A 57,671-nucleotide genomic window follows, 5' to 3' on the forward strand; every position below is an offset into this window, starting at 1 on the left:
ATGATGCGGCCTTTACCAGTAAATCGCGAATTTGCTACGAAGGTAGGCGAACATCATAAAATTAAAACCGATACTGGCATAGAAATTTCGTTCCCTGTAGAATATATGCAAAATCGGGAGTTTATCGAAATTAAAACTAATGATGATGGTACTTTACGCATTGAATTAAAGAATATAAATAAAATTGTTAATAAATAGGAGGCTCTTGTATGAGTAAGGAAAAGCATAAAAAAACAAATGCATTACGCATATTAGATACTCATCACATAGCATATACGATTGATGAATATGAATGGTCTGAAGAACGAGGTCAGGGTGTTCATGTAGCTGATGAACTAGGTCTTGATGAAAAAGAAGTATTTAAGACTTTAGTTGGCAAGGGTGATAAAACAGGATATGTAGTATTCTGTATTCCTGTAGCTGAAGAACTAGATATGAAACAGGCTGCTCGTGTCAGTGGTAATAAATCTGTAGAATTAATTCATGTTAAAGACTTATTAGGTATAACTGGTTATTTACGGGGCGGTTGCTCGCCGGTAGGTATGAAAAAGCTATTTCCTACATATTTTGATGAAACGATGCAAGCTCAAGAGGCTGTATATGTTAGTGCTGGTTTACGAGGCATGCAGATGCATGTTAATCCACAAGATTTACAATCTGTAGTAAATGCTGAATTTGTACCGCTTACCATGAAGCATTAGGAGGTTGTATGGCGAAGAAATTTTATGCTGTAAAAGCAGGCCGTACGCCAGGTATTTATGAAACTTGGAGCGATTGTGAAAAACAGGTTAAAGGCTTTGGTGGGGCTATTTATAAATCGTTTCCCACTAAGTCAGAAGCCCAGGCTTTTATAGGTGATGAAGGTATGAGTATTGGTGATTATCTAGCATCATCAAAAACGTCTAAAACAAACCATACAAAGAAATCTATAGCTCCTGATTTCTCAGAAACCAATCATTTAATTGCATATATTGATGGTAGTTATGACAAATATAATCAATCGGTAGGTTCCGGTGGTATAATGTTTCTAAATGGAAATAAAGAAACATTTTCGTTCGGCACAAAAGATGTGAATTATACAGAGTTTTGGAATGTGTCTGGTGAGTTATTGGCGGCCATGCATGTTATGGAATATGCTTTAACTCATGGAATTTCTAAGTGTTCCTTATATTATGATTATATGGGGATAGAAATGTGGGCTACGAAGAAGTGGAAACGAAATAATGTATTAACCAATGAATATGCAGCATTTTGTGAACGTATATTCCCGCATGTGAAAGTATACTTTCACAAGGTACATGCTCATACTGGTGATACATATAATGAAATGGCTGACCAACTCGCAAAGGCAGGGGCAGCGATAGGTAAATAATCTAAAAGGGGAAAACAATGCGCGTTTGTGTAACGGGGGGCGCCGGATTCATAGGGTCCCATCTGGTCGATCGACTCATAGCATTAGGTCATACAGTATTGGTAATAGATAATCTTACAACAGGGGTACGAGAATTTGTTAATCCAAAAGCAACATTCATAGAAATGGATGTACGAGACGCTAACATAGAATCTATTTTTGCAGATTTTAAACCTCAAGTGGTATTTCATGAAGCGGCACAAACGATGGTGCCTGCATCTATGGAAAATCCTAAGATGGATTGCGATGTGAATCTAATAGGATTAATTAATATGCTCGAAGCAGCTAGAAAGCATAATGTTTCACATTTTCTAATGCCATCCTCTGCTGCAGTGTATGGTGATCTCGATACATTACCACTCACAGAAGACATGTCTGGTAAACCGACATCATTTTATGGCCTTACAAAATTGACAGCTGAAGGATATTTACGTATTTATGAACAAGCTTTTGGATTAAAAACAGTATGCTTTAGATATGCTAATGTATATGGGCCACGTCAAGGGGATGGTGGAGAAGGCGGTGTAATCAGTATTTTCAACCGCCTTATTAATGAGGATAAGCCGCTTACCATTTTTGGGGATGGTGAGCAAACACGTGACTTTGTATATGTAGCTGATGTAGTCGAGGCTAATATTAAAGCTATGAATCATCCTGACTTAACAGGAATTTATAATATTTCTACCAATACGAGTGCATCTGTCAATGAATTGGTAGGCTATTTTACATCTATCAGTGGTAAAGAAATTGTAACTAATTATGAAGCAGAACGGGTTGGAGATATACGCCATTCTCGCTTATGTAATGAAAAAGCAAAAAAAGATTTTGGATTTAAAGCCACTGTTAGTTTAGAACGTGGATTGGGTGATACCTTCTCATATTTTAAGGGGAAATAAATATAGGATTATGAGTGAAACGTATTTTCTGATTATTATGACCGTATGGAATTTTATTGTCTTTTGTATATATGGATATGATAAGTTATCCGCTATAAAGGGGTATGAGCGGATTTCTGAATTTACATTGCTATTTTTAGCCTTTGCCTTTGGTGGTTTAGGCGCTTTATTGGGCATGGTAGTATGTCATCATAAAACAGCAAAATTGAAATTTAAGTTATTGATTCCCATCGCTATTCTTTGGTCCGTATTTGGTATTGGTTATGGCTATGGTTGGATTGGTGCATAAAGGAGATACTTGATGTTACAGTTAGATTCTGGATTTGAGCTAGATTATAACAATATCTATAATGAAAGCTGCATACAGGCAAGGGACATACAAAACTTTGAACGGGCCATTCAAAATGTATGGCGTCATACCAATATTTTGCGATCCACAGGTTATGAAGAAGGCCACCTATCTAAAGATGGTCAGCCAGAACCAATCTTGTTTTATCAGTTGCCATATATATCAGAAAACGGCATCAATACACCGGATATGATGGACCGTTTACATGACTTGGGTGACTATGCTCGTAAAAGTATTGATACTGTTGTTTCTATTGGCATCGGTGGGTCTTATCTAGGTAGTAAGGTACTCTTTGATGTGCAATGTGGTTCATTTTGGAATAACTATACTGATGAAGAACGCAACGGCTATCCGAGATTTTATTTTGCTGGTTTTAATGTAGATGGTCCATACTTAGAAGGGCTTATCAAAACCTTAGTATCTCAGGCCGATGAAAAGGGTAGTGACTATAAAGTTATGCTTGTAGTTACATCAAAGTCTGGTTCCACTATTGAACCGATGGCTAATTTTATGATTCTTCAAAAAGCACTAGAGGATCATCATATTAATTATGAAGTTACCGTCGTTACAGAAACAAATGATGAGGCACATCCTACTATTCTTCATGATATGGCTATCAAGCATCAATGGAGAACATTCTCCGTTCCTTATGGTGTAGGAGGCCGATTCTCCGTTTTTACTGAGGTAGGATTTGTTACAGCGGCTCTTGTGGGATTTGATATTGAAGGATTCTTAGCCGGTGCTGCATCGATGGATATGGCTTGCCAAGAAGAGGATGTTTATAAAAACCCTGCACTATTTAGTGCATTATTGAAATATATTGCATCTGAGCGATATGGACGTATTATAGAGGTATTCATGCCTTATGGTGAGTCTCTACATTCACTATCTGATTGGTATGTACAGCTCTTATCCGAATCATTAGGTAAAATGAGTAATACCTGTCTTCCTTATGGTCGTACACCTGTTCCTGCAGTAGGCACGATGGATATGCACGCGCAAGTGCAAGAGCATCAAGAGGGGCGTCTTAATAAGGTGGTTCAATTTATTAAGGTACGAGATTGGAATACATCATTGGTTGTTCCAAATTTATATAGTGAGTACGACAAACTTGATGCAATTGGTGATATTCCTATTAGCGATATCTTAAATAGCGCACTCGACGCGAATCGTGAGGCCCTATCGATAGATAATCGTTTTAATATGACAATATCTGTACCAACATTAAATGCATTTCATTTAGGGGAAATTATGTTCATGCATTGTTGGGCTGTGTATTTTGAATCGATTTTAGCTGGTGTTGATGCCTTTGATCAACCTGGTGTTGAAGTTTACAAACGCTTGATTGGGCCAAAACTTCAAGCTATGAAAAAACAATAATTGCTATCATACATTGTATGATTTGTAAAGGACACTAATAGTCACGGGGGTGACTATTAGTGTCCTTTTTTTATGTATATTTGTGTTGCATACTGATACTAGATAGATAATTTAATTCTACTATGTGAAAGGAGTCCTGATGAATGAACATACAGGAACGTTTACGAGAAAAATTATATCCTTATGTGACTCAATGTAAACGATACAAGAAGAGTCTAGGTGTATTGTTTGTATTAGGTGGAATAGCAATTGGTTGGGGCATATTCTATACACCTAAGGCTGATTATGTCCAGATGGAGCCTGATTCAACGGCAATGTCGAAATCAGAAGATACATCTCATGAAACAACATTGTTATACAGTACGAGTAATAACTTGAGAGCTCTTCCTTGGCGTGAGGTATTAGGCGAATCATTAGACAAAAGCAATGCAGCACCAATACATATGATGGATGAAGAACATAGAGGTGAAGATCAGCAGAACCTAAATAATAAAGATGATTCATCAAAGGTAAAACAAGGTAAACGGAGACATAGTCAGAAGAAAGTAGACCAAGATAGCAGTTCTAGTGCAGAACCAGTTACAACAAAACATAATAAGCAGAAAACAATTCATGTTAATGGCGTAATACATGGCCCTCAATGGGCTGTAATTTTAAGCAGTGGCACAGAATCTACTGTTGTTATGGAAGGTGATTCTTGGCATGGTGTAAAGGTAATTAATGTAGATGAAAATGGTGTAACCCTTGATGAAGGAGGCAATGTACGATGTGTATCTATTGGCGAATCATGATTATAGTTTTACTCTTAGGTGTAATAGAAAATCCTTGTGTATGGGCGAAAGAATCGATACATGTACAACAATCTGAGTCAGGTCAAAATACATATAGTATGACGGTTAGCAAGGCGCCTTTGTCCGATGTGGTAGAGGCCATCAGTCGTAGTTATAAAATGGATATACTTGGTATTAACACATTGAACGGAACTGTGACAGGAACGATACACGGTAAGTCACCATTAGATATGCTACATCATTTAGGGGATATGTATCATTTTGATATACAGGATGCTCAAGGCGTGGTAACCGTTACAGGGCATTCTAGTGCTAAGGAACATCGTTATGTAGTGGTAGTAGAACCAAAGATGGCATCATCGACATCGCTAGAATCTGTCATAAAAACAGTAGTACCCAATGGAAAGTTCGCTGTGCATAAGGAAACGAATCAGATTGTATTAAATGTAACAGGAGACGAGGAAAAAGGGGTAAACTCTATCATTCAATCTGTAGATAGAGATATGAAACAAGTGCGCCTGGAAGCTACCATTATGGCTATGGAGCATTCCTATACGAAGGAGACGGGATTTAGATGGTCCTGGCTGAGTTTAACCGGCCATGGTGAGGATAAGACAAATTCTTTTGGTGCTATTTCTTTTGGAAAAGCTCCAGATGGGGAAGCCTATAAATTTTTTGTTAAACCTGAGCTTAGCCTTTTAGAAACATCGGGAAAGGCAGTTGTTATTGCAACCCCTTCCATTATGGCTTTAAATGGTGAAGCCGCACATATTTTGATAGGTGAACGAATTCCTGTTATGGAAGAGTCAATTTCTAATGGTGAAAGAAAAAGATCCATTCATTACGAAGAGGTCGGTATTAAACTTGACTATACACCGGTAGTGACGAAAAATGGTATCATTGATACGTCTATACGAGCTGAGGTGAGTTCACCCATTATGGTATCTGAGATGAAATCTTATAAAATAACTACTCGACAAGCACAGACTAGAGTGCGTCTACAACCAGGAGAAGTATTGGTCATAGGTGGCTTAATGGATAATCGGGATCAAAAACAGATTGAGAAAATCCCAATACTCGGTGATATCCCTTTATTAGGTAAATTATTTAGGCATAGCCGGAAGACAAAGGATAGCGTGGAAATGGTCATTTTGGTGAAAGCGACTGTGGTATAATAATAGTTACGAAATGATAAAGGAGGTATTGAATGGAACGCATTCGAATGATCGGCCTAGGAAAATCATTTGGGGTGCGCCAAGTGTTTTCCAATGTGTCCTTTGAAATAAAAGAAGGCGATAGAATTGCCTTGGTTGGCCCTAATGGGGCTGGTAAATCAACACTATTGAAATGTATCCTCGGTATTGAGGAATTAGATGAAGGCCAAGTTGTAATGTCTCCTGTGGCAAGCATTGGCTATTTGCAACAAGATGTTAATTTAGGTGATGCTAGTTTAGCTGAAGAAATAGAAACAGCTTGGGAAGATGTTCATGCATTAGAAAATAAATTACAAGAGTTAACCACATATTTAGAGACTCATGAGGCTAGTGAAAGCGACTTACAACGCTTAGACTATTTACAAAATCGATTGGAATGGTTAGGTGGTTATGACTATGAACAAAAAACAAAACGCATAGTCTATGGTCTTGGTTTTACAGATGAAGATCTATATAAACCGGCTAATGCATTTTCTGGCGGACAAAAAACGCGTATTAATTTGGCAAAGGCCTTAGTACGTAGTCCGGATTTTTTATTCCTCGACGAACCGACAAATCATTTGGATATGGAAATGTTGGAGTGGTTAGAAGGTTATCTATCATCCTATCGAGGTGGCATTCTGATCGTCAGCCATGACCGGTATTTCATGGATCGCATCGTTACTGGTGTGGTAGAACTAGATCATCACAAGGCCACCACCTATCGCGGTAATTATAGCCGCTATGTGGCACAACGAGAAGAACGTTTAAAAGCAGATACGATTGCTTATGAAAAGCAACAAGAATATATTAAGAAAACAGAAGAGTATATTGATAAGTATCGTGCTGGTATTAAGTCTAAGATGGCGAGGGGACGTCAATCTCAATTAAATCGGTTGGAACGATTAGAGGCTCCTGAAACTTCACATTCATTAGATTTTAAATTCCCACCGGCTGCTATGAGTGCTGATAAGGTACTTGTACTAGATCATGTATCTATTGGCTACAAAACAGATGATCCAATTATTGATGATGTATCTGTAGTTGTTAGGCGTGGCGAATCTGTTGCTTTAATCGGTCCTAATGGGGCGGGTAAATCTACGATGGTAAAAGCTATTGTAGGGGAGTTATTCCCTATAGAAGGGCATATCGATATTGGCAATCGTGTCCAAGTGGGGTATTTCTCACAAGAACATGAAGAATTACACGATCGATGGCAAGTGGTAGATGAGATTATTAATAATTATAATTTTACCGAAGAAAAAGCTCGCAATGTACTAGGCTCATTCCTATTTAAAGGTGATGATGCATTTAAACTGGTAGGTGATTTATCAGGTGGTGAACGGGCGCGTTTAGCTCTGTTAAAATTATTCTTACAAGGTGATAATTTCCTCATTCTCGATGAACCTACTAACCATTTAGACGTACCTACCCGTGAAATTGTCGAACGGGCATTACAACAATTCGGTGGCACTTGTTTTATTATTTCCCATGACCGGTATTTCTTAGATCAAGTATCTACAAGAACATTGGTATTAGAGAATAAAGGTTTTACTGAATACTTAGGTAATTATTCTTACTATAAAGAGAAATTAAAAGAGCAACAGGATATAGCTGCTCTTACAGAAGTAGTAGAAGAAGTACCTAAGGAAGATGTGAAATCTGAAGCTAAAACCATTTCTCCATCTCCATTTGATGAACCTAAGAAAAAAACAAATACATACATGGTTGAAAAGCAATTAGCTGAAGTGGAAGAAGAAATTGCTAGATTAGAGGCGACTATGAAAATGTATGAAGTACAATTAGCAAATCCTGTAGTCCAACAAGATTTAGCGGAAATGGAAAACATATCTAAGCAGCTTTCAGATACGGAAAGCAACTTACAAAAGTTGTATGAGAAATGGGAACATTTTTCAGAATTATTAGCATAATAAATAAAAATTATAAGGTGTATATCTGAATTCTATAGAAGATATACATGATTTAATTGACAAACATAAAAAATATTTCATAATATAGAAGTATATATAATTTATACTATTATATTTGCTGATATTGTGATTAAAGGAAGGGTGTAACATGAATAAATCCATGTTAAAAAAAGCAGCCATTTTTGGCCTTGCTGGTGTAATGGCGGTTGCTGCTGGTTGTGGTAGCAATAAAGATGCAGGTAATGCAAATAATAATGAAGCAAAAATCGCATTGTTAACAACAACTACAGGCGGTGCTGCTGCGTATGGTGAATCCATCAAAGCAGGTGCAGAGTTGGCCGTTAGCCAAATCAATGCAGACGCTAACAATGTAAAAATTAATTTGCTCGTTGAAGACACTAAAGGTGATAAAAACGAAGCGATTAATGCGATGAACAAAGTAATTTCTAAAGATAAAGTTGTAGGCGTTATCGGCCCTATGTTATCTGGTGAAATGATGGCTGCTGGCCCTGTAGCAAATAAAAGTAAAGTCGTAGCTCTTGGCACATCTACAACAGCTGAAGGTATTACAGATATCGGTGATTACATTTTCCGTAATGCTGTACCAGAATCCTTGGCAGTAGATACTGCAATTAAAGAAGCACATAAAACTTTGAACTTTAAAACTGCAGCTATTATGTACTCCAACAACAATGACCAAATGGTATCTGTAAATAATACAGCTCGTAAAGCATTGGAAGCTGAAGGTGTACAAATCGTTGATACTGAAACATTCGCAGATAAAGATACTGACTTCTCTGCACAATTAACTAAGATTCAACAAGCTAAGCCTGATGTAATCGTTGTTGCTTCTCTATACCAAGAAGGCGCATTGATTATGAAAAAAATGCGTGAAATGGGTATGCAACAACCTGTAATTGGATCCAATGGCTTTAACAGCCCTGAATTTATTAAAATCGCAGGTGCTGCAGCTGATGGCGTTATCGTAGGTACACCTTGGTTCCCTAACAAAGATGACCAAAAGGTAAAAGACTTCCGTAAAGCTTATAAAGATAAATACGGTAAAGAACCAGACCAATTCGCAGCGCAAGCTTATGATGCAGTTTACTTGTATGAAGCAGCATTGAAAAAATCTGGCTCCACTACTGATCGTGAAAAATTCCGCGAAGCATTGAAAAATATTGCCGACTTCGTTGGTGTAACAGGTCAATTCAAATTTAATGACCACCGCGACCCTTCCATGGAAGTTCAAGTATTGCAAATTAGAAACGGTCAATTTGACGCATTAAAAAAATAAAAGTTGAGGTAGTATAGTGTTTTTACAACAATTAGTTAACGGGTTAACCCTCGGTAGCTTATATGCTGTACTCGCTATTGGCTTAACACTTGTGTTTGGCGTTTTAAATATCATCAACATGGCACACGGAGGCATCTTTATGATAGGTGCCTTCGTTGGTCTTTTTATGGTAACTGTTTTTGACGTAAACATATTTGTAGCCCTTATCGTAGCGATGGCTGTAGGTGCCGTACTAGGTTACTTATTAGAATTTGTGGCGTTACGCCCACTACGTAAGAAAAAGGTGTCTCACTTAGCACCACTTATCAGCACCATTGGTGTTTCCATCTTCCTTGAAAGTTTGGCATTATTATTATGGGGCCCTCAAACGAGATCCTTCCCACCAGATTATATTGGTGGCCTTATCGACTTTGGGGTATTTAAAATCTCCATGGTACAAATTATCGGTTTAGGTGTTTCTGTTCTCTTAATGGTCATTTTAAATGTGGTTATTAAAAAGACTAAGATTGGTAAAGCTATTCGTGCTGTATCCATGAGCACGGAAACAGCAGCTCTTTTAGGCATCAATCCAACAATGATTATTTCTGTTACCGTTATGATTGCATCCGCTTTAGGTGCAGCTGCCGGTGTACTTGTTGGCCTATCCTTTAATGCTATTGAGCCTACTATGGGTGTTATCATAGGCTTTAAAGGCTTGGCTGTACTTATTCTAGGTGGTCTTGGTAATATTACTGGCGCCATGGTAGGTGGCTTTATCTTGGGCATTGCGGAAATCTTCTCCGTTGCCTATGGTGCATCTACATTCCGTGATGCGGTAGCCTTTGGTTTAATTATTGTCTTATTATTCTGGAGACCACAAGGCTTATTTGGTTCTAAAGATAAGGGGGGCAGACCATAATGGATATTTTTAACCCTTATTATCTACAAATTGTGATGTTCTTCATCATTAATGCCATCCTAGGTATTTCCATTTATTTCACACTTGCTAGTGGACAGTTATCCCTTGGGGCAGCTGGCTTTATGAGCGTTGGTGCTTATGTGGGTGCATTGCTTTCTTTGAAAGCCGATTTACCTATCGTAGTTGGTATTTTAGTAGGTGGCTTTGTAGCCGCTTTAGTTGCCGTTATCATCGGTTTGCCAACAACTCGATTGAAAGGTCTATATCTTGCCATCGCCACACTTGGTTTTGGTGAAGTCGTGCGTGTTATCTTCTTGAACCTAAATGTGACAAATGGTGCTCTTGGTCTATCTGGCATTCCATCTATTCCACAAGAATTAACAAATTTTGCTTATGAAATCGATATTGATGGCCTTATGGGAATCGATGCGGTTGCATGGGGCAATATTATGGCTATCATTATTTTACTAGTCGTTTTGATTTTTATTATTGCTTTCTGTGTACGTATCAATAATAGCCGTGTTGGTCGTGCCTTTGCCGCCATTAAGGCAGATGATCATGCTGCTGAGTTGATGGGGATTAATGTAGTGTACTATAAAATGATGGCTTTCATCATCGGTGCATTTATCGCCGGTATCGGTGGTGGTTTGTATGCTCATATCACAAACTTTATCAATCCTACAGATTTCAGTTATCATAAAGTAGTACAAATCTTATTGTTCCCTGTATTTGGCGGCTCTAATGTAGTATGGGGTTCCGTACTTGGTTCGTTCATTCTTACATTGTTGCCAGAAGTATTGCGTTTCTTATCCGACTATCGCGATATCATTTATGGTGCATTGTTAGTTATTTTGATGGCTGTTCGTCCAGATGGTATTTTAACAGAATCTATGGTAGATAAGATTAGTCGTAAATTAGGCTTTAAAAAAGCTCCATACATTCCTGAAACACAAGTATTAACAGAACGTTTTGAAGCGTATAAACGTAAACAACAAGATAAACAAGGATAGGAGGGGAACTGAATGCTATTAGAATTAAATGACGTAAGTAAAAGCTTTGGTGGCGTTGCAGCTCTCACCGGCATATCCTTTGGTGTTAAGCAAGGTGAAGTTTTTGGTGTTATCGGACCAAATGGTGCTGGTAAGACTACACTCTTTAACTTGATTACAGGTGTATTCCCTGTAAGTTCTGGGGAAATTGTATTTGATGGTATGTCTGTTGTAGGCATTAAACCCCATAGAACAGTAGAAATGGGTATTGCTCGTACATTCCAAAATATTCGACTTTTTGGCAATATGACAGCTTTGGAAACAGTATTAACTGGTATGCATTGCCGAACTGGTTCTGGTTTCGTTGCAAGTTTCTTAAGAACAAAACGCCAACGTATTGAAGAAGAACGTTGTCGTGGCATTGCATATGAATTTTTAAAACTCGTAGGTCTTGAAGAAGATGCAGAAGAAGTTGCTACATCATTACCATATGGCAAGCAACGTCGTCTCGAAATCGCGCGTGCTTTAGCTACACATCCTCAATTGATCTTGCTCGACGAACCAGCAGCGGGGATGAATGACAGTGAAACAGAAGCGTTACGCCAATTGATTGGTAAAATTCGCGATTTAGGTATTACTGTTGTCGTAATTGAACATGCCATGGAATTGATGATGAATATCTGTGACCGTTTGGTGGTATTCAATTTTGGTAAAAAGATTGCTGAAGGTACACCTCAAGAAATTCAAAATAATGAGGCTGTTATTGAAGCATACTTAGGTAAAGAGGAGGTGTAATATGTTAAAGCTAGAAAACATCGTGGCTGGTTATGGACATATTACAGCCTTAAAAGATATTAGTTTAGAAGTACCACAAGGTTCCATTGTATCTTTGATTGGCGCCAATGGTGCTGGCAAGTCTACTACTATGAAGACTATTATGGGCCTTGTAAAGCCTACATCTGGTAAAGTATTGTTTGAAGGTCAAGACATTACTGGACATAAAACTCATCAAATTGTACATAATGGTATTTCCCTAGTACCAGAAGGTCGTCAAATTCTTCAAGATATGAGTGTTTACGAGAATCTTGAAATGGGCGCTTATATACGCAATGATAATGAGATTGAAGCGGATATTAAAAAGGTATTTAAACGCTTCCCAATTCTCGATGAACGGAGCTATCAACTAGGTGGTACATTATCTGGTGGCCAACAACAAATGCTTGCCATTGGTCGTGCTCTTATGGCACGTCCTAAGTTATTGCTACTAGATGAACCATCTATGGGTCTTGCACCATTAGTAGTCAATGAAATCTTTGAAACTATTAAAGAAATTAGTGCAGAAGGCACCACTGTTCTCTTGGTAGAACAAAATGTCCGTCAAGCATTGAAAATTGCTGATTATGCGTATGTATTGGAAACAGGCAAAATGGTATTGTCTGGTCCTGCTGATGAGGTGCGCCATAATCCTCGTGTCATGGAAGCTTATTTGGGCGGTCGTGTCGAATAAAATTACATATAATTTATTTGGATGTATATATCTATTATTAAAGGGATATATACATCCATTTTTTTTTTGCAAACTCCTAAATATAGAAATTTTTTATTAGTAATAGAGATATATAGAATAAATTTGACTTATATATGCGTAGAAAAATACACATATATGAGTAGGCGTTAAACATAGATAGTTTCAGTATTCTTGGCGCTTCATGAAAACCATATAAAGAAGCTTCATCTTGCTTATATAGTAGTTACATAGAAACGATGATAAAATATGTGTACGATAATTAATTAAATATTAAATTATTTTAAATAGCTGTGTTATGATATGTTTCTGTTAGAAATGAATACTATGAGGTGTATGTATGAATCGGAAATGGGTTATTTTATCTCTTGTAATAGGTACGATAGCTACTACGGGTTTTGCAAAAGATGTTTCTCCTGTAGCAGTTACAACATCAAATATGAATACGTCTGCATCTACGATTGGTTCTGATCAAGAGTATCGTCTACGACAAGGGGATGAACTCATGATTGATGTAGTGCAACAGGCAGATTTAGGTGCAAATAAAACTTTCACCATTCGACCAGATGGATATGTATCTATTCCTATGGTAGGTAATATTAAGGCGGATGGAATGACAGTAGAAGAATTCACCCGAAATCTAACTACTGCATTATCCACATACATTATCAATCCTGATGTGTCGGTTAATGTTACAAAATTAGGTGGCGTTCGCGTTTATGTATTTGGTGAAATTAATAAACCAGGTGCCTATACATTAACTAAATCTAGTACCGTTATAGATGCGATTGGGGCCGCCGGTAGTTTCAACTGGGATACGGCTAAGAAGAAGATATTCTTAATTCATCAAAATGACCCTACAAAACCTATTGAAATTAATTTAAATAATATATTGAAAACTGGTGATATGACCCAAAATTACGTTATGCGTGAAGGCGATATCTTGTACTTAACTAAGAACAGTAAGATTAGTTTCTCTAGAGATATTGCTCCTATTTTGACAGGTGCTTACATGGTATCTCGCATAGGTAAAGACTAATTAGTAAAAATAGTATCATATGTAAGTCATATAAGGGGGGGCTTTCATTGCGTTCATATTTATTACCCGGCCTATTACTTATTGTAGATGTTATTACTATTATTGGTGTGGCATTGATCAGTTTGCTTATACGATTTGATGGCTATATAACACCACATTATATGCATCAGATGGTAGATGCATTGCCTATAATGGTTATCTCCTACATTGTTATGCTTTTATCCATGCATCTATATACGCGCATATGGCGTTATGCAGGCATGCGAGAAATGGTTGCTGTATTGATTGCGACCACCTTAGGAGCAGGACTTTTCTATACAGGTATGTATGTATTTGATAAATCTTTACCTAGATCCATATATTTGATTAGCTGGATTCTTAGTACCGGTGTTATCGGAATTGGTAGAATGGTACTCCATTATATTGCCATGCGATATGGTGGAAAACAAAGTACGGATGCTGATATGGTAAATACCTTAATCATTGGTGCAGGAGATGCGGGTGCCACAATTGCTCGTGAAATTGAACGGTATCATAAACGGTCGCGTAAGGTAATCGGTTTCATCGATGATGATGAATCTAAATTCAATCGTCTAATGGGGGGCGTTCGTATACTAGGTAATCGCTATGATATCCCATCTATTGTAAAAGAAAATAAGGTGAAAGAAATTATAATTGCCATGCCTTCTGTTACACGTAATGAAATCAGAAATATCATGGAAATCTGTTCACCTCTTAAATGCAAGGTCAATACATTACCGGGGATGTATCAATTGTTAGATGATGAGGTTCTAGTATCCCATTTGCATCCTGTATCCATAGAAGACCTATTAGAACGTGATGAAGTTCGTCTCGATATGGATATTGTAGAACATTATATTCGCGATAAGGTTGTCCTTGTTACTGGCGCTGGTGGATCTATAGGTTCAGAAATTTGTCGTCAAATTATGCGTGTTGGTCCTAAGACTCTTTTGCTATTAGGGCATGGTGAAAATAGTATATATCTTATCAATCAAGAATTGAAAAATATATATAAAGAGGGTCCGATTATACCAATTATTGCAGATATTAGAGATAAGCAACAATTAGATCAAATATTCAATCAGTATAAACCGCAAGTTGTATTTCATGCAGCAGCTCATAAACATGTACCTTTAATGGAAATTCAACCAATGGCTGCCGTTTTAAATAATATTTATGGCACAAGAAATGTAGCCGACGTAGCAGGTCGCCATGGCGTAGAACGGTTTGTCATGATTTCTACGGATAAAGCCGTCAATCCAACTAGCGTTATGGGTGCCACAAAGCGCGTTGCAGAAAAGGTTATCATATCTATGAATGATACATATGATACGAAATATATTACTGTTCGTTTTGGTAATGTACTTGGTAGTCGTGGTTCCGTCATTCCGTTATTTAAAAAGCAAATTGAAGCAGGTGGCCCTGTAACTGTTACCGATCCAGAAATGACACGGTATTTTATGACTATACCAGAAGCCAGTCAGCTTGTATTACAAGCTGGTGCTATGGGTAAAGGTGGAGAGGTATTCTTACTTGATATGGGCGAACCTGTAAAGATTATTGATTTAGCAAGAAATATGATTCGTTTATCAGGATTGGAACCTGATAAGGACATTCATATTAAAATTACAGGCCTTAGACCAGGTGAAAAGAAATACGAAGAGTTGCTTACATCTGAAGAAGGAACCAATCGAACGAATCATACAAAGATTTTTGAAGCCCCGTTAGATACCGTTGATCGTGATTGGTTGATAGATAAAATTGCTATCTTTGATTCTTGTGAAACTGATATGGATGTAATTGGTGTATTACAGGATATTATTCCAACATATACACCTAACCATAATGTTTAAGCGGAAAGAGAGACCGCGGTGTTGTATGCCTACTTGAAAGGGGTATTGGGATGGAACAAATTATAGATATAAAAGATATAGCCAAGATTCTTGTTAGAAAACGGCGAACTATTATAAATGTGACTGGCATTTGTATTCTCCTTGGTGGTGCGTACCTAATCGTAACACCATCCACCTATCAGTCTACTGCTATGTTACGTATTAAACAGACACAAGGCTTAGGTAATTCAGTGCTATCTAGTGACCCAAGCTACTCGGATACGATGGCTCGTCAATTGATGAACACTGATGCAGAGATTTTAAAAAGTCGTAATGTTGTAGAACCTGTTATCAATGAAATTGCCGGAGATAGTAGTAAGCTACCAACGTATGAAGAATTTGTTAAAAATCGTATAGAGACAAAGCCATATAAAGAAACACAGTTATTACAAGTTAGTGTGACTGGTAAGTCCCCAGAAGAGGCACAAGAAGCTAATCAGTTATTAATTGATACATTTTTAAAACGCTTAGCCGAGTTATCCCAAGTTGAACAAAAAACGACTCGTGAGTTTTTACAAAAAAGAGTGGTAACAGCGAAGGAGGAATTGTCTGAAGCAGAGAAAAAGCTCCAACAATTTCAAGTAGATAATAAAATTTATTCTACCAATGATCAAATGAAGGGGCTTACAGATAAGATTACGTTAATCGATCGTGAAAAGGCACAAAATAAGCTCGATTTAGAAACAGCGCAAGCTGCATTAGGTAGCATTAATGCGGATTTAGGTTCGGCAGGTGCTAGTATTGCAGATAGCTCAACGGTACAAGCTTATAAATCACAACTAGCAGATTTAGAGGCTCGTAAGGCAAGTTACGTAGGTAAATATACTGATTCGCATCCTGCAATGAAGGAAGTAAATGATCAGATTGCTAAAGCACAAGCCGGTTTACAACAGGAAATAGATGCTATTGTTTCACAGCAAGCTCCATCAAGTAACTCCGCTCAACAAGGTTTATTAGCAGATAAATTTAAAAATGAAGCTGCTTTAGCAGTAGCTCAAAGTAAAGAGGCTACGTTAGCTGATTTAGATAAAGATAACGAAGATGCGATGAAAGCACTTCCTGAAAAGGAACGGGGGTATATTCAAGCTAAGCGCGATGTAGATGTAGCCCAAGATATTTATGAAATGCTTTCTAAACGTCTGGAGGAAGCTAAGGTGGCAGAGGTTATGGTGCCGAATGAGGTACAAATCGTCGATGCTCCTACATTACCAGAAAAGGCGATTGCTCCTCGTCGTGTACTTGTTATGGTTGCCAGTGCTATTATCGGTTTAATTTTAGGATGTTTGTATACATTAGTTAACTCCTTGCGAAATCGTAGAATACAGACTGCAAAAGATGTTGAAGATATGTTACAGGTGCCGATGTTAGGTGTTATTCCTAATCACAATAAATCGGTCACAGAAGAACCTAAGAATAAAGTGTTGCGTTGGTTGTATAAGGTGAGAGGTTAAGATGGATACGATACGATTAATTTCAAATGAATATGGTGATACTCCTCTTGTGGAATCTTATCGAACATTGCGTAGCAATTTACAGTATCGCTGTAATGCAGAAAATAGAAAAATATTGTGTGTTACATCTGCTACTACAGGTGAAGGTGTATCGGAGGTGGCCGCTAATTTAGCGATTTCTTTGTCCAAGAATAATGACAAGGTGCTGTTAATTGATGGTAATTTACGCAATCCAGTGCAACATGTTGTATTTGATGTAAAAAATCAAGGATTAACAAATCATATCATTATGGATGAAGATTTGACGATTCATCGTCATGTGATGCCTCATCTAGATCTAATTACCAGTGGTGTTGCAGTGGAATCTCCGTCCGAGGTGGTTGATTCCCATCGATTATCTACGGTATTTGAGTACATTCGTGATGAATATGATGTCATCATAGTGGATACACCATCGGTGTTAAGTGTTACGGATGCCTTGGTAATAGCTGAGAAAGCTGATGGGGTTCTCTTGGTTGTAAAAGGTGATTATGTTCAACCTGATGATATGGCATTAGCTAAACAACGATTAGAGCAAATTGGAGTACCTATTATCGGATCAGTATTTATTGATATGGAATAAATGGAAAGTATAGGTGAAAGCTATGAAAATTAATTTCTCTCCTCCAGATATTACAGAATTAGAAATCAATGAGGTGGTAGAAGCGTTAAAAAGTGGTTGGATTACAACTGGACCACGTACTAAGGAATTAGAACGACGTATTGCAACGTATTTAGGGACGTCAAAGGCAGTGTGCTTAAATTCGGCAACTGCAGCCTTAGAAATGATTCTTCGCGTATTGGGTATTGGACCAGGTGATGAAGTTATAACTAGTGCTTACTCCTATACGGCTAGTGCAAGTCCTGTAGTTCATGTAGGGGCAAAACTAGTATTAATCGATACAGTACCTGATTCTTATGAAATGGACTATGATAAGGTGGCTGCTGCCATAACCGATAAGACAAAGGCCATTATTCCTGTCGATATCGGTGGTGTACCTTGTAATTATGATCGTTTATTTACCATTGTAAATAATGCTAAATTTTTGTTTACACCAAGCAATGATATACAACGAGCGTTGGGTAGAATTCCAATCGTCGCAGACTGCGCACATTCCTTTGGGGCAACCTATAAAGGTCAGCATACAGGATATGTAGCTGATTTTAGTAGTTTTTCCTTTCATGCAGTAAAAAACTTTACTACTGCTGAGGGCGGTTGTGCTACGTGGAAATCTATACCTGGCATTGATGATGAAGTTTTGTATAAACAATTCCAATTATTATCTCTTCATGGTCAGGATAAAGATGCATTGGCCAAAACTAAGATGGGGGCCTGGGAATATGATATTAAAGGTACCTATTATAAGTGCAATATGACGGATATTATGGCTGCTATTGGATTGGCCCAATTAGAACGATATCCTGGCTTATTAGAACGGCGTCGTGAAATTATTGATCGATATAATGACGCGTTTAAAGATTGTCCTGTATCCGTAGTACCTCATTATACGGATGAGCATATGAGTAGTGGTCATTTATATTTAGTGCGTATCAATGATGCAACCATAGAACAACGTAATGAATTAATTGAACGAATGGCAGAAAAAGGTGTCGCTACAAATGTGCATTATAAGCCAATTCCAATGCATACGGCTTATAAAAACTTGGGATTTTCTATCGATGATTATCCGAATGCATATAATCAGTTCAAAAATGAAATTACATTGCCCCTTCATACTAATTTAACAGATGAAGAGGTAAGCTATGTGATTCATACATTTAAAGAATGTTTAGGTGCATTATGATTTGGAAATCATGGCAGGAGTTGCCCGATGATATGCGATGTGAAGCAGTTCGCCCTTATTACGACATCTTAGCATCCCAACGTCGTGATTTAATGATTAAGTCTGTATTTGATCGCTTAGTGGCAGCTATTCTATTAGTAGTGCTAAGTCCCATATTTCTATGGTTAGCGGTATGGATCAAACTAGATAGTGAAGGGCCTGTATTCTTTAGACAAGAACGGGTTACTCAGTATGGTAAAACTTTTAAAATTTATAAGTTTAGAACTATGGTACAAAATGCAGAACAGATTGGCGCTCAGGTTACGTCTAAAGGCGATATGCGTGTTACATCTGTAGGACAGGCTTTGCGAAAATGTAGACTCGATGAATTGCCTCAATTAATCAATATATTAGAAGGTACCATGAGTTTTGTCGGCACACGTCCAGAGGTTCCGAGGTATGTAGCGGCTTATACAGAAGAAATGAAAGCGACATTGTTGCTCCCTGCAGGTGTAACGAGTGTAGCTAGTATTCGGTATAAGGATGAAGATACCTTGTTAGATGCGGCAGATGATGTAGATGATTGCTATATTCATAATGTATTGCCTGCAAAGATGGAATGGAATTTACGGAGTCTTAAAGAATTCTCGTTCATTGGAGAATTAAAAGTTATGGTGGAAACGGTATTGGCCGTTATACGTTAGAAAGGTAGTATGGCAGAAACAACAGCTCATGATATACAAGCTAAAGAATTGAATATGCTTTTGGTATTTAAAGAATTTTGTGATGCTCATAATCTACGACTCTATTTATGTGGTGGCGGTCTTATAGGGGCTATTCGACATAAAGGGTTTATCCCTTGGGATGATGATTTAGATATTTTTATGCCTCGTCCTGATTATGAAAGATTAGCTGAACTTTGGCCTATATACGGTGATAAACGATATACCTATTGTAGGACAACGAGAGATAAGATCTATCATGATGCAGGTGCATCAATTCGCGATGAAGAAACAACTTTCATCAATCGCCATAGTGTGAATGAAGATATTTGTCATGGATTAGCCCTTGAAATTATGCCCATCGATGGTTGTCCAAAGGGTACTGTCAAACGATTCTTTCAATTAATGTGGGCCATGACCTTTGCCTTGTTTAATGCACAACGGTTGCCTGATAACAAGGGCAAGGTATATCGCATGTTGGCTGGGTGCATTTATAAGGTGATTTCTAAACCTTCGTGGCGTTATCACATATGGCGCTTTGCAGAAAAACAAATGAGCCAATATGATTTTGACACATCCCATGAAGTAACGGAACTAATCGGTAGTTTGAAAGGTATGAAGTTACGCCACCCACGCCAAGATTTTGATCACGTTGTATATAAGGAATTTGAAGGTCATCAAATTCCCGTTATGGCTGGTTATGAACGATACTTACGTTTGATTTGGGGCGATTATATGCAATTGCCTCCAGTGGAACAGCGTGTAGCAAAGCATGATGCCGTATATATCGATATGGATTGTAGTTATACCAATTACAAGGGCATTCATTATTTAGTAAATAAACATCGTTAATAGTTAAGGGAGGTTCTATGAAAAGAATAGCAGTTATCTTTGCTGGTGGCGTAGGATCCCGTATGAAAAATGATAAAATGCCAAAGCAATTCCTTGAATGGAATGGTAAGCCTATACTGATACAAACACTATCCATATTTGAAGAAGAACCCTTCATTGATGGCATTGTATTAGTGTGTAAGTCAGACTGGATGGATTATGCAAAGGCTCTGATAGCAAAAGAAGGCCTTCAAAAAATCGTATCCATTGTTCCTGGTGGCGAGACTGCACTGGACTCTCAATATAACGGTTTGCTTGAAGTGAAACGATTATATGGTGTTGATGATATAACAGTACTAATTCATGATGGTGTACGACCTTTGGTTGATCGTTCTACCATTGTTAGAAATATACGATCTGTTGAAACAAAGGGGAGTGCCATTACGGTAACTCCTGCTATTGAAACAGTTATGGTTACTGATGATGGAGAAATCAAAACGATTTTAAATCGTCAACAATGTTTGATGGCAAAAGCGCCTCAAAGTTTTAGGCTCGTTGATATTCTTTCAGTTCATGATACATCAATAGCTGAAGGAATTCATGATTTTATCGATTCTGCATCTATGATGATGCATTATGGGTATCCATTGTACCCCGTATGGGGAGAACCTGAAAATATTAAGATTACAACCCCGTCAGATTATTATATGTTCACAGGTATATTAAAAAATAGAGAAAGTGGAGGTGAGGGCAATTAATACGGTTGTTGAACGAGACATACAAGAAATTATAGGTGATTCTCATATATTTAAGGATTTTCAGGATAAGACAATACTTGTAACGGGTGCTACAGGTTTAATCGGCTCTATGGTGGCTCGTTCATTAGTAGCCGCCAATGATGCCTATCATCTTTCATTACATGTCATATGCCATGTGCGCAATATAGAAAAGGCATATTCTATGTTTGGGGATATTCTAGATTCACAATCAATCACATTTGTTGATATGCCATTAGATTCTCTAACTGTAGAATGTGACTATATTATGCATGGTGCTGCCCCTACAAAATCAAAATATTTTGTAGAACATCCTGTAGATACGATTCGTACATCAATACATGGTACGGAACGTATGTTAGAACTGGGAAAAGAACAGCGGATTTTAGGTATGGTATATCTATCGAGCATGGAACAGTATGGTATACCTTATGAATCTGGTCAAGTTATGACGGAGGAACGCATCGGGTATTTAGATCATCTAAACGTTCGTAGTTCTTATTCTGAAAGTAAGCGTATGTGTGAATGTTACTGTAAATCCTATGCCGTTGAATTTGGTGTTCCTGTTAAAATCGCTCGCCTAGCACAGACGTTCGGCGCTGGTGTGCCGCTCGATGATAACCGAGTGTTTATGCAGTTCACCCAACATGCCTTGGATGGTCGTGATATTATCCTTCACACTAAGGGCGATTCCATGTCCAACTTCTGTTATATTACGGATGCAGTGCGGGCCATTATTATTTTGATGACCCAAGGTGATATGGGCGAAGCTTATAATGTGTGCCATGACGAGGAAACTCGTAGTATTGCTAGTATTGCCAATTTAGTAGCGTGCCATGTGGGGGGCGATAAAGTTTCTGTCGTTTTTGATATACCTGAAAATGTGTCCTCCTTTGGATATGCGCCTACAGTTCATATGTTTTTAAATTCTAGGAAAATGCGCAATCTATCATGGGAACCACAGGTAACAATGAAAGACGCATATATACGTTTAGCCGAATATATCACAGAGGAGCGTCAAAATGGGTAAAGAAATTATTATTGTTACGATTTCCCTTGGTAATGACGGAGCTGAACGAATTTTAACAGAATTGGCCCGTCAATGGCATCATGATGGTCATAAGATCACTGTTATTCAAACGAGTCCAAATCGGTATGGTACAGAATATGTATTGCCAAAAGGAATTGAGCAAATTCAAATACATACGACGAGTTCCAATAAGATTCTTCGATTTTTACAAGAAATTAAAGCACTTATTGGCATATTAAAACAACGTCCTAATGCAACGTGTTTATCATTTCTGAGTGCGTCTAGCTTTATTTTGGCAATTAGTTCTTGGTTTGTTAATAATCGAATGGTGTTCTCTGAGCGCAATAATCCGCGTAAGGTGCCTGTCGGCAAACATCAACAAATGCTTCGAGACTTTGCGTTTCGATTTGCTGATGCCATAGTATTTCAAACTGAAGATGCAAAATCATATTTCTCTAAGTCTATACAAAGCCGTGGGCATATCATTCCAAATCCGATTAATGGCAATTTACCAGAACCTTACGAAGGGGAACGCGAAAAGATTATTGTAACCGCGTGTCGATTGCATCCGCAAAAAAATCTACCTATGATGATTAATGCATTTAGCATGCTGGCTAATGAGTTTAAAGAGTATAAGCTTGTCATATATGGGCAAGGTGTTTTAGAAAATGAGTTACGACAACAAATAGCTAGTTTGGGATTAACAGATCGCATTCTTTTGCCAGGTTTTGCATCTAATATTTTAGAGAAGGAACGGCCTTGTGCTATGTTTGTTTCGTCATCTGACTTTGAAGGCATATCTAACTCCATGTTAGAAGCCATGGGAATGGGGTTACCTGTTGTTGTTACAGATTGCCCTGTAGGTGGAGCACGTATGGTTATTCAAGATGGAATTAATGGCTTGCTTGTTCCAGTAGGCGATACGAAAACGATGTATGAAAAAATGAAATCCATCTTAGCAAGTCCTGAGTTGGCTAAACGTATATCTGTTGAAGCAATCAAGGTGCGAGATACATTCCCACTCAGTAAGATTGCTAAGCGTTGGATTGATATTCTTTAGTACAAGCTTGTGTTGTGATTACATATATTGAGAGAAGAGGGACAGTATTGAAGTTAAATATTACGACCATATCTAATCGTCTTATATGGTTTATAACATTAGTATTTCTTGTACTTTCATTGACCATATCGTTCGCCCTCGGCGATGCAGATTACGGTGCCTATGTGCTATTCGTATGCTTGTTTGGATTAATACTATGTTATCTCGTACGAGACCAGGGGCGAATTACAGTGTCATTTACATGGATGCATATGTATATGCTACTATTCATAGGCGTTTGCTATCTTAGTTCTCTAAATGCTCTTGATCCATCTGTAGCCATGAGTAGAAGCTTTGATATTGTAAAAATATTTTGTATGCTCATTGTTTTGTATATGTGCTTTCAGCGAGAAAAATCAGTTGATTCCTTGTTGAAAATCGGTATGTGGACAGGATATATTGTCTGTTTCTATACGGTGTATTACTATGGGCTCGATTATTTTATCAATGTTCTTTCATCATCGGCTCGTATAGCCAATGACGCATTAAATGCAAATACAGTAGGACTATTAGGTGCCAATGCTATTGTAATGACCGTGTATTATATGATGTACGATAAACCGCGATGGTGGAACATCATAGCATTACCAACATTAGGTATATTGGCGGCTACAGGTAGTCGGAAAGCATTGGTATTTGTCGTTATAGGTATCGTTTTATTATTCGTATTCAAAAGCTTTCGTAGTAAAAATATTGTTAATTCCTTAGCTAAATTAGTAGCTTATTTGAGCATACTAATTATTGCTTTTATAGGTATATTACAGCTACCTATTTTTAGTGAAGTGTTAGAACGTATGAGTTCCATGGTAGATGCCTTTACAGGAACTGGTGGAGACTCATCTGCCATTGTTCGTATGGCTTTAGTCGATATAGGTTGGGATTTATTTCATCAATCTCCAATCATAGGCGTTGGGATTAATAATCCAGCAGTATATACATACTCTATTTTTGGACGGGAGAACTATTATCTTCATAATAATTATATTGAGCTATTGGCGGGTACTGGTATTGTCGGTGTGGTTACGTATTACTCCATGTATGCATATCTCGTTTATAACATGATACGATATCATGATTTTCACAGTAATGAATATGTCATGGTATTTATATTGCTTATGTCTCAATTAGTTATGGATATGGGTTTGGTTTCCTATGAAAGTAAAAGCACTTACTTTTATATGATGTTATTTTTTATAGAAGTTCAGATCTTACGGACTAGGAGAAAGAAATTACATGAACATACAAACAATCTTGACCAAGGGAAAGCGGTTCATCTCTGATCCTTATTACCGTTTACGGGTGATGATAAAAATGGGGGCTTACGACTCTTTAAGTGATGAAGCGTTTCTACGAAAGATATTTCCCCAATATATGGGATATCCATTAAATTTAGATAATCCACAGACCTTTAGTGAAAAGATGCAGTGGATGAAATTATATGATCGTAACCCCATATATACTACTATGGTTGATAAATATGAGGCTAAAAATTATTTAGCTGATAGAATTGACTCCAAGTACATCATCCCGACTTTAGGTGTATGGGACTCTTTTGATGAAATTGATTTTGATGCATTACCGAATCAGTTTGTACTGAAATGCACTCATGACAGTGGTGGTATTGTAATTTGTAAAGATAAGTCTAAGTTTGATAAAGAAGGAGCACGTCAAATTATTAATAAATCTTTACAGCATGATTTTTATCTTATAGCTCGTGAATGGCCCTATAAAAATGTACGACGCCGTATTTTGGCAGAAGCGTATATAGATGAGTTAGGGAATGCAGATTTATTAGACTATAAGATGTATTCCTTTCACGGAGAACCAAAGCTAACTGTAGTTTGTTCTGAACGATTTTCTAAAGGTGGAACACGTATGAACTATTATGATGAGGATTGGAACTATGTAAATCTTTCCGTTCTTCATTATGAGCCCGCTAAAAAAACATTTGAAAAACCGCCACACTATGAAGAAATGAGATCATTATGCAAACAATTATCTAAGGATTTTCCATTTTTACGGGTTGATTTTTATGACGTGAATGATCGTCTTTATATTGGAGAATTAACATTGTATCCTGGCGCAGGATTTATAAGGATGGAACCAGTGGAGTTTGATTACAAAATGGGAGAGTGGTTACATCTTGAAGGTATACATCGGAGCTGATTTTGTTCCTACAGATATAAATCGTACATTATTTGAAAATGGTGATATGGAGTCTATAATTGGAACTCAAGTATATGACATGTTATTTAGCGATACAGAATTATTTGTCATGTGAAGCGCATCATGAGTTATTTTTACAAGGCGTAAAGAATATAAATCGTAATTAAATGGATTTGAATATCAATGGATACTAAAGTTGTAGCTGCTGCTAAGTGGTCACTCATAACAGAAATCTTAGCAAAGCTCATTACACCAATTACAAATATCATATTGGCACATATTTTGGCCCCTACAGCATTTGGTATTTTAGCCACTATAATGATGGTTATTTCATTTGCAGAAATGTTAGCAGATGCAGGCTTCCAGAAATTCCTTGTTCAATACGAATTTGAAAGTGAAGAAGCTAAACAGAAAAGTGTTAGTGTTGCATTTATTTCCAATATAGTACTAGCTATTGTATTGTGGATTACTATCATTGTCTGGCGTGATGATTTAGCATCATTGGTGGGTAATGAAGGATTAGGCATTCCGTTAGCTGTAATGGGGGCGATGTTACCATTAAGTGCATTTAGTAGCATTCAAATGGCAATGTATAGAAGAAATTTTAATTTTAAATTCCTTTTAAGTATTCGTATGATTACAATCATTACGCCTTTGTTAGTATCGATACCGATGGCGTTAGCTGGATTTGATTACTGGTCCTTGATTGCAGGATTATTAGCCGCACATTTATTTACAGCCATTGCACTATGTGTTCGACAAGAAAAGTTGATATCTATCTATTTTTCGGGATCTGTGTTTCGAAACATGTTCAGCTTTAGTGCTTGGTCCTTAGCGGAAGCTTTCTCTATATGGCTTACTGCATGGGTGGATACATTCATTATTAGTCAGTTTTTGAATGCCTATTATCTTGGCGTGTACAAGATGCCGACGGCTATAGTAACTACTATTATGGCTATTGCTACATCTTCGATGGCGCCCGTATTATTCTCTGCATTATCACGACATCAACATAATCAAGAGGAATTTGAAAAAACATTTTTAACGTTTCAACGATATATGGCTTTATTTTTGGTTCCTTTAGGTGTGGGCATGTTTGTATATCAAGATTTTATTGTACAGATTTTATTGGGGCCCCAGTGGAAGTTAGCAGGTATAGTGCTAGGATCATGGGCATTAAGCTCATCTCTCGTGACAGCTATATCATATTTAATATCTGAAGCTTTTCGTGCTAAGGGGATGCCAAATATTTCATTCCTTGCACAGATGTTACATCTCATCGTATTAATACCGGTCATATATATATGTGTTCAATATGATTTCACTACATTTGTCTATGCTCGTTCTATAGTGCGCATTCAAATGATTGGTGTACTTTTATATTTGTTAGCCGTTTATGTAAAGATGGATGCGTGGAGTGTAATTTTTAATATTAAAGCCTATATCATTACCTCCGCCATTGTAGGTATTGGTTCTTATGCTTTGTTGCATTTATATAATAGTATGATTTGGACGATTTTCTGTATATGTGTCAGTCTTATTTCGTATCTTGTTGTGTTGTATTTATTTCCAACGGAGAGGGTTGTACTTGCAAAAATATGGGATAGCGCCTTAGCACGACTAAGACGTTCCTAAAGGAAAGGACAGACTATGCTTTTACAAAATGTATCATTACATAACAAGGTAATTCTCATTACTGGGGCTGCAGGATTTGTAGGGGCCAATCTTGTTATGTCGCTTTTTAATAATATTGAAAATAGCCTCATCATAGGTGTTGACTCTGTTAATGATTATTATGATGTGAGTTTAAAGGAGTATAGACTTCAACAGATTGTTTCCTCCGTAAAACATGATAATCAATGGATATTCAAAAAAGGGAATATAGCGGATAAAGAGTTTTTACAATCTATTTTTGATGGATATAAACCGGATGTAGTTGTGAACTTAGCAGCACAGGCAGGTGTACGCTATTCTATTACGAACCCAGACGCATATATAGAATCAAATATTATTGGCTTTTACAATATATTAGAATGTTGCCGTCATTCGTATGATAATGGGGCAAAAGGTGTTGAACATCTTGTATATGCATCATCCTCTTCCGTTTATGGTTCTAATAAAAAGATTCCTTATTCTACAGATGATCAAGTAGATAATCCTGTGTCCTTATATGCAGCTACAAAGAAATCTAATGAATTATTAGCCTATTCCTATGCTAAGTTGTATAACATCCCATGTACAGGCCTTCGGTTCTTTACTGTGTATGGCCCAGCAGGGCGTCCTGATATGGCATACTTTGGATTTACTAACACATTGCGCAAAGGCGAAGTGATTAAAATCTTTAACTATGGTAATTGTAAGCGTGACTTTACTTATATAGACGATATTGTTGAAGGCGTTTATAAGGTTATGCAAGTAGCTCCTGAACGAAGAAATGGGGCTGATGGATTACCAGTACCACCATATGCAATTTATAATATCGGTAATAATAGTCCTGAAAATCTATTGGACTTTGTGACGATTTTAGGGGAAGAGTTAATAGGTGCTGGTGTGTTACCAGCAGATTTTAACATGGAACGCCATAAGGAACTCGTACCGATGCAACCTGGAGATGTGCCGATTACATATGCTGATACATCTGCATTAGAAACGGATTTTGGGTTTAAACCGAGTACAACACTTCGAGAAGGTTTAAGACGTTTTGCAATATGGTATAAAGATTTTTATATGAAGGATGGTAAATAAATGAAAATAGCAATAGCTGGTACCGGGTATGTAGGCCTTTCAAATGGCGTATTATTAGCACAACATAATGAAGTGGTTGCACTGGATATCATTCCTGAAAAGGTAGATATGATTAACCGTAAAGAATCACCTATTGTTGATTCAGAATTGACCGATTATTTAAAGAATAAGTCGCTAAATTTCCGTGCTACATTAGATCCTAACGAAGCTTTCACAGGTGCTGAATATATTATAATTTCTACACCTACCAATTATGATCCACAAAAGAATTTTTTTGATACATCATCCGTAGAATCTGTTATTAAAACAGTTTTAGATATTAATCCTGATGCGGTTATGATTGTTAAATCTACAGTCCCTGTAGGTTATACAGAAGAGATGCGAGAACGGTTTAATACGAAGAATATAATTTTCTCTCCTGAGTTTTTACGTGAAGGTAAAGCGTTATATGATAATTTATATCCTTCTCGTATTGTAGTTGGTGAAGATTCGGAACGAGCTCATACGTTTGCTCACTTATTAGCAGAAGGTGCTCTTAAAGATGATATACCTTTATGTTTCACTGGTTCTACAGAGGCAGAGGCCATTAAATTGTTTGCTAATACCTATTTAGCATTGCGTGTAGCTTATTTTAATGAACTAGATTCCTATGCAGAGGTGCGTGGATTAAATACGAGTGAGATTATTCATGGCGTATGTTTAGATCCTCGTATTGGAGATTTCTATAATAATCCTTCCTTTGGATATGGCGGGTACTGTTTGCCAAAGGATACAAAACAACTATTGGCAAATTACAATGATGTGCCACAAAACCTCATATCTGCCATTGTTGATGCAAATCGGACGAGAAAGGATCACATTGCAGATGCCATCATCGGAAAGGATCCTAAGATTGTTGGCATTTACCGATTGACAATGAAAACAAATTCCGATAATTTTAGAGCTTCTGCTGTACAAGGTATCATGAAACGTATTAAAGCAAAGGGGATTGCTGTTGTTGTGTATGAACCAACACTAGAGGCGGATGATTTTTTCCACTCACCAGTCATTAGAAACTTTGATGATTTTAAACGTGTTAGTGATGTGATTGTAGCTAATCGTTGGGATGATTCCTTGGCCGATGTAAAAGATAAAGTTTATACTAGAGATATTTTTGACCGAGATTAGTGGCGGTGATAGTAGATGTTAAAGAAACATTGGATAAGCTTTACTTTAGTTATTCTCGTTATCCTTTTTATCTGGGATAATTCGCTACAAAATGATATTTCCTCAGATGGTTTGAGTCTTAAGATGACACAATGGTTGAGTCCGATTCTGTATAAGCTGGGCCTCACCGGTGACATGTGGTCGTTAAATCGCATTGTCCGCAAGATGGCGCATGTGTTCGAGTTTGCTGTACTTGGTGGATGTTTGTATGTGGCATTGCATCAATTTAATCGTGAATATGCAGGACTTAAAGTGATTTTTATAGGATTAGTTATTGCCGTTATGGATGAATGCTTACAACTTGCAAGTATTGGTAGACATGCATCGATTCGCGATGTGGCAATCGATACAGCTGGCGTTATCATTGGTGTTGCTGTCGTACAAGTTATACTATCTATTTATCGAAGAATCCGGCATAGTTAATAGATGGATTTTAATTAAATATACAAGGCTTCTATGAGTTATTGATAGGAGCCTTGTTTTTTTTGTGAAAACAAAATGAAATTATTAAATAATCTTTAATTTTAAGCAATCAAATATTATCAAAAGTTTAGGTATAGGTACTTTTCAAGACATAGATTCATTGGTATAATATGAATACAAAATGAATTTGAGCAATTAAAGAGATTATATTTAAGAGATTTATATCGAGGTAAGGGGCGATATAAAGATGAGAATGGGGAAGAAGATGAAACGCATTTTAGATTTACATACATATATTTTGCCAGCTATGGCAGATGGAAAGGGACCTCAATCCATGGCTGAATCTGTGCAAATGGTTAAAGATTTAGTCCGTTCTGGTATTACAGATATTTTTTGTACACCTAAGGTTAATGAGCTAAATGTACAGACCGTTGTTGAGTCAGTAGTGGAGCAGGTAGAAAATTTAACACAAGTAGTATCTGAACAAGCGATATCGGTTACATTACATAATGGTGCCGTTGTTGAGTTAGGTGATGGTATGATTGACTATATACGCAATCATAAAGAATCACTTGTATTAGGTAATAGTCATTTTATGTTAGTTACTATTCCACAAGATTGTAAGTTATATCATGTAGATGCGTGGTTACAGACTTTATGTGACTTAGGCATCACGCCTATCATAAGTGAAGTGGAACGTAGCGACCTTTTCTTTAATAAACCTGAACAACTATTGGAATGGGTTGATAAGGGCATTTTATTTGAATGTAATATTATGTCCTTTACACATCATTCTGAGCATTATACGAGAGCTATTGAATTATATACGAATGGTCTAATACACTTCTTTGGCACTGGTTATGATGTGATGAATAATCAATATGGTAGCTATGTAGATGTAATTTCTAAACTAGATATTGAATATAAGAAAGATTTACTTAGTGACGTCCGATTAAATGAACGCGATTTATTAGCGGATAGAGTATTTTATCCTACGGTACCGGATCATTGGGCAGGAAAACGACCTAATTTTTGGACTCGACTTCTTTCAATCGCTTTATAAAAAAAAGAGTTTTTTTGTTATGCCGTTTAAGTATAGCAAAAAAACTCTTTTTTACATGATATTGTATTTTTTATTGCAATAAAACACTATATATAGTATACTATGAAAGCGGTTAGAAATACGAAATAATCTATTGAATTTTGTATTTTTCGTAGTAAATAATATAGATTGAGTATGGTTTTTTCCATACTTTTTTATATGTAATGACATTAATTAATTCGGAGTATGGGAAACGGGGAGGTTCCGAGATGTTGCAGGTCATTAAACGGGATGGTACAAAGGTACCTTTCGATAAACATAAAATTGCAGTAGCTATTGAAAAGGCAGAACATAGTAGTACGGGGTTATATGAATCTGGCTTAGCTGAACGCATTGCTGACGAAATTGAAGCATATGCTATAAAACTTCAAAAGGATATGACAATCTATGCTATAGAAGATCAAGTATACTATAAGTTGATTGAGTATCATAATCCTGCAACAGCTCGTGCTTATGAAGGTTATAAAGCGGTACAAGCTTTCAAACGTCGCCAAAACACGACTGACGAAGATGTCATCGGTTTGTTGGATCGTAGTAATGTTAGTGTTCTTGATGAAAATTCTAATAAAGATGCTGCCATTGTATCTACACAACGCGATTTAATTGCTGGTGAAGTGTCCAAGGATATTGCGCGTCGTAAGTTGATTCCTACAGATATACTAGAAGCACATGATAGCGGTGCTATCCATTTCCACGATATGGACTATATCATCCAACCGATGTTTAACTGTTGCTTAATCAACTTAGAAGATATGTTGACAAATGGTACAGTTATCAATGGTAAGCGCATTGACACGCCAAAATCATTCCAAGTAGCATGTACTGTAACAACTCAAATCATTGCACAAGTTGCATCTGGTCAATATGGTGGTCAAAGTATTAATGGCATTGACCGTATTTTAGCACCATTCGTACGTAAATCTTATGAAAAAATCCTCAATAATGTAATTGAAGAACAAGTTGAGATTTACGGCATGGAACCAAATATGGAAAAGGCTCGTGAAATTGCTTGGAAACGTACGCGTAAAGAGGTAAAGGACGGCATTCAAACCATTCAATACCAAATCAATACATTGATGACTACAAATGGCCAATCCCCATTCGTTACATTGTTTATGTATTTCCAACCGGATTATGAATACGCTAAGGAAGCGGCATTAATTACGGAAGAAATTTTACGTCAACGTATTAAGGGTGTAAAAAATGAAGCCGATGTATACATTACACCAGCATTCCCTAAATTAATTTATGTATTAGACGAACACAATGTTCATCCGGATAGCCCATATTATTATTTAACAGAATTAGCTGCTCAATGTACGGCTAAACGCATGTATCCTGATTATATTTCTGCAAAGAAGATGAAGGAAAATTACGAAGGCAATGTATTCAGCCCTATGGGATGTCGTTCCTTCTTATCTCCTTGGAAGGATGCAGAAGGCAATTATAAATTTGATGGCCGTTTCAACATGGGCGTAGTAAGTTTGAATTTGCCACAAATTGGTATTTTAGCACGCGGTAGTGAAGAAAAGTATTTTGAAATCTTGGATAAACGCCTTGAGTTAGCTGAAAAAGCATTGATGTTACGTTACAATCTATTGAAAGATGTAGTAAGTGATGTATCCCCAATTCACTGGCAACATGGTGCTATTGCGCGACTTAAAAAAGGTGAAAAAATCGCTCCATTTTTGACTGGTGGCTATGCGACGATTTCCCTTGGGTATATCGGCATTTATGAAGCATGTCGCTTGATTACTGGCGAGTCTAATACAGGTGAACATGGTCGTGTTTTTGCCATGAAAATTATGGATCGTTTGAACCAAGCTATTAATGAATGGCGTGAAAAACATAATCTAGGCTTTGGTCTTTATGGTACGCCTGCTGAAAGCTTAACAAATCGCTTCTCTTCTTTGGACCGAGCACGCTTTGGTATCATCGAAGATGTAACGGACAAAGGTTACTATACGAATAGTTATCATGTAAGCGTTCGTGAAGAAATTAACGTATTTGATAAATTTGCCTTTGAATCTGAATTCCAAAAGAAATCTACAGGCGGTTGCATTTCCTATGCGGAAATTCCAAATATGACCAATAATATTCCTGCAGTATTGACGATGATTAAATATATTTACGACAATATTTCCTATGCAGAGTTCAATACAAAATCTGACTACTGTCATGAATGCGGATTTGATGGTGAAATCAAGGTTAATGATGACAATCAATGGGAATGCCCTCGTTGTCATAATACAAACCGTGATAAATTAACAGTTATCCGCCGTACGTGTGGATACCTTGGTGAAAACTTCTGGAACGAAGGTCGCACAAAAGAAATAAAAGATCGTGTAATGCATATTTAATTTTATTAATCGTAAACATGTTAAAAGCTGTGCCATCGGCACAGCTTTTACTATATACATGATAAATTGAAATATATCTATATGTTTAATTTGGTCAAAGTTGATCATAGGCAAATATGGGGGTTATTATGAGATATGGACAGATTCGACAATATGATATCGCCAATGGGGAAGGCATACGCACATCTATATTTGTAACTGGTTGCACCCATTGCTGTTATAATTGTTTTAATGAAGAATATCAAGATTTTAATGCTGGTCAAGAATGGACTGATAAAGAAACACAGCTGGTTGTGTCTTATGTAAAAGATCCTAATTGTGCTGGCCTTACCTTGTTAGGCGGTGAACCATTTCAAAATGTAGATGGTATGCTAGCTATAGTGAAAGCGGTGCGTGAAGCAGCGCCTGAGAAACCTATCTGGGCTTACTCTGGCTATGTATGGGATGATATTATATCTGATCCATCTCGCCGTAGCTTAGTGGAACAAATCGATATTCTTGTTGATGGTCGATTTGTAGATGAGTTAAAAGATCCATCACTTCGGTTTAGAGGCTCCTCTAATCAGCGTATTATTGATGTACAATCTTCGTTGAAACAGGGTGAAGTAGTCCTGGCTATGGAGTGATATAGAGAGTATGTTAGATAAACGTTTACTTGGTTTAATAATAATCGTTGGCCTGGTGGCGGGCTTAATCGGTTCTTTTTATACCCATTTGTTACATTATATCCAGCATTTTATGTATGCCTATTCTACATCAGAAGGTTTATCATTTGGACAAGCCGTAGCCCGTGTATCGCCTGAACATCGATTGTTAGCCTTACTGGCCTGTGGTCTTGTTGGCGGTGTAGGTTGGGTTCTTATCCATCGTTATGGAGATCCACTGGTAGATATAAAAAAAGCTGTCCAGGATTCTACAAAAGAAATGCCTCCGTTGACCACATTTATTCATGCTACATTGCAAATTATCACGGTCGGCATGGGTTCTCCACTTGGTCGAGAAGTAGCACCTCGTGAAGCTAGTGCTGGTATCATGTCTGGATTATTGCGCTATGTTGATATGCGCCCTGAGGACAAGTCGCTTATTATTGCTTGTGCTGCTGGTGCAGGCTTAGCTGCCGTATATAATTCTCCTTTATCAGCTGCTATTTTTACGCTAGAGACATTACTTATCACATGGAATGTTCGAGCCATGAGTGCAGCCCTTTTATCGTGTGGACTAGCTACATTGGTCGTTCGTCAGGCAGGGATAGGAGATCTTGTTCAGTATACGATGCCACAACCACCCTTATATGGTAGCTATCAAGAATTTGCTATCGTCCTTGGCGCTGTCATTGCTATTGGCGTTGTTTTGTTTGATAAAACACAATCCTTATTACCTAAGTTTGATAGAAAAAGCCCTAAAATGATTGTCATAGCTCTTTTATCATTTGCTGTTATTGGGGTGATGGCCATGTATTTTCCAGAGATCCTCGGTAATGGTAAAGCTGGTAATCAGTTGACCTTTACAGATTTAGTAGGATGGGATTATGCATTAGGTCTATTAGCTACTAAATGGATTGCCGTGTTACTTGCCTTAATGGCTGGTGCTTATGGTGGTCGAATTACGCCATCCATGATGCTAGGTAGTACATTGGCATTAGCCTTTGCAGCCTTGTGGAGTATTATGGTCAGCCCTGTACACCTTGGCTTTGCTGCATTTATAGGGGCCGTAATTTTCTTGGGATTAGCACAAAAGATGCCGCTTACATCCTGTGTGTTCATGTTAGAACTTTCACGATTTTCCGTGGAAATGTGCTTCCCAATGGCGCTAGCCATGGGCTCCGCATTGATAACTCAGCAGATTGTAAAAGCAAGATTCCAATTATAAAACAAAACTGTATACTATATCGGACGATATTCTGATGATAAAGAAATAGCGACTAATTGATACCATGTGATCAACTAGTCGCTATTTTACGTGTGAAGGCTTTATTTATAGAAAACCCTATTTTTTACATTGTAGTTATACAATTTTGGCACTTTTGTCGTATTCTTCGCCACCACAATCTGGTAGCATACCATATTCTACAGTCCAAAGATGTTTATATTTTAATGCTTGATTGTGGATTCTTTCAACTTGGGATTCATCAGTACGTACGATGCGTGCAGGAATACCAACGACTAAAGAATAGGGAGGAATTGTAGTGTTTTCTTTTACCACTGCACCGGCTGCAATGATAGAGCCAGTACCGATATGACAACCACTTAGTACGATAGCCCCCATGCCAACGAGTACATTATCCTCGATGGTAGACGCATGAACAATAGCGCCATGACCTATAGTTACATAGTCGCCAAGTATACAAGCCTCATCATCATCGACGTGAAGCACAGAGTTATCTTGTACGTTGGAATAACGACCTACTACAATTTTATTAACATCGCCACGAAGTGCACAGTTTTGCCAGATGGAGGCAAATTCTTTCAACTCTACATCGCCGGCTAGTTCAGCACCAGGCATAACACAAGATTTTGGATCTAATTTTGGATACTTTCCATGATAAGGTAACATAGGACCTCCTATTAAATTACTTCGATAAAGCGTTGTGCTTTACGGATTGCCATAATAGCTTCATTAATAACAGAGTGTACAATAGTTTGAGCTGGCTCAATTTCATTAAGCCTATTAAGCGCTTGGCCTACTTGTACAGCACCATTGACAACGTCGCCATCGATAGCAGCTAATTTATTTGTACCTTGGGACATTTTGCTGCGTTCTTCTTTTGTTGTAACGCCATCAGTTTCTGCTGCAATATAACGGTCTGTAAAATCACTGCGCAAGCTACGTACACCACCATGACCGGAGAGAAGACCTGTTACAACGGAGTCAGTATCTGTGGCTTTGATAATTGCTTCTTTCATATTTTGATGAGCTTTACATTCTTCGGCAAGTAAGAAACGAGAGCCCATTTGTACACCTTCAGCACCCATCAATAAAGCTGCTGCCAAACCACGACCATCAACGATGGAACCAGCCACAACAACAGGAATAGTGATTTCTGGTAGAATGTTTTCCATCAAAGACATTGTCGTTTGAGAACCGATGTGACCACCAGCCTCCATACCTTCTACGACGATAGCATCGGCACCAGCATCTTGAATGCGTTTTGCTAATTTCAAGGAAGGTACAACAGGAATGACCTTGATGCCTGCTTCTTGGAATGGCTTAATATATGGGGTAGGGTTGCCAGCGCCAAGTGTTACAAATGCAGGCTTTTCTGCGATGATAACATCTACTAATTCATCTTTATTTGGGGCCATAAGCATTAAATTTACACCAAAAGGTTTATCTGTTAATTCTTTGCATGCGCGAATCTCATTGCGAGTCCATTCTGCATCGCGACCGCCTAAGGCGATAACACCTGTAGCACCAGCGTTAGCTACAGCTGCAACTAATGTAGCCTCAGAAACCCATGCCATAGCACCTTGGATGATAGGGTATTCGATATTTAGTAATTCAGTCAGTTTTGTTCTCATGAATCCTCCTATAATATAGTTATATATAAGATAATAAAATCTTCTTATATGGCGAATATTTAGTATACCACTATATATTTCTAGTAAATAGTATATCATAAAAAACTAATTGATAATAGATTTCATTATAAAATTTCGTATGAAAGTAATAATAGTCAGCTTTCAGAGGATATTGAAAATTTAGTAGAAAAATGGAAAATGAGTATTGAAAAGTTTCGATGTCTTTGCTATACTATATTACAGATAAAGTATCTTAACGATATGAACACATTAATATAATCTCAAGTGAAGGAGGAAATAGACATGGAAAAATACGTATGCGTAGTATGCGGTTGGGTTTATGACGAAGCTGTAGAAGGCGTTAAATTCGAAGATCAACCAGCTGATTATGTTTGCCCTATCTGTGGCGTTGGCAAAGATCAATTCGAAAAAATGTAATTGATACATTAGAAAGGCTATCTTAAGCAATATTGAGATAGCCTTTTTTATTTGACAAAGCACACTGTCATGTTTATAATATTATAAGTCGAGGTAAGATTATGAAACTGCAAGTAGAGCAAGCAAAAGAACATATAGGAAAGAAATTTCCTTATAGCTATACGATGCCGAGTGAAGAACTTGGTAGTGACGTAGTTGCTTTTCCTTGGAGCCGTCATGATATAACTATTAGTGGTGAGTTTTGGTTTGATGGTCAAAACTACATCGTTCAAGGTTCGATTAATTCTAAAGGTGATTACGAATGTTCTCGTTGTTTAACGACTACGGAACATGAGCGTAACGATTCCTTCGAGGAAATCTTTAGTGATTCTCGAGATGCCGATGAAGATGTGATTCCTTTTAACGGAGAGGAAATTGACTTAACCGAACTGATTCGGGATACATTAATCATCAATGAGCCCTCTCAAGTGTTATGTCAGGATGATTGCAAAGGATTGTGCGTTCATTGCGGAGCAAATTTGAATGTTTCACCTTGTTCTTGTGAATCCTTTGTGGTGGATCCTCGATTCGCAGAGTTACGTGCTTTGCTTGATGAGAAAGATGATAGACTATCCTAATGATTGTACTAAGGAGGTGCAGATAATGGCAGTACCTAAGCGTAGATTATCCAAATGCCGTCGCGATCGTCGTCGTGCAAACTGGAAATTAGAAGCTCCTGGTTATGTAGCATGTCCACAATGCCACGAACCTATGATGCCTCATCGTGTTTGCCCTACATGTGGTCACTATAAAGGTGAACAAGTAGTTGCAAAAGCCTAATTGAGCGTGTAAAACACCTACACATTTGTGTAGGTGTTTTTTACTGCCCAAAAATAGATAGTTGTTGATTAATATATGTTTTATATTAATATCTCCTATAAAGTATTAATTAATTTTAAAATAAGGACAATATTTAGTATATTACCATAAAATATATCACTATATATGCGAAAAACCTTGCCAATATGGGAATTATTATATATACTTAAGATGTAATATTAATACTAGGTCATAAAAGGTGGTCCCATGAGTAGGTTGAAGAAGCAAGAAAGACAGAAACAGTTAACAGAAAAACTGAATATTACGCCTTTTCTTACTGATGAAGAGTTGGCATCGCACTTTGGTGTCAGTGTACCTACAATTCGACTCGATCGATTAGAATTGGGAATTCCTGAATTGCGTGAGCGTATTAAGGCGATGGCTACCGAACATGCTCAGGATGAGCAACCGGAACCAATACAGCATGAAATTGTAGGTGAACTCATCGATGTAACAGAAGGAAAACAAGCTTTATCCATGTTACATACGACGCCAGACATGGAAGATCGTTTTGGTTATATTGATCCACAGTATTTGTATGCTCAAGCAAATTCCTTGGCCAAGCTAGTTATGGGTTCAACCCTTTGCTCTGCAGAGGTGGGGAATATTAAATATAAAAATCCAGTAGAGTCTGGTACTAATTTGGTGGCGAAAGCAGAAATTGTTCGTCGTCGTGGAGATAAATACTTTATTTGGGTTATAATTAGAGATAAAATAAAAGAAGTATTTAGAGCTAAATTTATCATGGAGTCTGTGGAGAATCGGGTGTAGTATATGAAAATTGCAATTGACGCCATGGGTGGTGATTTTGCTCCCTTGGAAATCGTCTTAGGCGCCTTGGAAGCAGTGCGAGAAACGGAACATATTGATGTTGTTCTCGTAGGCGATAAAACTCAAATATTCAAAATTTTAGAAGATAATAATGAAACAAATAATCCTCGCATTTCTGTGTATCATGCGAGTCAAGTAATCGGAATGGATGAGCATCCTGGTCAAGCATTGCGCAAGAAGAAGGATGCCTCCGTTGTAGTAGCTACATCTTTGGTTAGAAGCAAAGAATGTGAAGCTGTTATTGCCCCAGGAAGCACAGGTGCAGCTGTAGCGGCAGCATTATTCGGTCTAGGCCGTATCAAGGGCATTGATAGACCTGTTATTGCTACGCCAATGCCGACTGTAAATGGTATTACTGTTATGTTGGATTCCGGTGCGAATTCAAATAGTAAACCAAAACATCTTGTACAAGGTGCATTGATGGGGGCTGAGTATGCAAAACTTTTACTTGGCAAAGAAAACCCTACAGTAGGCCTTTTAAATATTGGTGAAGAAGCGACTAAAGGTAATGAAGTTGTGCTTGCTACATATCCTATCTTGGAAAATATGAAAACAATCAATTTTAAAGGAAATGTAGAAGGTCGCGATATTCCGAAAGGAACCGTAGACGTTGTCGTTTGCGACGGCTTTGTAGGCAATGTAATTCTTAAATTTGCAGAAGGTCTTGTAACTGGTTTGACACAGCTCATCAAAGACAGCATCATGAATGGCGGAATATTAGCTAAAATTGGGGCATTGCTTATCAAACCAGCGTTGAAACCAATGGCCAAGAAGGTGGACCACACTGAAAATGGTGGTGCTCCATTACTTGGTGTAAATGGTGTGTTTATGATTGCTCATGGCAGTTCAAAGGCTAAAGAAATTAAGACTGCTATTACCATTGCAGCCGATTTAGTAGAACGCAAAATAATTGAACATATTCGAGAAACAATGGAAATTGAAGGAGCCGTAAAATATGAGTATGATGAATAAACCTGTCGGTATTATTGGTACAGGTAGCTTCCTTCCTGATAATGTTGTAACGAACTTTGATTTAGAGAAAATGGTCGATACAAGTGACCAATGGATCAGAGAACGTACAGGCATTGAAGAAAGACGCATTGCACCAGAAGGTATGAATACATCCTATATGGCAACTGAAGCTGCAAAAAAAGCACTTCAAATGGCTAAGCTCGATGTAGAAGATATCGATATGATTATCTTTGCTACATTGACACCAGATATGGTGATTCCTTCTGCCGCATGTATGTTACAAGCAAATCTTGGTGCGAAAAATGCAGCAGCTTATGATTTGCAAGCTGCGTGCTCCGGATTTGTGTATGGGTTGATAACTGCTCAAAGCTATATCGCTTCTGGATTATTTAAAAATGTTCTCGTTGTAGGCGCAGAAATTTTGTCTCGTCGCGTTAACTGGAAAGATCGCGGAACTTGTATTCTATTTGGTGATGGTGCCGGTGCTGCCGTAGTTTCTGAGGTTCCAGAAGGTTATGGTATCAAAGGGGTCGACTTAGGCGCTGATGGCACTGGCGGCTCTGCATTGTGTATACCAGCTGGTGGGACAGCTGTTGTAGCTAATGATCAACGCATAGAAGAAGGCTTGACTTTCATTCATATGGATGGTCCAGAAGTATATAAATTTGCTGTTAAAACAATGGGGAAAACAGCGTTGAAATCTCTAGAACGAGCTAATATGAATTTAGATGAGTTAGATTATTTTATCCCACATCAAGCTAATATTCGTATTATCGATTCAGCCGCTAAACGTTTACATATGCCAAAAGAAAAGGTGTTTGTAAATTTACATAAGTATGGTAATACATCTGCTGCATCAGTGGCCATTGCGTTGGATGAAGCAAACCGAGAAGGTTGCTTAAAACGCGGTGATAATGTAGCACTTGCAGGATTTGGTGCTGGCCTTACCTGGGCTAGCCTCGTCTTGAAATGGTATTAAGGAGGAAACATCAAGATGATTAAGACTGATATTTGTGATTTGTTACAGATTGAGTATCCTATCTTTCAAGGTGGTATGGCTTGGTTAGGAACGGCTGAACTTGCGTCTGCAGTATCTGAAGCAGGTGGTCTTGGCATAATTGGTGCAGGACATATGCCTCCTGATATTTTCCGCAACGAAATTCACAAAGTTAAAGAACGTACTAATAAACCATTTGGTTGTAATATTATGTTGATGTCTCCTTTTGTAAAAGAAGTTATGGAAGTCGTTGTTGAAGAACGAGTTCCTGTTATTACAACTGGTGCGGGTAATCCTGGTGTATATATCCCAGCTTTGAAAGAAATTGGCACAAAGGTTATTCCTGTAGTTGCATCCGTTCTTTTAGCGAAACGTTTACTTCGTGGTGGTATTGATGCGATTATTGCAGAAGGTACTGAATCAGGTGGCCATGTTGGGGATATTACAACAATGGCATTGTTACCACAAGTTGTAGATGCTGTCGATGTTCCAGTTATTGCCGCTGGTGGTATTGCAGATGGCCGTGGCGTAGCAGCTGCGTTTGCACTAGGTGCTCATGCAGTTCAAATGGGTACACGTTTTGTCCTATCTGAAGAATGTATTGCTCATGAAAACTATAAAAACGCTGTATTGAAAGCAAAAGATCGTTCTACTGTTATGACTGGTCTTACAACAGGTCATCCAGTTCGAATTATCGAGAATCAATTAGCACATAAATATAAAAATCTTGAATTTAGTGGTGGTTCCAAGGAAGAATTAGAAAATCTTGGCGCAGGTACACTTCGTAAAGCTGCTATTGAAGGTGATGTAAAAGAAGGCTCCGTTATGATTGGTCAAATCGCAGGTATGCTACACGATGTGAAACCTTGTAAAGAAATCATTACAGACATTATGACAGAAGCTGAAACAGTGATTAAAAATCTACAAACTTTTGGCAAATAAGGAGGCCATCCTATGAAAACTGCATTCGTATTTCCAGGTCAAGGATCCCAGAAAGTAGGCATGTTACAAGATTTGTATAATGCATACCCTATTGTTAAACAACGTTTTGAAGAAGCTGATGAAGCATTGGGCTATTCTATTTCTAAATTATGCTTCGAAGGCCCTGATACAGAATTGGTTAAGACTGCTAATACACAACCAGCTATTTTAACTGCTTCCGTAGCTTGCTATGAAGTGTTGAAAGAACAAGGCTTTACACCAGATATCGTAGGTGGTCATAGCTTAGGTGAATATAGTGCGTTAGTCGCTGCCGGTGTTCTTGATTTTAAGGATGCTGTGTATGTAGTTCATAAACGTGGTGAATATATGCAAGAAGCTGTACCATTGGGCAAGGGTGCTATGGCGGCTATTCTAGCATTGCCAAGAGAACAAGTTGTTGAAATTTGCCAACAAGTTAATGATACAGTTGGTTCTGTACAAGCTGTAAACTTTAACTGCCCTGGTCAAATCGTAATAGCTGGTGAAACAGCTGCCGTAGAAACAGCAGCTGAAAAAATGAAAGAAGCCGGTGCAAAACGTGCAGTAATGCTTCCTGTAAGTGCTCCATTCCATAGTCGTCTTATGGAACCTGCAGCGCTTCGTTTAAAAGAAGAATTAGATAAAATCCAAGTTAACGATGCTAAGATTCCAGTAGTAGCTAATGTAACTGGCAAAATTTTAACAAATGCTAGTGACATTAAAGAATCTTTAGTAACACAAGCAGCTAATCCTGTATTGTGGGAAGATTGTGTTGCAGAAATGGTTAACTTCGGTGTAACTCGCTTTGTAGAAGTTGGTCCTGGCAAAGTATTAACAGGTTTCACTAAAAAGATTAATAAAGAAATGGAATTAGCTAATGTAGAAGACATTCCATCCTTAGAGAAAACGCTTGAATTTTTAAAGGGGGTTCGATAAAATGCACTTAGAGGGTAAAGTAGCTCTCGTAACTGGCGCTTCTCGTGGTATCGGTCGCGCCGTTGCTATTCAACTTGCACAATCTGGTGCTGATGTTGCTGTTAACTATAGTGGCAGTGAAGCTGCTGCTCAAGAAACAGTAGACGCTATCTTAGCATTGGGTCGCAAAGCGATTAAAATTAAAGCCAATGTTGCAAATGCTGAAGAAGTAGCAGCAATGGTTGAAGAAACGCATAAAACATTTGGTCACATCGATATTTTAGTAAATAATGCAGGTATCACTCGTGATGGTTTGCTTATGCGTATGAAAGACGAAGACTTTGATGCCGTTATCGATATCAACCTTAAAGGTGTGTATTTGGTAACAAAAGCAGTATCCAAAATCATGATGAAACAACGTGCTGGTCATATTATTAACATGACTTCTGTTGTTGGTTTGATGGGTAATGCTGGTCAAGCTAACTATGCGGCTTCTAAAGCTGGTGTAATTGGTTTTACTAAATCTTGTGCAAAAGAGTTAGCTAGCCGTGGTATCACAGTTAATGCAATCGCACCTGGTTTTATCAATACTGATATGACAGATGTATTGCCTGAAAAGGTAAAAGAAGCTATGGTAACACAAATTCCGTTGGGCCGTATGGCTAAAGCTGAAGAAGTGGCTGCCGTAACAACATTCCTTGCTAGTGATTTTGCTAGCTATATTACAGGTCAAGTCATCAATGTAGATGGCGGCATGGTAATGTAGTTACAAAATTAGACTATATATAAATCTCATTTGAAAGGAGGTGAACCACTAATGAGCACTTTCGATAAAGTTAAAGCAATCGTTGTGGAACAATTAGGCGTTGATGAAGCTGAAGTTACCATTGATTCTACATTCATCGACGACTTAGGCGCTGACTCCTTGGATATCGTTGAATTGATCATGGCATTTGAAGAAGAATTCAATGTTGAAATCCCTGACGACGTTGCAGAAAAAATCAAAACCGTTAAGGATACAGTAGAATATATTGATTCTGCTAAATAAGCTGTATAGCTGACAATTCAGCCGTGCGGGGGGCCGAGTGGCTCCCCTAATCGGTATTGTTTACAGGAGGAATTGATAGTGAAGCTCCCTGAACTTCGCATTGGGAATCTAGTGGCCAAAGTACCTATTATTCAAGGTGGTATGGCGATTAGATTGTCTACAGCTCGGTTGGCAGCAGCCGTTGCAAATGAAGGTGGTATTGGCCTTATTGCAGCATCTGGATTGCCTTTTGATGAATTAAGATATGAAATACAATTAGCTAGAAAATTATCACCTACGGGTATTATTGGTATAAATGCGATGGTAGCAGCAACGCAATTTGCGGGCCTTGTAAAAACTGCCATCGAAGAGGGCATTGATCTTGTAGTGGCAGGTGCCGGTTTTTCAAGAGATATGTTCGCAATGGGTAAAGAGTCTGGTACTCCAATCGTACCTATTGTTTCTTCTGCAAAATTAGCGCGCATTTCTGAAGGTTTAGGTGCCGCTGCAGTTATCGTAGAAGGTAGCGAAGCTGGTGGTCACTTGGGAACGGATCGTTCTGCTCGTGAAATCGTACCAGAAGTTGTAGCAGCCGTTAAAAATATTCCAGTTATTGCAGCTGGTGGTGTTTTAGATGGTAAAGATATCGTGGATATGTTTAAATTGGGTGCTAATGGTGTTCAAATGGGCAGTCGCTTTGCTGCTTCTGATGAATGTAATGCATCTGATGAATTGAAAAAAATGTATGTGCGTGCAACAAATCCTGAGGATATTGTATTGATTCAAAGTCCAGTAGGTTTACCAGGCCAAGCTATTAAAAATAAATTTGCTGAATCTGTTCTTGATGGCACTGTAGCGCCACCAACAGTATGTGACAATTGTTTAAAACATTGTTCCCATAAATTCTGTATTATCCGTGCTTTATCTAGAGCGCAACAAGGTGATGTGGAAACGGGGTTAGTATTCTCTGGCAATAATATGCGAAAAGTCGATAAGATTATGCCAGTTAAAGATATTTTTGCACAGTTAAAACAACAAGTAGCAGAAATCGATTAATTAAAGGGGCTATATAGCTATAAGAGGTGGAATAATTGGAAAAACGTGTAGTAATTACTGGCTTAGGAGCGATTACTCCGGTAGGTATCGGTAAAGAGAATTTCTACAATGCGTTGTTAGAGGGTAAGTCTGGTATTGGCCCAATTACACGCTTTGATGCATCTGACTATGCAACACGCATTGCAGGTGAAGTAAAAGATTTTGATATTACTCAATATGGCGTAGATAAAAAAGAAGCTCGCCGTATGGACCGTTCCGTTGAATTTGCAATTGGTGCAGCTGTTTTGGCAGCTGATGATGCAAAATTAGCACTTGATGAAGAAGATTTGGACCGTTGTGGTACAGTAGTTGGTACTGGTATTGGCGGTATTGATTCTATCCATGATGTGTATACAACATTATTTGAAAAAGGTCCTGGTCGTGTTAGCCCATTTGCAGTTCCTATGATGATTGCAAATATGTCTTCTGCACGTGTATCCATTCGCCTAGGCTTGAAAGGTCCTGTTATTACAGACGTGACAGCTTGTACTTCTGGTACTAATGCAATTGGTGATGCATTCCGCATTATTCAACGTGGTGATGCAGACATCATGTTTGCAGGTGGTACTGAAGCTGCTGTTTCCCCTGCTGCTGTAGCCGGCTTCGCAGCTATGAAAGCTATGTCTACACGCAATGATGAGCCTACAAAAGCATCTCGTCCATTTGATAAGGACCGTGACGGTTTCGTAATGGGTGAAGGTGCAGGTATCGTTGTACTTGAAGAATTAGAACACGCTAAAGCTCGTGGTGCTCATATCTACGCAGAAGTAGTAGGCTATGGCACTAATGGCGATGCTTATCATATTACAGCTCCAGCTCCTGGTGGTGTACAAGCTCGTAAATGTATGGAATTAGCAATTAAAGATGCAGGTATTGACCCTAAAGAAATTAACTACATCAATGCTCACGGTACATCTACAGGCTTGAATGATAAAAACGAAACATTGGCTATTAAAGAATTGTTCGGTGATCATGCAAAAGATATCGCTGTTAACTCTACAAAATCTATGACCGGTCACTTGTTGGGCGCTGCTGGTGCGATTGAAACTATTGTAATGGCAATGGCAATCGAAACAGGTAAGGTTCATCCAACAATTAACTGTGATAATCCAGATGAAGGTTTAGACCTTGATTATGTACGTGAAGGTGCTCGTGATTTACATGTTACAGCAGCTCTTTCCAACTCCTTTGGCTTTGGTGGTCATAACGGTACACTTTGTGTTCGCCGTTATGAAGACTAATGGGGCGTCACGTATCGCATAAGAATACTATAATGACACAAGCTCGTGAAGATTCTCTTCATGAGCTTGTTAGTCGTTTACATATACCGAATATTGATATCTCGATTTTAGATTGTGCTTTTACTCATACATCTTATGCGAATGAACATAAATCTAAGCATATTCATCATAACCAACGCTTAGAGTTTCTTGGTGATGCTGTATTGGATTTAATTATTGGTGAATATTTATTTACAACATATCCCGATATGTCTGAAGGTAATTTGACTAAGATTAAGGCGGCTACAGTTTGTGAAGATTCATTAGCTACCGTTAGTCGTACATTGCATTTAGGTGATTATTTATTACTGGGCCATGGGGAAAAGTCCTCTGGTGGTAGTGATAGAAAATCCATATTAGCTGATACATTTGAATCATTGATTGGTGCGTTATATATAACGACTGACTATAAAACAGTAATGGACTTTGTTCTTCATCAGTTAGCTCCTAATCTTAAACAAGCATTAGAAGGTAAGCGTGGTAAAGATTATAAGACATTGTTACAAGAATTTGTACAACGTGATGGTGATAAACATATAGTATATAGTCTTATCAGTGAGTCTGGTCCTGATCATGCTAAGACTTTTATGATGGAGGTATCCATCGATGGGATTACCTATGAGGCAGGTACTGGTAAAAGTAAAAAAATAGCAGAACAACATGCAGCACAATTGACATTAGAACGGTTAATGGCTGCTATATAATAAGCGCCGCAAGGCGCTTTTTATATAGGAACTATTAATATGAGAACATTAAAATCGAAATGTATGTAATTAGAATCGTAAATAGGAATAGGGAGGAGGTATATTCATGAAATATGGTATGATTCCATTTTTTATCCCTCATATGGGCTGTCCTCATGTGTGTACATTTTGTAATCAGTCTCGTATTACAGAAATATCAGGCATAGGGTATTTGACTCCAGCATATATTACATCGACTATTAGAGATTATGTAGGCGAGTCTAGAGCGGATAAATATTGGGAGGTTTGTTTTTATGGAGGCTCCTTTTCCGCTATTGATCAAGAATTACAAAAACAATTACTAGCACCTGCTAATGAAGCGCTACAAGCGGGTATTATAGATGGTATTCGTTGTTCTACAAGGCCTGATGCCGTAAGTGATGGACAATTAGAATTACTGCGTTCATTTGGTATGAAGACCATAGAACTAGGCGTACAATCTATGGATGATACCGTACTATCCTTAGCTAAACGCGGTCATACCTCTGATGATGTAAAATTGGCTGTTAAACAATTACGAAAGTTTGGATTTACCGTAGGACTACAACTATTGCCGGGGCTTTTAGGCGATTCATGGGAAACGATAATACAAACAGCTGTTGAAATAACTGCATTGCAGCCTGATTTTGTACGTATTTATCCCGTTCTCGTCATAGATCATACGGAATTGGCGGAACAATACAAGTCAGGTATATATGAGCCATTATCATTGGAATTAGCATTACAGTATTGTGCGGTTTTAAAGACTTGGTTTGAATCGCATCATATTACTGTTATTCGGACTGGATTGCAAAGCACTGAAGAACTCGATACAGGTACTAGTCTTTTGGCAGGTCCTTATGAGCCTGCCATGGGAGAACTAGTGACTAATGAGCAGTGGAAGCAGCGCATAGCATATTGTATCGATGAGCATACAGAATATTTTAGAAATCCAATTCGTACTATTACGATATCCTATCCACGATGTCTTACGTCTAAGGTAAGGGGATTAAAAAAACGCAATGTTACATATTTCGAACGAGCATATGAAGATATAACTTTCACATGGCGAGAAAATAATGATATTGATACAGTACAATGCAGTATAGATGGCATGGTATATGTGGTATAATTAAAGATATGATTTAATGGGATTATACTAAGAAAGGAGGCAGTCATGCAATTACTGCGGCTAGAATTAAAAGGATTTAAATCCTTTGCTGATAAAACAGTTGTAAAATTCTCCCCAGGGATGACTGCCGTTATTGGTCCTAACGGGAGTGGTAAAAGTAATATTACGGATGCTATGAAATGGGTTCTAGGGGAATCCAATGTGCGTAATTTACGGGGCCAACGTGCAGAGGATATCATTTTCTCTGGCACAGAAAAACGAAAACCGATGAGTGCCGCCGAGGTTACCCTTGTATTTGATAATGCAGATGGTCAACTCGATGTGGACATGCAAGAGGTAGCCATTACACGTCGTATCTATCGGACCGGTGAAAGTGAGTTCCTCATCAATAAACGGACCTGCCGTCTAAAGGATATTCACTTGTTATTAGCTGATACAGGCCTTGGCAAAGATTCGATGGCTATCATTGGGCAAAATCGTATCGATGCTATTCTTAATAGTAAACCAGAAGAACGTCGCCTTATATTTGAGGACGTTGCAGGCATTTCTCGTTTTAAAATTAATAAAGAGGATGCATTGCGTCGTATTGCGAGCACTGACCGGAATATGGAACGCGTTCGCGATATTATGGCGACCATCGAGGAACAATTAGGACCTCTGGCAGAAAAAGCGGAAACGACGAAAAAATATATGGCATTAAGCCGTAGTAAACGCGAATATGATGGTGTTATCGGCTTTCACAATTACAAGACGGCTGATAGATTATTAACTCGTGCAGAAAATGACAATATTGCATTGAAGGATGAGGAAATTGAATTACAAACGCAATTATCTACTCTCGATGCACGACGTCATACATTACAAGCTGAAAATGCAAAGGATCAAGAACAATTAAAATCTTGGGAAGCACAGTTTAGCGAAAAACAACGGGAAGAAGAACGCATCAATGGTACTGTCACACTACTAGAAGAACAGTTGCGTACAACTAAGCGCGAAGTAGAAGATACTTCTCTGCGTATTAGCGAAGCAGAAGCGTCTAAAAAGGGTGAAGAGCAGCAATTGCTCATTTTAGATCGCCTTATTGAGGATGAAACGGCTCAATTAGAATCTGAACGCACTCAATTCGTAGTTTTAGAGGAAAATTATAATAAGGCCATTGTTCAATTAGAGGCGGAACAATCATCATGGAAGTCCTTAGAAAGCGACAGACAAGCCTATCAACAGCGTCAATTAGATTTAGTTGCTAGTATTGAAACAGCGAAGGCTACATTGCGAAATTTAGAATCTCGTAAATCTGAGTCCGCTGTTCAAGTAGAAACATTAGAAGCGGAAATTAAAGAGGTTCAATCCAATTTATTGGCAGCGAAATCTGAACATGAATCCTTAGAAACTCAATTTAATGAGTTATCTAATAAACGGAAGTCCTTAGTTGATGAAGAACGGTCTGCATCAGAACGATTGCGAGAAGCTCGAAAAGCATTAAATCGCATGAGTAGCGATGTGCAAAAGGCACAGGGGCGATTAGAATTATTAGCACAATGGGCAGAACAACATGAAGGTTACTTAGAAGGAACTAAAAACATCCTTAACGGTAAGGGCCCATGGCGTAAAGCGATTAAAGGGGCGGTAGGTGATTTATTTACCGTAGATAACCGATTTACTGTTGCTATCGAAATCGCATTAGGTGGTAGTGTTAACCATGTCGTGACAACGACAGCTAAAGCCGCATCAGAAGGCGTTCAATTCCTTAAATCAATTCAAGGGGGTCGCGTTACCTTCTTGCCTATGGATTCTGTGAAAGGGCGACCTTATGATACTCCTGCATTGTCGGAAGATGGTGTCATTGGGACAGCTGTCGACTGTATTGAATTCGATGCTGCCTATAATCATATATTCCAATATTTGTTGGGCCGTACATTAGTTGTAGAAACAATGGAACGGGCTATTGCGTTACAAAAGAAATATAATCAGCAGTTACGCATCGTTACACTGACGGGTGAACAATTCCAACCAGGTGGTTCCTTAACTGGTGGTGCAACGAAGAAAAAACGCAGTTCCTTGTTAAGTCGTCGTGAAGAAGCAGCTCGTTTAGAGGCCGAATTAGCTTCTGTAGAAGAGCGTACGGCCAAGCTTGAACAACAAATCAAGGATGAAGAAAATCATATTGAACGAGCGCAACGTGAGCGAAGTGTGTTGGATGAACAATATCAACACACCAATCTTTTATTCTCGGCCAGTCAAACGAAGATTCAGAACATTGAAAATCAATTAGAACGTAAAAAGCGTGTGCTTCATGATGAACAGGAACGTATCGTTCAAATTGACGTGGACATGGGACAAACAAAACATGTGCTTTCACAATCTGAATCGGAATTGTCAGCGTTACATAATTCACCTGAACAACAAGGTGATCAATCGGCAATTATGGAACGATTAAGTACGCTGCAAAAAGCACAGCAAGAGGCATATGAAGCTTTTACAGCCTCTAGATTGTTTTGTGAACGTTTAGAAAGCACTATAGAAGAACGTAAGGTACAACAAGAGCAACGAAAGCAAAATTTGGAAACCATAGCATCTCGCTTAGAACCTCTCATGGAGTTATTACACTCTAGTGAAGAGCGTTTGAATGTTGTGATTCCTGAACAAATTCGAGTTGCTAATGAGTCTCTTGAAGCGATTCGTGGAGAGGTTGAAAAATTTCGCGCTTTACGTGATGAAGCGTATCAATCGACTGCTGGTGCACGGGAGGAGATTGACTCAATTTTAGCTGAACAAGACAGACTCAACCAGCGGTATAAGGTGGTTCAAAATCGTCTAGTTGAAGCAGAAGGTAAATTGACGCGTTATCGTATGGATTGTGATCGTGCTGTAGAGGAGTTGAATGAATTAGGCTATTCATTGGAAGATGCACAGCATATAAATATTACAGGCTCTGTGAATGATTGGAAAATGGAACAAGCTCGTTTAATGGCGGAAATCGCAGAACTTGGATCTGTAAACCCTAATGCTGTAGAAGAGTATGAAGAGACGAAAACTCGGTATGATTTCTTATCGAATCAATTATCAGATCTCGATACGGCAAAAGAGCAATTACAGGCAGTTATCGCTGAAATGGATAAGGCCATGAGCACGCAACTCTATGATGTATTAGAGGTGGTAGGTAAGCAGTTCCAACATGTATTCAGTCAATTATTTGGTGGTGGTACGGCTCAAATCGTACTTACCGACCCAGAAAATATCTTGACTGGTGGTATTGATTTCTACATCCAACCACCAGGGAAAAAGCGTCAGCAATTGACGTTACTATCTGGTGGAGAACGAGCACTCACAGTTATTGCCTTATTGTTCTCGTTCCTTGACTATCGTCCGGCTCCATTCTGTGTGCTTGACGAAGTTGATGCTGCTTTGGATGAAGCAAATGTAGAGCGATTTAGTTCTTATTTGAATCGGGTAAATAAGGAAACACAGTTTATCGTCGTATCACATCGTAAGAAAACGATGGAAGCTGCCGAAGTATTACAAGGGGTTACCATGGTGGAACGCGGTGTATCTCGATTGTTAACGGTTTCATTTGAAGATGTGAAGGAGGATCTAGCATAATGGCATTTGGATTCTTTAATAAAATTAAAGAGGGCTTAGAAAAAACTCGTAAGTCCTTTGTAAAAAATGTAGAAACAGTGATCATTGGTTATGCAGAAATCGATGATGATTTTCTTGATGATTTAGAAGCAGTCATGCTCACTAGCGATTTAGGTCCTAAGACTACAGAGTATTTGATGAAGGAAATCCGCCGTGGTGTTACAGAAGGTGTTATTAACAATACTGGTGATGTAATGCCATTCATGGAAGACCGCATCACAGAAATGTTAGTTGACCAAGAGGATGAAATCACACTTCACCACCCAGAGGTTATTCTCGTCGTTGGTGTTAATGGTGTGGGTAAGACTACAACTATTGCTAAATTGGCAAACTACTATACTAAGGAAGGTAAAAAGGTTATCATCGCTGCTGGAGATACATTCCGTGCGGCGGCGGCGGACCAATTATCCATCTGGGCTGACCGCGTAGGCGTACCTATCGTAAAACATAAGGAAGGTGCGGACCCTGCTGCCGTTGTATATGATGCGATGGAAGCCGCAAAGGCACGTAATGCAGACATGGTAATTGTCGATACGGCTGGTCGTCTTCATACAAAAGTAAATCTTATGGAAGAACTTAAAAAAATGGGCCGCGTAGCGAATAATCATGTAGAGGGTGCTCCGCATCAAACATTGCTCGTTCTCGATGGCACTACAGGTCAAAATGCGGTAAGCCAAGCCAAATTATTTGGTCAAGCCGTACCTGTTAATGGTATTGTAGTTACTAAATTAGATGGTACTGCGAAAGGTGGCGTAGTTATTTCTATTAAAGAAGAACTAGGCGTACCTGTACGTTGGATTGGCGTTGGTGAAGGCATGGACGATTTACGTCCATTTAATGCAAAAGAATTTGCCAATGCACTATTTAATAAAGGAATGATTCAAGGTGACAAATAAATATAACCGGGAATTCTTACTTGAATATGTAGAATCTGAAAATAAAAAAAATGAATGTAATGTAAGCCTAGAAAATATGGAAAAAATCGTTAGCTTAATCGAGTATTTCGGTATTGAATTATATCGTCCTATTACGAGATTACTACTTTCAAACTGGGAAGAAATTACAGATCGTATTAATAACTATACTGAATCAGATTGGATGATGGCCGATGAAATTCAAAAGACCACGCCTACATTAGATCGCTTCTCCATTGCTATGCTCATCGAAGTGTTAGAAGGTGAGGATACATTGAACCAAGCTGAAAATGCAGGTCGTCGTTTGTCAGAGGAAGAACTTAAGGCTATCCGTAAACATCAGGATGAACAGTAATGAAACATAATAGCTATAACTATGAAGGGGGCCAACCATTTAAAGTGGAGGCGCCCTTTACGCCTACTGGGGACCAACCTACAGCCATTCAATCTCTTACAGACGGGATTGAGCGTGGCGAATGGGCTCAAGTCCTATTAGGTGCGACTGGTACAGGAAAAACCTTTACCATGGCAAAGGTCATCGAGGCAGTTCAGAAACCGACCTTGATTATCGCCCATAATAAAACATTGGCTGCTCAACTTTGCAGTGAGTTTAAAAGTTTCTTCCCTAATAATGCGGTAGAATACTTTGTATCTTACTACGATTTTTATCAACCAGAAGCGTATATCCCTTCTAGCGATACGTACATCGAGAAGGATGCATCTATTAATGATGAAATCGATAAATTGCGCCATAGTGCTACTATGAGTTTATTTGAGCGCCGAGACGTTATCATCGTTGCTTCTGTTAGCTGTATTTATGGCTTAGGTGATCCGGAGGACTATTCTGATCTCGTATTGTCCTTGCGATTAGGTCAGACGAAATCTCGTGATGAAATTCTGTCTAAACTCGTAGATATCCAATATACGCGTAATGATATGAATTTTATTCGCGGTACATTCCGCGTACAAGGGGACACCATAGAAATTTTCCCTGCTGCCTATAGTGAAAGAGCCATTCGGGTGGAACTATTCGGCGATGAAATCGACCGTCTTGTTGAGGTGGATGCATTAACGGGAGAAATCATTGCAGAGCGCAAACATGTTGCGGTCTATCCTGCATCTCACTATGTTACAACAAAAGAAAAAATGAAAATTGCGGTAGAGCGCATTGAGGCAGAACTTGATGAGCAGTTGGCAAAACTGAAAGCAGAAGATCGTCTGCTCGAGGCGCAGCGTCTTGAACAGCGCACCCGTTATGATATAGAAATGATGCAAGAAATGGGCTACTGTTCAGGCATCGAAAACTATTCCCGCCATATGTCGGAGCGTAAAGCAGGGGAAGCACCATATACATTGATAGACTACTTCCCTGATGATTTCCTCATCATGGTAGATGAATCGCATGTAACGATTCCTCAGGTTCGCGCCATGTACAATGGGGATAGAGCGCGTAAAGAATCTCTTATCGAATATGGCTTCCGTTTGCCGTCAGCTCTCGACAATCGACCATTGAAATTTGATGAGTTTGTAGAACGAATCAATCAAATCGTGTATGTATCAGCAACGCCAGGACCGTATGAAATGGAAGTAGAAACGAATGTAGCAGAGCAAATCATTCGTCCTACAGGGCTACTTGATCCATCCATTGAAATTCGTCCTATTAAGGGGCAAATGGATGATTTACTCGGTGAGATTCATAAGCGCGCCGCTAAGAATGAACGGGTTCTCGTTACGACATTGACGAAGAAGATGGCTGAAGATTTAACGGAATTCTTGAAGGAAATGGGTGTTCGTGTTCGTTACCTTCACTCGGATATCGTTACCATCGAGCGGGCTGAAATCATTCGTGATTTGCGGGCCGGTGTATTCGATGTATTAGTCGGTATCAACTTGCTCCGCGAAGGCCTCGATATGCCAGAGGTATCCTTGGTGGCGATTTTAGATGCCGATAAGGAAGGTTTCTTACGCTCTGATACAGCTATGATTCAAACTATCGGTCGTGCAGCGCGTAATGTGAATGGTCATGTTATTATGTATGCTGACCGTGTAACAGGTTCTATGCAACGCGCTATGGACGAAACAGATCGTCGTCGTGCAGTACAAGAGGCATATAATATTGAACATCATATTACGCCAAAATCTGTATCTAAAGATGTGAAAGAGCTTATTGAGCTCACTAAAATTGAAGAAGATATGGTCACCGATGGCAAAGGGCTTTCACCAAAGAAGGGGAAAAAGAAGTCCTCTGCAGCTGGTATGGACCATGGCCACGAACTATATGCTCAAGATGCAGATGCTACTAAGGTAGCAGAGATTACGGCAGAAGAACTATATAACAAGATTGAAGAGTTTGACCGTCAAATGAAGGCGGCTGCTAAACAGTTGGAATTTGAAAAGGCTGCCAAATTACGTGACCAATTGGGCGAACTTCGTCAACAATGGTCCGATATGCATAGTGTCGGTGACAGTAAGTTAAAAAAACCACGAAAAAATTCTAAGAAACAATCACCAAAAAGTAAAAAGGTACATATATGAAAGATCAATTGATTGTAAAAGGTGCACGTCAGCATAACCTTAAAAATATAGATATTTCACTACCGCGAGACAAGTTCATTGTCTTAACTGGTTTAAGTGGATCCGGTAAATCGTCTCTTGCTTTCGATACGATTTACGCAGAAGGCCAACGACGGTATGTAGAATCTTTGTCGGCCTATGCTCGCCAATTTTTGGGTCAAATGGATAAGCCTGATGTAGATTATATTGAAGGTTTATCACCGGCCATTTCTATCGACCAAAAGACTACAAGTCGAAATCCTCGTTCTACAGTTGGTACGGTGACGGAGATTTACGACTATTTACGTCTATTATTTGCCCGTGTTGGACATGCTCATTGTCCAGAGTGTGGTAAACCTATTACACAACAAACGATTCAACAAATGACGGATGATGTGATGAGTTTTCCTGAAGGGACAAAGATTTTAATCTTAGCACCTATGATTCAAGGGAAAAAAGGGGAACATAAATCTGTCTTTGAACAACTGCGAAAAGAGGGTTTTGTTCGCGCTCGCGTTGATGGTGTAGTACGTACGATGGATGAGGATATTGTATTAGAGAAAAATAAAAAACATTCCATCGATATTGTTGTAGACCGACTTGTTGTCAAAGAAGGCATTGAATCCCGGTTAGCAGACTCTATGGAGACCGCATCAAAATGGGCAGAAGGTATCGTTATTGTTCAAGAGGTCGATGGCCCAGAGCATATGTATAGTCAAAACTTTGCATGCCCAGATTGTCATATTTCACTGCCAAAAATTGAGCCCCGTATGTTCTCCTTTAATAGTCCCTTTGGAGCATGCCCCGCTTGTTTGGGTATTGGCTCTACTATGGAGGTTGATGAGGAGCGCGTCATTCCAGATGGCTCTATTAGCTTTGCCGATGGTTGTGTACAGGCGTTAAGTTCTAATCCTAATGCATGGTTTATGCGACAGTTGGAAGGCTTGTTGAAAGCGAATGGTTACTCTTTAGAGTCTACCTATGATGAATTACCAAAAGCATTGCAGAAAAAGGTCATGTACGGTACTACGGACAAGGTGGCTTTTACCTATGAAAATATGCGTGGCGAAGAAAAGGAATTTTTCACCGAATACGAAGGTATTTTGCCGATGGTAAAGCGTCGTCATAGCGAAGCATCTACCGATTCTATGCGCGAAGAATTTGAAAAATTCATGTCCATTAAACCATGTACTACATGCCATGGCGCCCGTTTAAAACCCGAGGTATTAGCGATTACCGTTGGGGATAAGAATATTAATGAAGTAACCCAGTTGACGATTAAAGAAGCGCTAGATTTCTTTAGTCATTTGCAGTTAACTGACAGAGAACAAGTGATTGGTGCACAGATTCTAAAAGAAATTAATGCTCGACTAGGCTTCCTCAATAATGTAGGCCTTGATTACCTTACTATGAATCGGAGTGCAGGCACACTATCTGGTGGTGAAGCACAGCGTATTCGGTTAGCAACGCAAATTGGTTCTGGTCTTGTTGGTGTGTTGTATATTCTTGACGAGCCATCCATCGGTCTACACCAACGAGATAATGATCGACTTATCGATACCTTAAAAGGGTTGCGTGACCTTGGTAATACACTGCTCGTTGTAGAACATGATGAGGATACGATGCGCGCTGCAGATTATCTTGTAGACATTGGACCAGGTGCGGGCGAGCATGGTGGTCAAGTCATTGCAGCAGGGACTGTAGATGAGGTTATGCAGGTGAAAGACTCCATTACCGGTCAATATTTGAGCGGCCGCAAGTTTATAGCTCTTCCTGACGAACGTCGTAAGCCAGGTAAAAACTGCATCGAAATTCGAGGTGCTAAAGAAAATAATCTACAAAATATTAATGTGAAATTCCCAATTGGACTATTTACAGTTGTTACAGGTGTCAGCGGTTCTGGTAAGTCTACTTTGATAAATGAAATCTTATATAAAGGGCTGGCAAATCAGCTATATCGTTCGTATCATAAGGTGGGGGCTCACAAAGAGATTCGAGGCCTAGAGCATATCGATAAAATCATCAATATTGATCAAAGCCCTATCGGTCGCACACCTCGTTCTAATCCTGCTACGTATACAGGCGTATTCGATGCGATTCGTGAATTATATAGTCAAACGCCAGAGGCTAAGATGCGTGGGTATAAGCAAGGGCGTTTTAGTTTCAATGTAAAAGGTGGCCGCTGCGAAGCTTGTCGTGGGGATGGTATCATCAAAATTGAAATGCATTTCTTACCAGATGTGTACGTGCCTTGTGAGGTCTGCAAAGGGGCTCGCTACAACCGGGAAACACTGGAGGTTAAATATAAGGGCAAATCTATTGCCGATGTGTTAGATATGACCGTAGATGATGCAGTAGAATTCTTTAGTGCTATCCCTAAAATTTACAAGAAAATGGTAACATTGCAAGAGGTTGGTCTTGGCTATATTCGTTTAGGCCAAGCGGCAACCACATTATCTGGTGGTGAAGCACAA

Annotated in this window: 55 protein-coding genes (2 of these 55 cut by a window edge); 53 read left to right on the top strand and 2 right to left on the bottom strand. The window is 38.5% G+C overall.

Annotation, left to right across the window (positions count from 1 at the left end; genetic code table 11):
* The 34 genes from VIHSUH07_RS03120 to VIHSUH07_RS03290 form a co-directional block, all read left to right on the top strand.
* A protein-coding gene (locus VIHSUH07_RS03120) for a nucleoid-associated protein (protein ID WP_105083880.1) crosses the window boundary here: on the top strand, positions 1 to 198 show its final stretch. Its footprint begins 801 nt before the window's first position; the window shows 198 of its 999 coding nt (coding positions 802–999); the start codon falls outside the window, past its left edge; it ends in the stop codon at positions 196 to 198.
* An 11-nt stretch (positions 199 to 209) separates the two neighbouring features.
* Positions 210 to 701: a Cys-tRNA(Pro) deacylase gene (gene ybaK / locus VIHSUH07_RS03125; protein WP_005380842.1), complete on the top strand. Its 492-nt coding sequence runs from the start codon at positions 210 to 212 to the stop codon at positions 699 to 701.
* A gap of 8 nt (positions 702 to 709) precedes the next feature.
* Complete coding sequence (locus VIHSUH07_RS03130; RefSeq protein WP_105083881.1) at positions 710 to 1,372, top strand: ribonuclease H1 domain-containing protein; 663 nt, start codon at positions 710 to 712, stop codon at positions 1,370 to 1,372.
* A gap of 17 nt (positions 1,373 to 1,389) precedes the next feature.
* On the top strand, positions 1,390 to 2,307 hold the full coding sequence (locus VIHSUH07_RS03135) for an NAD-dependent epimerase/dehydratase family protein (RefSeq protein ID WP_105083882.1): 918 nt from the start codon (positions 1,390 to 1,392) through the stop codon (positions 2,305 to 2,307).
* A gap of 10 nt (positions 2,308 to 2,317) precedes the next feature.
* Complete coding sequence (locus VIHSUH07_RS03140; RefSeq protein WP_005384261.1) at positions 2,318 to 2,596, top strand: DUF1294 domain-containing protein; 279 nt, start codon at positions 2,318 to 2,320, stop codon at positions 2,594 to 2,596.
* A 12-nt stretch (positions 2,597 to 2,608) separates the two neighbouring features.
* Positions 2,609 to 4,036 carry a glucose-6-phosphate isomerase gene (locus tag VIHSUH07_RS03145; RefSeq protein WP_105083883.1) on the top strand — a complete coding sequence of 476 codons (1,428 nt, stop codon included), beginning with the start codon at positions 2,609 to 2,611 and terminating at the stop codon, positions 4,034 to 4,036.
* A 143-nt stretch (positions 4,037 to 4,179) separates the two neighbouring features.
* On the top strand, positions 4,180 to 4,827 hold the full coding sequence (locus tag VIHSUH07_RS03150) for a hypothetical protein (protein WP_105083884.1): 648 nt from the start codon (positions 4,180 to 4,182) through the stop codon (positions 4,825 to 4,827).
* A complete protein-coding gene (locus VIHSUH07_RS03155; RefSeq protein ID WP_105083885.1) occupies positions 4,803 to 6,002 on the top strand; it encodes a type II secretion system protein GspD in 1,200 nt (399 codons plus the stop codon). Before VIHSUH07_RS03150 ends, VIHSUH07_RS03155 begins: the two co-directional genes overlap by 25 nt.
* A gap of 32 nt (positions 6,003 to 6,034) precedes the next feature.
* Entirely contained in the window at positions 6,035 to 7,951 is a 1,917-nt protein-coding gene (locus tag VIHSUH07_RS03160) for an ABC-F family ATP-binding cassette domain-containing protein (RefSeq protein WP_105083886.1), read from the top strand.
* A gap of 148 nt (positions 7,952 to 8,099) precedes the next feature.
* Positions 8,100 to 9,248 carry an ABC transporter substrate-binding protein gene (locus tag VIHSUH07_RS03165; RefSeq protein WP_105083887.1) on the top strand — a complete coding sequence of 383 codons (1,149 nt, stop codon included), beginning with the start codon at positions 8,100 to 8,102 and terminating at the stop codon, positions 9,246 to 9,248.
* A gap of 16 nt (positions 9,249 to 9,264) precedes the next feature.
* Positions 9,265 to 10,146, top strand: coding sequence for a branched-chain amino acid ABC transporter permease (locus tag VIHSUH07_RS03170; RefSeq protein WP_005376806.1), 882 nt, complete (start codon positions 9,265 to 9,267; stop codon positions 10,144 to 10,146).
* Positions 10,146 to 11,156 (top strand): branched-chain amino acid ABC transporter permease, encoded by a 1,011-nt coding sequence (locus VIHSUH07_RS03175; RefSeq protein WP_105083888.1) that lies wholly within the window; start codon positions 10,146 to 10,148, stop codon positions 11,154 to 11,156. Before VIHSUH07_RS03170 ends, VIHSUH07_RS03175 begins: the two co-directional genes overlap by 1 nt.
* A gap of 12 nt (positions 11,157 to 11,168) precedes the next feature.
* Positions 11,169 to 11,930 carry an ABC transporter ATP-binding protein gene (locus tag VIHSUH07_RS03180; protein WP_005384247.1) on the top strand — a complete coding sequence of 254 codons (762 nt, stop codon included), beginning with the start codon at positions 11,169 to 11,171 and terminating at the stop codon, positions 11,928 to 11,930.
* Between the two features lies 1 nt (position 11,931).
* Positions 11,932 to 12,642 (top strand): ABC transporter ATP-binding protein, encoded by a 711-nt coding sequence (locus tag VIHSUH07_RS03185; RefSeq protein WP_105083889.1) that lies wholly within the window; start codon positions 11,932 to 11,934, stop codon positions 12,640 to 12,642.
* Between the two features lie 358 nt (positions 12,643 to 13,000).
* Complete coding sequence (locus VIHSUH07_RS03190; RefSeq protein WP_105083890.1) at positions 13,001 to 13,699, top strand: polysaccharide biosynthesis/export family protein; 699 nt, start codon at positions 13,001 to 13,003, stop codon at positions 13,697 to 13,699.
* Between the two features lie 47 nt (positions 13,700 to 13,746).
* On the top strand, positions 13,747 to 15,573 hold the full coding sequence (locus VIHSUH07_RS03195) for a polysaccharide biosynthesis protein (RefSeq protein ID WP_105083891.1): 1,827 nt from the start codon (positions 13,747 to 13,749) through the stop codon (positions 15,571 to 15,573).
* A gap of 50 nt (positions 15,574 to 15,623) precedes the next feature.
* Positions 15,624 to 17,063, top strand: coding sequence for a GumC family protein (locus VIHSUH07_RS03200; RefSeq protein ID WP_105083892.1), 1,440 nt, complete (start codon positions 15,624 to 15,626; stop codon positions 17,061 to 17,063).
* A 1-nt stretch (position 17,064) separates the two neighbouring features.
* A complete protein-coding gene (locus tag VIHSUH07_RS03205; protein WP_105083893.1) occupies positions 17,065 to 17,685 on the top strand; it encodes a CpsD/CapB family tyrosine-protein kinase in 621 nt (206 codons plus the stop codon).
* A 22-nt stretch (positions 17,686 to 17,707) separates the two neighbouring features.
* The gene (locus tag VIHSUH07_RS03210) at positions 17,708 to 18,907 is read left to right on the top strand and encodes a DegT/DnrJ/EryC1/StrS family aminotransferase (RefSeq protein ID WP_105083894.1); all 1,200 of its coding nucleotides are present in this window, start codon (positions 17,708 to 17,710) and stop codon (positions 18,905 to 18,907) included.
* Entirely contained in the window at positions 18,904 to 19,590 is a 687-nt protein-coding gene (locus VIHSUH07_RS03215) for a sugar transferase (RefSeq protein ID WP_105083895.1), read from the top strand. The genes VIHSUH07_RS03210 and VIHSUH07_RS03215 overlap by 4 nt, the downstream gene beginning before the upstream one ends.
* 9 nt (positions 19,591 to 19,599) lie before the next feature.
* On the top strand, positions 19,600 to 20,460 hold the full coding sequence (locus VIHSUH07_RS03220) for a LicD family protein (RefSeq protein WP_105083896.1): 861 nt from the start codon (positions 19,600 to 19,602) through the stop codon (positions 20,458 to 20,460).
* Between the two features lie 17 nt (positions 20,461 to 20,477).
* Positions 20,478 to 21,197, top strand: coding sequence for an IspD/TarI family cytidylyltransferase (locus tag VIHSUH07_RS03225; RefSeq protein ID WP_009660935.1), 720 nt, complete (start codon positions 20,478 to 20,480; stop codon positions 21,195 to 21,197).
* A complete protein-coding gene (locus tag VIHSUH07_RS03230; RefSeq protein ID WP_105083897.1) occupies positions 21,178 to 22,245 on the top strand; it encodes an NAD-dependent epimerase/dehydratase family protein in 1,068 nt (355 codons plus the stop codon). Before VIHSUH07_RS03225 ends, VIHSUH07_RS03230 begins: the two co-directional genes overlap by 20 nt.
* A complete protein-coding gene (locus tag VIHSUH07_RS03235) occupies positions 22,238 to 23,305 on the top strand; it encodes a glycosyltransferase (protein WP_105083898.1) in 1,068 nt (355 codons plus the stop codon). Before VIHSUH07_RS03230 ends, VIHSUH07_RS03235 begins: the two co-directional genes overlap by 8 nt.
* 47 nt (positions 23,306 to 23,352) lie before the next feature.
* On the top strand, positions 23,353 to 24,624 hold the full coding sequence (locus VIHSUH07_RS03240) for an O-antigen ligase family protein (protein ID WP_105083899.1): 1,272 nt from the start codon (positions 23,353 to 23,355) through the stop codon (positions 24,622 to 24,624).
* Positions 24,578 to 25,510: an ATP-grasp fold amidoligase family protein gene (locus tag VIHSUH07_RS03245; protein ID WP_105083900.1), complete on the top strand. Its 933-nt coding sequence runs from the start codon at positions 24,578 to 24,580 to the stop codon at positions 25,508 to 25,510. The genes VIHSUH07_RS03240 and VIHSUH07_RS03245 overlap by 47 nt, the downstream gene beginning before the upstream one ends.
* A 183-nt stretch (positions 25,511 to 25,693) precedes the next feature.
* Entirely contained in the window at positions 25,694 to 27,145 is a 1,452-nt protein-coding gene (locus VIHSUH07_RS03255; RefSeq protein WP_105083901.1) for a lipopolysaccharide biosynthesis protein, read from the top strand.
* Between the two features lie 15 nt (positions 27,146 to 27,160).
* Complete coding sequence (locus tag VIHSUH07_RS03260; protein ID WP_038125022.1) at positions 27,161 to 28,255, top strand: NAD-dependent epimerase/dehydratase family protein; 1,095 nt, start codon at positions 27,161 to 27,163, stop codon at positions 28,253 to 28,255.
* Complete coding sequence (locus VIHSUH07_RS03265) at positions 28,256 to 29,422, top strand: nucleotide sugar dehydrogenase (RefSeq protein ID WP_038125020.1); 1,167 nt, start codon at positions 28,256 to 28,258, stop codon at positions 29,420 to 29,422.
* Positions 29,423 to 29,437: 15 nt separating this feature from the next.
* Positions 29,438 to 29,884, top strand: a complete 447-nt coding sequence (locus tag VIHSUH07_RS03270; RefSeq protein WP_005376734.1) for a VanZ family protein — start codon at positions 29,438 to 29,440, stop codon at positions 29,882 to 29,884.
* A gap of 247 nt (positions 29,885 to 30,131) precedes the next feature.
* Positions 30,132 to 30,947 (top strand): CpsB/CapC family capsule biosynthesis tyrosine phosphatase, encoded by an 816-nt coding sequence (locus tag VIHSUH07_RS03275; protein ID WP_038125017.1) that lies wholly within the window; start codon positions 30,132 to 30,134, stop codon positions 30,945 to 30,947.
* 248 nt (positions 30,948 to 31,195) lie between these two features.
* Positions 31,196 to 33,346: an anaerobic ribonucleoside-triphosphate reductase gene (gene nrdD / locus VIHSUH07_RS03280; protein WP_009660855.1), complete on the top strand. Its 2,151-nt coding sequence runs from the start codon at positions 31,196 to 31,198 to the stop codon at positions 33,344 to 33,346.
* 128 nt (positions 33,347 to 33,474) lie between these two features.
* On the top strand, positions 33,475 to 33,972 hold the full coding sequence (nrdG, locus tag VIHSUH07_RS03285) for an anaerobic ribonucleoside-triphosphate reductase activating protein (protein ID WP_016475428.1): 498 nt from the start codon (positions 33,475 to 33,477) through the stop codon (positions 33,970 to 33,972).
* Positions 33,973 to 33,982: 10 nt separating this feature from the next.
* Entirely contained in the window at positions 33,983 to 35,215 is a 1,233-nt protein-coding gene (locus VIHSUH07_RS03290) for a chloride channel protein (RefSeq protein ID WP_005384216.1), read from the top strand.
* 135 nt (positions 35,216 to 35,350) lie between these two features.
* Here the strand turns inward: VIHSUH07_RS03290 and VIHSUH07_RS03295 are convergent, their stop codons facing one another.
* Together VIHSUH07_RS03295 and VIHSUH07_RS03300 are read right to left on the bottom strand one after the other, a co-directional pair.
* The gene (locus tag VIHSUH07_RS03295; protein ID WP_005376783.1) at positions 35,351 to 35,899 is read right to left on the bottom strand and encodes a gamma carbonic anhydrase family protein; all 549 of its coding nucleotides are present in this window, start codon (positions 35,897 to 35,899) and stop codon (positions 35,351 to 35,353) included.
* Between the two features lie 11 nt (positions 35,900 to 35,910).
* Positions 35,911 to 36,864: a nitronate monooxygenase gene (locus tag VIHSUH07_RS03300; RefSeq protein ID WP_005380851.1), complete on the bottom strand. Its 954-nt coding sequence runs from the start codon at positions 36,862 to 36,864 to the stop codon at positions 35,911 to 35,913.
* Between the two features lie 303 nt (positions 36,865 to 37,167).
* Here VIHSUH07_RS03300 and VIHSUH07_RS03305 point away from each other — a divergent pair, with 303 nt between their 5' ends.
* The 19 genes from VIHSUH07_RS03305 to uvrA form a co-directional block, all read left to right on the top strand.
* Positions 37,168 to 37,302: a rubredoxin gene (locus tag VIHSUH07_RS03305; protein WP_004693422.1), complete on the top strand. Its 135-nt coding sequence runs from the start codon at positions 37,168 to 37,170 to the stop codon at positions 37,300 to 37,302.
* A gap of 101 nt (positions 37,303 to 37,403) precedes the next feature.
* Positions 37,404 to 37,919: a YceD family protein gene (locus tag VIHSUH07_RS03310; protein WP_005376813.1), complete on the top strand. Its 516-nt coding sequence runs from the start codon at positions 37,404 to 37,406 to the stop codon at positions 37,917 to 37,919.
* Positions 37,920 to 37,944: 25 nt separating this feature from the next.
* Positions 37,945 to 38,121: a 50S ribosomal protein L32 gene (gene rpmF / locus VIHSUH07_RS03315; protein WP_005376859.1), complete on the top strand. Its 177-nt coding sequence runs from the start codon at positions 37,945 to 37,947 to the stop codon at positions 38,119 to 38,121.
* A gap of 246 nt (positions 38,122 to 38,367) precedes the next feature.
* Positions 38,368 to 38,931: a transcription factor FapR gene (fapR, locus tag VIHSUH07_RS03320; RefSeq protein ID WP_005381039.1), complete on the top strand. Its 564-nt coding sequence runs from the start codon at positions 38,368 to 38,370 to the stop codon at positions 38,929 to 38,931.
* 3 nt (positions 38,932 to 38,934) lie between these two features.
* Positions 38,935 to 39,963, top strand: coding sequence for a phosphate acyltransferase PlsX (gene plsX / locus VIHSUH07_RS03325; protein WP_005380855.1), 1,029 nt, complete (start codon positions 38,935 to 38,937; stop codon positions 39,961 to 39,963).
* Positions 39,947 to 40,942, top strand: coding sequence for a beta-ketoacyl-ACP synthase III (locus VIHSUH07_RS03330; protein WP_038125013.1), 996 nt, complete (start codon positions 39,947 to 39,949; stop codon positions 40,940 to 40,942). Before plsX ends, VIHSUH07_RS03330 begins: the two co-directional genes overlap by 17 nt.
* A 15-nt stretch (positions 40,943 to 40,957) precedes the next feature.
* Positions 40,958 to 41,902 carry an enoyl-[acyl-carrier-protein] reductase FabK gene (fabK, locus tag VIHSUH07_RS03335; protein WP_005380823.1) on the top strand — a complete coding sequence of 315 codons (945 nt, stop codon included), beginning with the start codon at positions 40,958 to 40,960 and terminating at the stop codon, positions 41,900 to 41,902.
* A 12-nt stretch (positions 41,903 to 41,914) separates the two neighbouring features.
* Positions 41,915 to 42,856, top strand: coding sequence for an ACP S-malonyltransferase (gene fabD / locus VIHSUH07_RS03340; protein WP_005376799.1), 942 nt, complete (start codon positions 41,915 to 41,917; stop codon positions 42,854 to 42,856).
* A 1-nt stretch (position 42,857) separates the two neighbouring features.
* Positions 42,858 to 43,601, top strand: a complete 744-nt coding sequence (gene fabG, locus VIHSUH07_RS03345; protein ID WP_005376748.1) for a 3-oxoacyl-[acyl-carrier-protein] reductase — start codon at positions 42,858 to 42,860, stop codon at positions 43,599 to 43,601.
* Between the two features lie 51 nt (positions 43,602 to 43,652).
* Positions 43,653 to 43,883 (top strand): acyl carrier protein, encoded by a 231-nt coding sequence (locus tag VIHSUH07_RS03350; protein WP_005376767.1) that lies wholly within the window; start codon positions 43,653 to 43,655, stop codon positions 43,881 to 43,883.
* A 78-nt stretch (positions 43,884 to 43,961) separates the two neighbouring features.
* Positions 43,962 to 44,918, top strand: a complete 957-nt coding sequence (locus VIHSUH07_RS03355) for an NAD(P)H-dependent flavin oxidoreductase (protein ID WP_005376890.1) — start codon at positions 43,962 to 43,964, stop codon at positions 44,916 to 44,918.
* 35 nt (positions 44,919 to 44,953) lie between these two features.
* A complete protein-coding gene (gene fabF / locus VIHSUH07_RS03360) occupies positions 44,954 to 46,198 on the top strand; it encodes a beta-ketoacyl-ACP synthase II (RefSeq protein WP_005380883.1) in 1,245 nt (414 codons plus the stop codon).
* A complete protein-coding gene (rnc, locus tag VIHSUH07_RS03365) occupies positions 46,198 to 46,941 on the top strand; it encodes a ribonuclease III (protein WP_005376738.1) in 744 nt (247 codons plus the stop codon). Before fabF ends, rnc begins: the two co-directional genes overlap by 1 nt.
* Before the next feature lie 106 nt (positions 46,942 to 47,047).
* A complete protein-coding gene (locus tag VIHSUH07_RS03370) occupies positions 47,048 to 48,091 on the top strand; it encodes an elongator complex protein 3 (protein WP_105083902.1) in 1,044 nt (347 codons plus the stop codon).
* Positions 48,092 to 48,136: 45 nt separating this feature from the next.
* A complete protein-coding gene (gene smc / locus VIHSUH07_RS03375) occupies positions 48,137 to 51,691 on the top strand; it encodes a chromosome segregation protein SMC (RefSeq protein ID WP_105083903.1) in 3,555 nt (1,184 codons plus the stop codon).
* Positions 51,691 to 52,626 carry a signal recognition particle-docking protein FtsY gene (gene ftsY / locus VIHSUH07_RS03380; protein ID WP_005384208.1) on the top strand — a complete coding sequence of 312 codons (936 nt, stop codon included), beginning with the start codon at positions 51,691 to 51,693 and terminating at the stop codon, positions 52,624 to 52,626. Before smc ends, ftsY begins: the two co-directional genes overlap by 1 nt.
* Positions 52,616 to 52,999, top strand: coding sequence for a hypothetical protein (locus VIHSUH07_RS03385; protein ID WP_005380954.1), 384 nt, complete (start codon positions 52,616 to 52,618; stop codon positions 52,997 to 52,999). Before ftsY ends, VIHSUH07_RS03385 begins: the two co-directional genes overlap by 11 nt.
* Positions 52,999 to 55,179 carry an excinuclease ABC subunit UvrB gene (uvrB, locus tag VIHSUH07_RS03390; protein ID WP_105083904.1) on the top strand — a complete coding sequence of 727 codons (2,181 nt, stop codon included), beginning with the start codon at positions 52,999 to 53,001 and terminating at the stop codon, positions 55,177 to 55,179. The genes VIHSUH07_RS03385 and uvrB overlap by 1 nt, the downstream gene beginning before the upstream one ends.
* Positions 55,176 to 57,671, top strand: the 5' portion of a protein-coding gene (uvrA, locus tag VIHSUH07_RS03395; protein ID WP_105083905.1) for an excinuclease ABC subunit UvrA. It continues 357 nt past the right edge of the window; 2,496 of the gene's 2,853 nt are visible here — the first part of the coding sequence; its start codon is at positions 55,176 to 55,178; its stop codon lies beyond the right edge, outside the window. Before uvrB ends, uvrA begins: the two co-directional genes overlap by 4 nt.

Source organism: Veillonella sp. T34266-5 (assembly GCF_002959815.1).
GTDB lineage: Bacteria > Bacillota > Negativicutes > Veillonellales > Veillonellaceae > Veillonella > Veillonella atypica.

Excerpts from the sequence above, each read along its gene's own strand:
- VIHSUH07_RS03260 (WP_038125022.1), top strand. The coding sequence starts at position 27,161 with ATGCTTTTACAAAATGTATCATTACATAACAAGGTAATTCTCATTACT.
- VIHSUH07_RS03165 (WP_105083887.1), top strand. The coding sequence starts at position 8,100 with ATGAATAAATCCATGTTAAAAAAAGCAGCCATTTTTGGCCTTGCTGGT.
- VIHSUH07_RS03295 (WP_005376783.1), bottom strand. The coding sequence starts at position 35,899 with ATGTTACCTTATCATGGAAAGTATCCAAAATTAGATCCAAAATCTTGT.
- VIHSUH07_RS03175 (WP_105083888.1), top strand. The coding sequence starts at position 10,146 with ATGGATATTTTTAACCCTTATTATCTACAAATTGTGATGTTCTTCATC.
- fapR (WP_005381039.1), top strand. The coding sequence starts at position 38,368 with ATGAGTAGGTTGAAGAAGCAAGAAAGACAGAAACAGTTAACAGAAAAA.
- VIHSUH07_RS03290 (WP_005384216.1), top strand. The coding sequence starts at position 33,983 with ATGTTAGATAAACGTTTACTTGGTTTAATAATAATCGTTGGCCTGGTG.
- VIHSUH07_RS03155 (WP_105083885.1), top strand. The coding sequence starts at position 4,803 with ATGTGTATCTATTGGCGAATCATGATTATAGTTTTACTCTTAGGTGTA.
- VIHSUH07_RS03215 (WP_105083895.1), top strand. The coding sequence starts at position 18,904 with ATGATTTGGAAATCATGGCAGGAGTTGCCCGATGATATGCGATGTGAA.
- VIHSUH07_RS03275 (WP_038125017.1), top strand. The coding sequence starts at position 30,132 with ATGAGAATGGGGAAGAAGATGAAACGCATTTTAGATTTACATACATAT.
- ftsY (WP_005384208.1), top strand. The coding sequence starts at position 51,691 with ATGGCATTTGGATTCTTTAATAAAATTAAAGAGGGCTTAGAAAAAACT.
- fabK (WP_005380823.1), top strand. The coding sequence starts at position 40,958 with ATGATTAAGACTGATATTTGTGATTTGTTACAGATTGAGTATCCTATC.
- VIHSUH07_RS03205 (WP_105083893.1), top strand. The coding sequence starts at position 17,065 with ATGGATACGATACGATTAATTTCAAATGAATATGGTGATACTCCTCTT.
- VIHSUH07_RS03150 (WP_105083884.1), top strand. The coding sequence starts at position 4,180 with ATGAACATACAGGAACGTTTACGAGAAAAATTATATCCTTATGTGACT.
- VIHSUH07_RS03190 (WP_105083890.1), top strand. The coding sequence starts at position 13,001 with ATGAATCGGAAATGGGTTATTTTATCTCTTGTAATAGGTACGATAGCT.
- VIHSUH07_RS03235 (WP_105083898.1), top strand. The coding sequence starts at position 22,238 with ATGGGTAAAGAAATTATTATTGTTACGATTTCCCTTGGTAATGACGGA.
- VIHSUH07_RS03220 (WP_105083896.1), top strand. The coding sequence starts at position 19,600 with ATGGCAGAAACAACAGCTCATGATATACAAGCTAAAGAATTGAATATG.
- VIHSUH07_RS03270 (WP_005376734.1), top strand. The coding sequence starts at position 29,438 with ATGTTAAAGAAACATTGGATAAGCTTTACTTTAGTTATTCTCGTTATC.
- VIHSUH07_RS03160 (WP_105083886.1), top strand. The coding sequence starts at position 6,035 with ATGGAACGCATTCGAATGATCGGCCTAGGAAAATCATTTGGGGTGCGC.
- VIHSUH07_RS03350 (WP_005376767.1), top strand. The coding sequence starts at position 43,653 with ATGAGCACTTTCGATAAAGTTAAAGCAATCGTTGTGGAACAATTAGGC.
- VIHSUH07_RS03180 (WP_005384247.1), top strand. The coding sequence starts at position 11,169 with ATGCTATTAGAATTAAATGACGTAAGTAAAAGCTTTGGTGGCGTTGCA.
- uvrB (WP_105083904.1), top strand. The coding sequence starts at position 52,999 with ATGAAACATAATAGCTATAACTATGAAGGGGGCCAACCATTTAAAGTG.
- VIHSUH07_RS03130 (WP_105083881.1), top strand. The coding sequence starts at position 710 with ATGGCGAAGAAATTTTATGCTGTAAAAGCAGGCCGTACGCCAGGTATT.
- smc (WP_105083903.1), top strand. The coding sequence starts at position 48,137 with ATGCAATTACTGCGGCTAGAATTAAAAGGATTTAAATCCTTTGCTGAT.
- VIHSUH07_RS03185 (WP_105083889.1), top strand. The coding sequence starts at position 11,932 with ATGTTAAAGCTAGAAAACATCGTGGCTGGTTATGGACATATTACAGCC.
- ybaK (WP_005380842.1), top strand. The coding sequence starts at position 210 with ATGAGTAAGGAAAAGCATAAAAAAACAAATGCATTACGCATATTAGAT.
- VIHSUH07_RS03145 (WP_105083883.1), top strand. The coding sequence starts at position 2,609 with ATGTTACAGTTAGATTCTGGATTTGAGCTAGATTATAACAATATCTAT.
- VIHSUH07_RS03140 (WP_005384261.1), top strand. The coding sequence starts at position 2,318 with ATGAGTGAAACGTATTTTCTGATTATTATGACCGTATGGAATTTTATT.
- fabD (WP_005376799.1), top strand. The coding sequence starts at position 41,915 with ATGAAAACTGCATTCGTATTTCCAGGTCAAGGATCCCAGAAAGTAGGC.
- rnc (WP_005376738.1), top strand. The coding sequence starts at position 46,198 with ATGGGGCGTCACGTATCGCATAAGAATACTATAATGACACAAGCTCGT.
- nrdG (WP_016475428.1), top strand. The coding sequence starts at position 33,475 with ATGAGATATGGACAGATTCGACAATATGATATCGCCAATGGGGAAGGC.
- VIHSUH07_RS03310 (WP_005376813.1), top strand. The coding sequence starts at position 37,404 with ATGAAACTGCAAGTAGAGCAAGCAAAAGAACATATAGGAAAGAAATTT.
- VIHSUH07_RS03370 (WP_105083902.1), top strand. The coding sequence starts at position 47,048 with ATGAAATATGGTATGATTCCATTTTTTATCCCTCATATGGGCTGTCCT.
- VIHSUH07_RS03300 (WP_005380851.1), bottom strand. The coding sequence starts at position 36,864 with ATGAGAACAAAACTGACTGAATTACTAAATATCGAATACCCTATCATC.
- nrdD (WP_009660855.1), top strand. The coding sequence starts at position 31,196 with ATGTTGCAGGTCATTAAACGGGATGGTACAAAGGTACCTTTCGATAAA.
- rpmF (WP_005376859.1), top strand. The coding sequence starts at position 37,945 with ATGGCAGTACCTAAGCGTAGATTATCCAAATGCCGTCGCGATCGTCGT.
- fabG (WP_005376748.1), top strand. The coding sequence starts at position 42,858 with ATGCACTTAGAGGGTAAAGTAGCTCTCGTAACTGGCGCTTCTCGTGGT.
- VIHSUH07_RS03210 (WP_105083894.1), top strand. The coding sequence starts at position 17,708 with ATGAAAATTAATTTCTCTCCTCCAGATATTACAGAATTAGAAATCAAT.
- VIHSUH07_RS03200 (WP_105083892.1), top strand. The coding sequence starts at position 15,624 with ATGGAACAAATTATAGATATAAAAGATATAGCCAAGATTCTTGTTAGA.
- VIHSUH07_RS03225 (WP_009660935.1), top strand. The coding sequence starts at position 20,478 with ATGAAAAGAATAGCAGTTATCTTTGCTGGTGGCGTAGGATCCCGTATG.
- VIHSUH07_RS03305 (WP_004693422.1), top strand. The coding sequence starts at position 37,168 with ATGGAAAAATACGTATGCGTAGTATGCGGTTGGGTTTATGACGAAGCT.
- VIHSUH07_RS03255 (WP_105083901.1), top strand. The coding sequence starts at position 25,694 with ATGGATACTAAAGTTGTAGCTGCTGCTAAGTGGTCACTCATAACAGAA.
- VIHSUH07_RS03245 (WP_105083900.1), top strand. The coding sequence starts at position 24,578 with ATGAACATACAAACAATCTTGACCAAGGGAAAGCGGTTCATCTCTGAT.
- plsX (WP_005380855.1), top strand. The coding sequence starts at position 38,935 with ATGAAAATTGCAATTGACGCCATGGGTGGTGATTTTGCTCCCTTGGAA.
- VIHSUH07_RS03265 (WP_038125020.1), top strand. The coding sequence starts at position 28,256 with ATGAAAATAGCAATAGCTGGTACCGGGTATGTAGGCCTTTCAAATGGC.
- VIHSUH07_RS03135 (WP_105083882.1), top strand. The coding sequence starts at position 1,390 with ATGCGCGTTTGTGTAACGGGGGGCGCCGGATTCATAGGGTCCCATCTG.
- VIHSUH07_RS03330 (WP_038125013.1), top strand. The coding sequence starts at position 39,947 with ATGAGTATGATGAATAAACCTGTCGGTATTATTGGTACAGGTAGCTTC.